Source organism: Parapedobacter sp. GCM10030251 (genome assembly GCF_042666505.1).
Taxonomy (GTDB): domain Bacteria; phylum Bacteroidota; class Bacteroidia; order Sphingobacteriales; family Sphingobacteriaceae; genus Parapedobacter.
In genome coordinates this window covers 1-50,378 of record NZ_JBHTDN010000017.1, presented here as the reverse complement: position 1 = coordinate 50,378, position 50,378 = coordinate 1, and the positions used below count along the sequence as shown (strand labels likewise).

Here is a 50,378-nt window from a genome sequence, read left to right as displayed (position 1 = left end):
GTTGAACGTGTAATTGTACGGACTCCAACTCTGCATCTGTTCCGCCAGCGGGTCCACACTTCCCCACCTGCCGATCACCGGGTCATAGAACCTTGCGCCGTAGTCGTACTGCCTTCCGCGGATTTTTCGCGTTCCGGCCGTTTTCCTTACAGTCGGATTTCCGCTTGCTCAAAGAACGTCTTACACCCCAAAGATAGGTTTTTTGCGGATTGTCCGGCCACTGTTTTTTACGGTTGTTTCCGGGTAATCAACCTTAACCTGCCCGCGCGGCGAGCGCCCGCCGGAGGCACACTTTTATTGCTTTTTGGGTTCGTGCTTTAAGGGTTAGCCGTCCGTCGCAGCAAAGGTAGCCTTCGAATGACGGGCAGTAAAGGGCTTTCGCGGCATAAATGCTCGCTGCGCTCCGCTTTATTCCACGGTCCCTTGACAGCCCGCCCTTCTCCCGCTTCCGGTGGCTTAACGGAAGGCAACCCCGGAAGTGTGCCGACTTTTCTGTGTTCATGGACGGTGGAAAGGCAGCCCCCGTTGCGGATGGACGGGCTTTGGTAAAAGCGGTGGCCATGTGCGGCACGTCTATCAGCGGCGGGGCTCCAAAGGGGTTTGGGGATTGGAAGATTCCCCAATGGACAGTTGCCATGCTGCCGCAGGCCCGCGCTTTGACTGACCGGGGGGAGATGCGCACTCGGTGCGACGGGGTGCGGCTATTTTGCATAATGCCCTTATGGGGCGGTTGGTTGCTGCTTTGGCCATCGGCAAGCACCATAAGTACGCATTATGTAACAATAGCTTTGGGTATCCGGGGCGGTGGAACCGGGCCTTTGGCCGGCTCTTTGGTGCCGCCACAGGTCGGCAGCAATGTGCCGGCGGATGGGGCCGTGAAGGGTTTCCGCCGCCACGGTGCGGGCCGGCCGCGGGTTGGGATTCATGCCTATTTTCCTATTTAAGCGGGTGGTGTTTCTCCAGCGCTTCCCGGAGGTCTTCAAGGCTGGTCGTGAGGTAGCGCTCCGTTGAGCTCACGTAGCGGTGGCCCGCCATGTACTGTACCTGCCGGAGGTCCCTCGTTTTCAGCCATTCCGTGATGACGCTCTGCCGCAGCTGGGTGGCGTTGCGCACCCTTGGGTCGATGCGCCGCAAAGCATGGCATAGGTGCAATAGGGTGTTGTTCAGGCTCGGGTTGCCATTCCTGCCCGTGAACAGCCTTTGCGGGTCGCTGCCGAGTTTGGGTTTTATGACCAACGCGTATTCCTGCAGGTCGAGTATCTGGTGCGGCTCCAGCGTAAGGATACGGGCGTTGTTCCTGTTCGTTTCGGGGATGTGTATTTTTCCCTCCCTGAGTTTCAGGTGCTCCGGCCTTAGGGTTTCAAGTTCTTCGCGGGTAAGCCCTTGGTAAACGAGCAGGCCAAGCATCGTTTTATTGCGGTGGGTACGGTCATCGGTCACCGTGTATTTTTCATGGAGGCTATCCAGTTCCTCCCGCTCCAACAGCCCCGTGGGTACCGTCCGAACCGCTCCCCGCACTTTCAGCCCCGAAGCGGGATTACCGTCCATGGTATTTTCCCTATTCAGGTAGCCAAAGTAGTAGCGTAACGACAGCAATATCCTATTGATATGGCCTATGCTCCTGTTTTCTTCCCGCTGCCGGTCTATGAAGTCCAGTATCTCCCTATGGGTGGTCTGCGAAAGGGCCAGTCCCTCTTTTTCAAGCCACCGGGTAAAGTAGCCCGCATTGCGCACATGCTGGCTGATAGTGGCAACTTTCAGCTTTTCCGATACGAGGTAGGTTTCAAAGGTCATCCGTTGGTGATATGCGTGTAGATCTGGGTCGATTCCAGACTGCTGTGGCCGAGGAACCGCTGGATCTGCTCCAGCCCCATCCCCGATTCCAGCAGGTGCGTGGCAATGCTGTGGCGAAGGGTGTGTAGGCCGACCGCCTTCTTTATTCCGGCAGCCCCCTTCAACCCTGCCAGCCTGCACAGGGGATGCCTTAGCCGCCTGCCGGCACGGTTCAGCAGCAGGGCATTCCCGTTTTTGCCGCCAAGCAGGTGCGGCCTGCCGTAAAGAAGGTAGGCTTCGATATCCCCCCTGTTGTGCCCCGTTAAAGGCACATGCCTCGCCTTGTACCCCTTGCCCTTCCGTACAAGCACAAGGCCCTTGTCCAGCAGGATGTCGCCCACGTCCAGCGCGATACCCTCGTTCTTCCTTAGCCCGCAACCGTAATACACCGCCAGCATCGCCCTATCACGCAGGCCCAGTGCATCGTTGCCCGTGGCTTTGTACAGCCTTGCCACTTCCGGTTTGGTGAGTATGGCACCCACGTTGCTGCTTTTGCCGGTGAGCCCCACGCTCACCGTGAAGCTGCCCTGCCCGCTCTCGGCAAGGTACCTTGCGAACTTGCGGACCACCTGCAGGTGCTTGCGGATGTAGTTCTTGGATATCGCCCCACCCCGGAGTTTGTTGGGCCGCTGGTAAAGGTGGCTTAGGTAACATTCGAGGTGGGTTTCCGTGATGTTTTCCGGGCTATGGCAACCACTGGCCTCAAGGTAGAGCAGGAACTCCTTTAACATCTTGGGCATATCCCGCTGGCTGGTGGGCTCGAAGTTCAATATCCGCAGCCATTCACCAAAGCCTGCCTGTAAGCGTGTGTGGAGGGGATTCAAGGGTTCGGCAAACTTGCCTGCCTCACGTTTTTCACCTGCCATGGACCACTGCCCCTTTCCCGCTGGTTTTCTGACCATTGAGTGGTCCATTTGCCCCGTGGACCACTGATGGACCACGGTCCACTGGCAGCGCCTTGATTTTATCCAGTACATCGCCGATAAGCGAACGGGTACCGTTCTGCAGGTCTTCCATGTCGCCCCACTCCTGAACCCTGTATTCGAAGCCCTTGTAACGGTTGCCCTTTGCGATGCGGATGTGGCCCATCCGCTCCAGTTCGTACAGGTAGCGTTTCAGGTTGCTGGGATTCACCCGGAGCGGGCCGCGCACATCACGGCTGTAAAAGCTGTCCGTGCCCTGTTTTTTAAGGTATGCCTTCAGCTTTTCAAAGAAGCCCCGGCACGCATCGCTGAGCTCGTCGCTCTTTTTCAACAAGGTGTCCTCCAATAATGTGAAGGCAGCCTGTACGTCCTCCGGCGTGCTCTCGATGTACTGCTCGCCCGTTTCCGTGTCGGTTTTCAGCTCCCGCTGGTACTGGTGGTACCACGTGATGGTTTCGGTGAACAGCAGCAGGAGCAGCATCGTCCTCCTCGGCTTGAACACCGCCTCCGGCAACTTAAGGTAAGTGGCGTAGGGATTCCTTACGCTGATGGGATGCAGCAGCCGTTGTACATTTTTGACCTTTGCCTTGGTTTTCCGCTGCTCCGTTTCATCCACCAATCCGGCGCTGAGTTTGCGCTGGTAGTCCATGATTTTATTGTCCTGCTCGGCGCTGCCGTCCATGTACAGCAGGATGCAGCGGTTGGCGTTGTCCTCGTAGAGTTTTTCACGGGTCGTGCAGCCGCTGACGCACACCGGCCCTTCCACGTTCAGGGTCACCGTTTTCAGGTTGCCTTTATTGTCTTTCAGGGTCACGGTTTTGCTGATGCGCCGCTTGCTCTGCAGTTCGCGCAGCGGGTACAGCGCCGATTCCGCGCCGTCGAGGTCCTCGATCAGCAGGAGTTTGTGCTTCAGCTCCTCACGGCCGAAGTAGTAGAAGGCATTGCTCGACAGGGTGGTGATTTCAAGCCTGTCCTCCTCCGGCACCAGCTCGCCCACCCGCTCCTGCAGCCACGTCTTGCCCGTGCCGCTGGCACCAAGGCACATCAGGTGGAGCGGGGTATGGCGTTTCCTTGAGGTGTAGACCAGATAGGCCACCATGGCGTTGGTTTCCTCGCCGATCACCCCGCTCTGCGCAATGGCTTCCTTTGTCCTTTGCAGCAGACCGGGGGATTTCAGGAACTTCAATGCCTCTTTGCGTTCGGCATCGGTCAGCACCTTTTTCTCCGCCTGCTTCGGCTTCATCGCCTCCAGCCGCTCCGTCCTGTAGTCCTCCAGTGCCGCCGTGAGGTTATTCAGCCATTGGCTTAGTTCGCTTTCGGTCATGTCCAGCGCCTCCGAGGCCCGCTCGGCCAGCTGGCCGCACTGGATGCCGTTGTACAGGTCGAGGTTGTGGCGGTAGGCTTTGTCGCCCCTGCCCTGCACGGTGAGTTTCAGTGTCACACGCAGGCGGTCGAGGCCTGTCAGTTTGATACCGCCCAGCACGGTAATGTGCAGCCGCCCCTCCGTGTAGGCCAGCAGCTCCGGGTTGTCCGTGTGCAGCCTACCCCCTGCCATGCCACCTGCGCGTGATGATGAGTCTGCCCATGCTCGCCTCGATGTCCACGTAGGAACCTTCGTCGAAGCCCTGGTCCGCCAGCCATGCCCCCGATATCCGGAGTTCCGGCACACGCCGCGTGCCCGATGAAAGGTAACGGTATTTCGGCTGTATCTTTACCCTCCTGCTGTGTTTCGTTGCCATGTTGAAAAAAAGTTTTTAGTGAACTATTATCGACAAATGTAAACAATCATTTGTTTATTACAAGAGAACAATCATTTTTTTTATCAACTTTTGTTACCTATATTTGAACAAATACACTGGTTTAAGGGAACTTTTGGGTACTATAATGAACACCGGGGAAAAGATAACGGCACTAAGGAAGGCAAAAAAGATGTCACAGGGGGATTTGGCGACCGCCGCGGGCGTGTCGCGCGAGATGGTCGGCAAGTACGAACGGGGCGATGCCCTGCCGTCCATCGAGGTGGCAAGGAAGATAGCCGACGAACTCGACGTGTCGCTCGACTACCTCTCCGGGAAGACCGACGACCAGCTGGACGCAAGGACGCTCGACCGCGTCCTTGAGGTGCAGAAGCTCCCCGAGGACATCCGCGAAAAGCTCTTCTACTTCATCGACATGTCAATCAGGGACAGCAAGGCAAAAAAGGCTTATGCACAGTGACGAAAAAGCCCGGCTCGTTTGGACGGCCGGGCTCATAATGCATCAGAAAGCCGGGATTACTCTAAATATCCCGCTTCAATAGCCTTTTCTAAGTTTTCTACCGTCAATTCTTTATACGTCTTACTCGGCTTCAACGTTATTAAACGAAGAATGGATGGCAATATCCAATCCCCCTCATTAGGAAAGTAGTCATTGAAACGGAACTTCGACAAATCCACTCCGTATAACTCCGAGAACCTTGACAGCAATTCGTCAGCGTCATCCCCATAGATGTTTAAGTCGTGATAAAGCCTTGTGCGATTACTTATCGCACCTTTCAGGGGATTATACGATTCTATTAGCCCTCTCAATTCCTTTTCCATCACCTAAACCATTTTGTGTCATCATTACCGTACCATTTGCTTGGCCCGTAATACTTGCCTAACTCGTAGCTTATTTCGCTAACGGTATAAATCCAGCCTGCATAGGGAACAGCTCTTCCTAATGCACCACCTACCATTCTTGTACCTAATGTCCTATGGATTAAACCTTTCGCCGGCAACTTGTAATTTGTTCCCAATCCGGCTTGTACAGCCCTGTCGGCCCACCGCAACGACTTAGACGCCACAGATGTCCATCTACCTGCTGCCCCGCCGCCTCCGACCCCCCCAGACTTAGGTAACAAACGAGAACCAAGTAATATCAAAGCTGGCCCAGTCGGGCTGATACGGAAACCACCCTGCTCCGCTGTCGTATTTTCCGATAGTCCGGGAATAACATCTTGCATGGACCCATTGCCTGTTAGTGCCGAAACAGCCCAATCCTGCACCATATCCCCTGGTTCGGCAGACATGCCAATCCCATATCTTCTTATCCAACTCTCATTGTTAAGCATTGAGTTTTGCGCACCTTCCGCCTTTGATTTATTGAACTCCTGCAAAAACGCATCCTTGTCCTCATTGGATACGACGACGGTCGCATCGTTTCCATCATCCGTATGGGCTATCAGGTTACCCAGCTCATCCTCATAATCGGTCAATGGTGCCATACCCGTGGGGTCTGTGAATTTCATGGGATTGTTGAACGTGTAATTGTACGGACTCCAACTCTGCATCTGTTCCGCCAGCGGGTCCACACTTCCCCACCTGCCGATCACCGGGTCATAGAACCTTGCGCCGTAGTCGTACTGCCTTCCGCGGATTTTTTGGCTTCCAGTGGATTTCTCTATAGCGGAACTCGCCTTAATGTCTTCCAAAAGAACACAAAAAACAGCACTAAACTAATACTTATTTTCAATATTGAAGATTGAATACCGTAAAGGTAGTTAGCGAAGACAAACTCAATGGCAAATAGCAAAAAGAACAATAGATAATACCACTTACTATTTGAATTTGTCATCCTACTCAATCCGAAAGTCAAAGGAATACCAATAATTAATATTTCTAGAATTATCGGAATACCAAACAACCAAAAGAAGTAAAACCAGTCATCACTATTTCGCAAATCAGACCAACTCACAAACTTGACTTCTTTGTTGAAGACATAAATCGCTATTAAGAATAGTAAATAACGCAAAAAAATATATCCTGCCGTGTTACTGAATAATTTCCACATTTGTTATCTTTTATATCGCATATAGAATGCTGGTGATGGCCTTAATGGGGTGTATTGCGATGTTACACTACCTCCCATCCCATTATCTCCAATAACTGTTGATCTACTTATTCCATGTGTTCCTTTAAAGGATGGCTGGTTATATTTAAACAATTGAACGCCATTTACAGAAAGGGTTGCAGAGGGGAAAATATCTGTGGCAGCACCTACGGATAAATTATTTCCCGAGAGCCCTAATGTTAGCTTCTGTGCAACATTGACCTTCTGATACCCCATCAAACCCAAACCTAATTCCTCAAAGCTATTCACCTTAGCATGTTGTTCAAAACTTGCTGAACCTTCAGTACCTCCCTTAATATTTAGGGCTACATTCTTTTCTCCAGGGAAAAAACCGTCCGTCTTAAAAATACCTCCCGTTTTATGAATGGCAACACTTGACGTCATATCAACAGATAAAAGGTTATTATCTGCATCAGTGTTGGAAGTAACATTGATAGTTGAAGTTATTTTATCTCCGGCTGGGAATTTACCTAAAGGGCCATCCCATAAATCTGCATCGATATAACTATTAAACGTAAATGTCAAGTCCCTGCCCAAGTACGTCTCACCACTTTTGGTAGTTGCTTGGGAAGTGGCTTCCTTATCCCAATAGATACTGCCGTCCTCCCCACGCACCCAATCAGAAGGTGCCATCCCGTCCGGGTCGATGAACCGCAAAGGATTGTTGAACCCGTAATTGTAAGGACTATGCCTTCGCATTCCCTCCGAAAGCGGGTCTACGCTGCCGAAACGCCCGATCACCGGGTCATACAGCCTTGCGCCGTAATCATAATGTTTCAGCTTGTCCTGAAACTCTTTCCCGTTATAAAGGTAGTTATTCTTCGGGCTTCCCAGTGCATTATTGGCAGCATATTGCAGCCCGAACGGATAATAATCCGTGCCGAAGGTTGCTGTGCCCGGTGTACCGCCCTTGAAACCCGACCGGTTATTGCCCAGATGGTCGCGCAAGAGGTATTCGTACGTATAGGCGTTCCCGCTCTTCAGGATGCGACCCTCCGGCATGTGAATCAGCTCGATAGCGGTTCCCGAGTACTCGATGCCGTCTACATATTCCCGTGTCTGTCCATAAATGCCATTTACGCTCCGCAACTTCCTGCCGTTAGCGTCGTACGTATATGTCACCGTCCCCCCATCCACCGTGACTACCTGCGGCAGGTTCAGGTGGTTGTAGGTCACCCCGGAAATATTGTTGATCTTGTGCGTCGCGGCCGTATTCGTGTTCATCCGCATCTTCAGGTTCCCGTTCCCATCGTAGGTATAATTCGTCGTCCCGGGTAGTTGGAATGGATCGCCCGTAAACGTAGTGCCTACTGTGTCGTATACGCTTTTTAGTCGATTACCCCAATCCCCATAGTCGTATCGTAGCTGATCTACTAGGCCTCCAGCTGCATCTGTACGCTGGAGCGACCGAATGTTGCCATTGCGGTCATAAGTAAGGATTTCACGCCCTTTACCGCTAGCCATTGTACCTTTTAGCAATCGGTTTATCGCGTCATACGTATAGCTGTACGTTCCGTTTAGCGTGGTACCCGTCGTGTGCTTTCGCGTAAATACCTGATCTGCAATATTTCCGTTGTAGTAAGCCGTGCTACCCGTATTGTACCTCAACTCCTCGCTGAACAGATTGTTGTTTGCATGGCGTAGCCATCCCCGTTCGTTATAAGAGTAATGAATCTCCTGATCGAATACCGCGCCAATGCTCGCATGGAAATAGCTACCGGCCTGTGCGTGGAATCCAGGTGAAAGCGTAACTGTGTTCCCGGCCACCACTACCGACTGTTGCCCGGGGGCCACCACGTCATCACCGTCCAGCACCACTTGTGAGGACACTTGACTGTCTCCGGTTAGTGAATGGAGTCCCTTGCCACTCAATTGCCCAATATCATTATAGGATAACCCAGAAACTCGAACCGGTGTTCCCTGTCCGTCCACCTGCATCCAAGTGTCCTTCAACCGGCCGCGGTGGTCGTATTCGTGTTCCGTAACGACCGTTACCTGCAGCACCGCGGCCGTACCGTTGGTATTTGCTACATAGTGTTTACGGGTACTTTTGCTTACCTGCCCACTGAAGTCGTAGATGTCGTCCGTCACATCATAGTTATATACATTGGCGGTACCCCCCCCTTTGTAATGTTGAGTGAATCGCTTCGTCACTTCCCCTCGGTTGTTGTAATAACTTACGTCCCACAGCATGTTGCTAGTGCCGGTACCCGCTCCCAATACTTTGATCCGACTAACCGTGGGCAACCCCTTGGTCATTGTGCTACCGGTGTGGTTGTACACCGGGGGAAAATCGGGAATCGAATAATCGTCGTAATACTGAAGTGTTAATGTGGTGATGGTGGATGAAGTGGGCCAGGCTACATTGGTATATCCGTTGCCAGTGCTTGTCCGACTTTCGCGGAGACTGGAAACCGACCAGTTATTGACCAATGTCTGCAACGCAGCCCGCGTAATCGCTGCATTACCATTGTTCCAGATAGCAGTCTGCACTACGCGTCCCAGCTTGTCGTATTTGGTCACCGTCCACTCCCTTGCCAGCCGCTGCACACTATCCTGCGTGGCCACAACGTTGTCAAACGTATTATATACCATGTATTCGCGGCCTTTACCAGGCAGTTGCTTTTCAACCAGCCGGTTGCGGTCATCATACTGATACTGATAAACAAAGTTAGCCAACCAAGTGTTGCGGGCAGTTCCAGCTGCAGGCAGGGCTGCCCTATCCGGCTGGGCTTCCGGCGGCAGCACGAAAGACAGATTACCGTAGTCGTCGTATACATAGTAGGTACTCAACATCTGTATTGCGCTACCCTCTTTGTTGAATACACGTCTCAACACTAGCCGTTCGTTTTTGTCCCAGTATTCCTCGATGGTACCCACCCGGTTATTGGCACCGACAGCAGGGACCCAATTCTCATCCTTCGTGATACTTACCCTTAATCGACCGGCAGCGTAGTAACCTGCTGTATCCGGGGCGAGCGTCAGCGTGGGTAGCCAGCTACCGGGTGCAAACGTCACTACATATTTTGCGACCCTTCGAGTGGTATCCAATGCGGTAAACGCTTGGATATTATTGAGTGTATAGGCTGAAACCACCGTATGGCCGGATGTCCCTCGACTGGATGCCGGCTGCCAGGCCGCCCCGGGAAAGCCTTGTTCCGCTACACGGTTCAAAGGACCCGCTTCATACCTCCTCAAACCAAATGAGGGGGTGACACCACCGGACGCAAGGATTTGGACCACTCCGGAAGGCGGCGCGTTATAAAACGTAGCTTGATCGGCTACAGCGGTGGCTTTGAATGCTCCCCCTACCCCTTTTGTCGTCGCATAGGGCAGATAATCCCTATCCTGTCTGCCGAATGCGTCGTAGGATATCGGAGTCACCACATCCTTAGTTTTGCCAGTCGTGGCTTTGACTCCTACTTCCTGGATCGGCCTTCCGAGCCCGTCGTAGTAGGTGATGTCCAACATGGCTGAATCGATTGATGGATCGGTCTGCACAGCGATGTAACGTCCCAAATAACTCGTTCTCAGGATATAGCTACGATTCGGGCTGAATGCACTACTTCCCATTAAGACGGCATTCCTGACGGACAAACTACCGACAGACTGATAAGTGTCCAGGGAAGCTGGCGACTGTGTTGCTGCCACGCTGTCAATATCCAGGCTGTCCGAGTTACTTTCCTGAGCAAGAAGACCGCACGGGAATGCCAATAATAAAAGTCCTATCGTTCTCATCGTCCACTTTATCTGCGTCAAATAAAAAGACGCGTTTTGTTTACTTCCCATAACGTCAATCATTAATTAGTAGAACATCGACTGAATGGCTAAATGATAGTTCTGCCCTGCTGTTAGGACATATTTGTGCTCACGATCAACCCTTTCATTGTATGAAGACCCTGTAAACCAAAAGCTAAACAGCCCATCGTTATAGTTTACATTGGCGCTAATGCGTACGCTGATCTGATATTCACCGGGCGGAAGAAACACGGTACTTTCCTGGATAGGAAGGGAGAATGGGAAAAATCGGTAAGAAGCCGCTACGTGCCCAGCTTTGATAAAATCAACTTCCAGCAGGGATGGATTTCCTATACTTGTATTAATCGAGTGAGTCAACCGCATCGCGACCATAGGGGATGCGGACGGACATGGTGGAAGGTCAGCCGGAGGTATGGGAACTTCAACTTCTGAAATCGAGGCAAAATCTGCGCTGAATTGGTTGAATGATATGTTTTTCCCTCCCGGTATAATCCGGTTAAAAAACCGACGTACGCCCGGAGCGCACACAAGGCTATAGGAGCGTATCGCCGGCACACTCGCGTACGTCATTACGCTGGAAACGGCAATGATCGGTCCGCTGAGATGATAGTCATATTGATTCAAGACATAACCGTTATGGTCTTTTTCAGCACGTAACCGACCGATTGCATCGTATTCATAATAGCTATTCCGTCCTGCCGGATCCACGTGCCGCGTCATTCCAACGAGACGTTTATAGGAATAAGTATCGACCGTCTTATCCACAGAAAATGTCGTCCTCAGACCAGACAGCAAAGTATGCAAGGCTGCATCCGTAGATGGATTAATGATCTGCAGATTGGATTTGTAAGTATTGGGAATGCTAGCATAACTTACTCCTTTTAGTTCGGCCACGGGATATAAACTCTGATAACCCCAAAGGTAGGAAACCGGAATACCGTCGCGGCCAGTAAGCTGGAGTACGTTGCCGTACTGATCATATTCATTAAAAGTGATATCCGTACGCAACGCGGCCCCTTTGACCGAACTCTGCTGTGTAGCCGGCGCAATTAAGCCAAAACCAACCGGAAATTTCATATAGTTAGTTCTGGCTCGTGTAATCTCAAGGCCACCGAGCGTTTCAAATTCCTCGATGACCTGGCTGATCATGTTGGAATCGGCCATTTCTGCGTAAACAGGCGTAGTAGTAAAATTATATGCATACCGCATCGTCCTTACCGTCTGCTGTCCTTTACTATTTGTGGAGGTAATTGACGATGGCTGCAAATAAGGCAGGTGTGCATAAGCGTAGTTCTTGACTGTTTTGATACTGTCCCCTTTCTCGTAGCTTGTCTCCGTGATTCTCTTGATAAGCATGCGGGCAGAAGGGATGCCATACTGTCCCTGCACGTAGTTGGAAATACCAAAATTCCCGCTGGCATAGATATCAAGCATGGAACCTGAATAGTTTCCTTCAGCTACGCTATATAGCGTTTGTTTTAACGAGTATGCTACACGTACCTGCTCCGGCCGAAGATAGCGCTCGTATTCGTATTCTTTTTTCACAACCAGCCGGTAACCATAAGCGCCATCAGGTTCATAACTCTTCACGGATTTTTGCTGTCCCATAAGGCCATCAGTTTTTTGATAAGAGATATTAGTGCCCGGTATCCAGTTCTCTTCATAAAGGGGTGCATAAAAGTCGTGAAAACGTTGCGGCTCATAATATTCGTATACGATCTTCCCCGATTGTTGCCCAAGGTCTTGGCGGTACTCGGTAACCTTTTGGTAGTAAATCGGTGCTCCATTAGCATAGGTGTAGTTAAGAATGGATGCCGGCTGGTAGGTGGTCTTCTTCTCGATCGCTAATACAGAAAGGCAACTCGGTGTAAAGCATGACTGTGGAGAAGGCCCTTGCAGGTAGACGATGTTCTGATCATAACTCACAGCGCCGTAATAAAATTCGCCATTTTCCATTGTTCGAGAAGGCTTGTTGATCAATAATCCCGCCCCTTCTTCAAACATGCCGTATCTATAATAAAGCTGGCTCTGATGTGTACCATCTGCATCATAGGTATTAACGCTACGTATACGGAGTCCACCGCTCAGCTGCGGGAGAACATGGTTATATCCCGACCCGATAAACCTTTCAGAATATTGGTTGGATTCAAAATCGAAATCCGTAAATCCACCTGTTGGATACACAATCCGTTTTAACATACCCCGTTTGATCGCCATTTGGTCTGGAACTTCCGCCCAGTTATTGCCGCCTACGACTATCGGTATGTTTGTACCAAAATTTAAACACCCGCCGGCGACATCCCGATAAAAGCGCTGTTGCAAAATATTCATTGTCGGAAGGGTCAGAATATTCCCAGTCGTGTTGTTAGCGTAGGCTATTTCCATAGTGTTCGCATTTGGGTAGCCCCATGCATCATGACCTTTCAGGTGATTGCCAAAGCAAAATTTGCTCTCATAGAAAAGCGCATAACGTTCAAAAGTGTTTGTCCCGGACCTTACGTGCAGCGAGTCAAGGTACATGGTCCCCAAAAAATCTAGCCCATTAAACACCTTAGATTCATTCACATAAGCTGCGTTAGTATAAGATTGAAAGAGATAGATCGTTTTCACCTCCGAATTATTGGCATCCAAAATGCGAATAGAACTCAGCTTGTCAGCCCCATTAAACTGGACTTTCCCTCCCCGAAAACTGATTTCCGACACGGAAAGCCCGGCTACGTTTGTCGTAATGGAATTAGTGGTGCCCATTTTGGCATAAATTCGATCTGTCACCACATTCGAACTGTTCAGATAAGGCACATGGAAATAGGATGTAGCATCCGTGCCAAACACAACCATATATTTGGGAGAAGAAATGCGATGAAAAGGGACGTTTTGCATTAGGGCTTCGTAACCCCATGAAGGATTAGCCATTGGCGAAGTATTTGAGGTATAGTAGCCATTCCATGATAGGTTGCATGGGTTTTCGTTATTGTAGTACTCCACATAATCTTGATGGGTGCGATACCTGGCCAAGGTTTTATTTGAATAAGTAAATATAATTTCGTCGGTTCCCGCATTATTGACTATGCGTTTACACTTCCAGGTTGACCGTACGCACTGGCCACTGGAACAATTCCCTCCGACATCCACCGGGCCGGAGGTTTCAATGCCCATGGCCCGAAGTTGATTCACGTCTCCGTTTCCGGGCTCACCGAAATGATATGTGGTACCGTCTGTGTCCTTGATAATGAACATACCATTAACATACGTGATTTTGATATTATCAAACGGAACAGGTACAATGGTATAACTGGTTCCCGCATTATTTTTCTGGAAATAGAATGATCCGGACTTATTCAACAATTTATACGAGAACTTGTCGGGTGCAGCATCTTTGGTTCCTTCTCCCAATAAATATCCCTCGATCCCATTAAATGGATAACTACAAGTGCCACAGGTGGACGGGTTGGGATAATAGGCCTTGACCAGATTGTTGTCTACATAACCTCCCGTAATGAGATCATCCATGCCATTAACCGTTCGGGTAATCTGTAGGTCTGAGCTCAGCGACCATCCCAGCCCTGCACGCGTGGCCTGTTCATTAATCCGGAATCCGCCGGCATGATATTGTAAAGCGATAGGAAGTTTCATCCCACCCACATTAATCTCGTACAGCGGGATATTGATATCTGGAATGCCTGTGTTCATGTTGACCGGATAGTTAACCATCTTGGTCAACGCCGCCGCTTCTGGCGATACCGGGATAATCTGCGGATTTCCTTGACCAAATGTTTGTTGGCTGAATACCGACACAAAAACCATCAAAACGATTCGATTTAAATAACTCATGACCAATAGTATATTTAGTTTGATTTCAATAACTCTTCAGCATCGTCCTGTTTCTCATGCATTGCGGCAAGTAGCTCTTCCAATCGCTCAATCCGTTCATCCTGCCGTTCCTGTTTCTTCGTTTTCTCAATCAAATGCAGCGTCAGTTCCTCTACTTTCTTCAGCAACAGCAAATTCATTTCAGCCAGGTTCAATCCATCCCGTTTGATATCCGCTGCCGAAGGAATCTCCGGCAGGTGTTTGTGTGCTTTCACATAAGCTTCGATTTCATCCAATGGAGGCAGTTCGTAATCCGGTTCAAATACGTAGTCAGGTACAGCGATGTTCGTTTTGACTTTTACCTCCTTGGCAAGGATATTTCCATTTACCGCCAACTTGGCTTGGGGATTGGTGGTGCCGACGCCAACGTTACCAGAGGGTAGAAATGTCATATAAGGATCAGAATAAATTCTGCCTATGTATGAATAGTTTTCAGACGATATCCCATTGGCATATGATCCGTAAGTTCCAAGCATGATAAAGGATTGGCTGTTATCTTGATTTGATATTTTGAATCCTCTTGCCCATCCACTGGCTCCCGTTGGGAAATTCGCTTTAATCGTTACACCAAAGGCGGGCGTGGGCAATCCGATTAGGATATTAGGGTCTTGGCAGTAGGCCAAATCAAACCACGAAATAGTGATTATTAAAATTGCTAAACGTTTCATCATATCACGGATTTTTGGTTTTTATTTTCAACTGATTGATTTGGCGCTGTTGTTCCAATATATACAGCGTCAGCTCCTCGACCTTTTCCAGCAGTTTCCGGTTCATCTCGGCGAGTGCCACACCATCTGCCTCTGCCTCCCCGGCGGTAGGTATCCCGGGCAGGTGACCATGTGTGTTGATGTAGGATTCTAATTCAGCCAACGGCATGAGATCATAATCCCCCCCAAAGACGTAGTCCGGCCAATTGGCCATTTCAACTTTAACCTCTTTTGCCCGGATATTGCCGTTAACCGACAACCGCTCTTGCGGATACCGAGTACCGATGCCTAAGTTGCCCATTAAGACATTGTCGCTCGTGGATTGCACATATAGTGACTGGCCAAGCGTTGTCCCGAAACTGTTGACGTAGTCGTCTACGGTACTTTTTGTATTGTACGAGGAACCACCATTGGACGTGGTATAAGGCAGCGCGTTTTGTACCCCATCATACACCATCGGGTCTACCCCGGCAGAAGCGTGGTAATAATAGGTAGTACCGCCGCCGCGCAACCAGATCACGATCCTCCGATCACTATTCCCTGCCGTTACGTCTAGCCATCCAGCCACAAAATTCCGACCTGAAATATTGGTGGTTCCACGAAATGAGCCAATGTGTGCATTGATGAAATTAGCCTGGTTTCCCCAGCTTGTGGTATGGAACTGGAATGTGGCAATTAAGCCCCCACGCCATTGACTGTCTATATGAGCAGATGAACGGCCAATATGGAGCTCGGTTTGCCTATGGCTACTCCAGCCGCCATCGTACCAGGAAACGGGATAGAATGTATTTAAATCTCCCCCCACGGTAATACTACCAGTCTGCTGCGTATAACTTTTTGCGGATATGCCCAGTATTAGCCAAACGGCCCAGGCAAGTCTAAAAATTAATCTATTCTTCATGTGATAATTATCTCATGTGTTATCATTATTGGTTAGCTTCCAATTGCTCAATCGGTTGATTTTGCTTCATGATGTGCAGCATTCCGATGTTTTCGGCTTCCGCGTCCTTAGCAGAAGGGATTCCGAACGGGTGGCCTGTGTATTGATGCAGCCAGTTTCCCGAGTAAAGAAATTGCCGTTGAAAAAGATTCCTAAAAGCGGTATTGTACTTTCATATATCAGTTTACTAGTCATTGAGTTCATTTTTGGCATTAATCCTTCAGGACTGATTATGTGCAGAACGTGCCCGCGCATACCTACAGCGTGGCCACAATAGCTGCAAACGCTATTTGTGTATGACTTACGCCTTACACCACCACTTCCGCTTTCAAAAGCCTAGAAATTCGATCTGCCAATTCCTCCGGTTTAGGCTGTTGATGCTACGTGTGTTTTAATGGTCGATGTTTTCTATTCGGTATTTCTTATGGAGTATTCATTGGTGCAAAATAGGTAAATAAATCAGTTGTTTGTCCCTCAAGCACAAACATTAGCCGATAAATCCTGCCGCTGGAATCCTTCGTTTAGGCCGATGTCTTATCCGATGTAATACTAACGAATTACTTTGGATTATCCAAGAAAAATTCGCAAATACCATCGCAAAAAGGATGAGGCCCGTCATTTAATGTTTGTCACCGTTCTCCTTACTGCCCGATTTTTGTCTGCTCAGAGAAAGCCTAACCTTCCAAAGATAGGATTCCTATGGATTTGTCGCCACTGTTTTCCGGCTTATGCTGTTAAAGGGTAGCTGTCCGTCGCAATAAAGCTACCCTAAAGATAGCCGATTACACCTGGCGGACGATGAACGGAATGTCAAAAATATGTGCTAATTTTGTAAGAGTCGTTTGAATACTTGCGATGCGATTAGAACCATACACAAAAGTGGTTTATTGAAGTAATTTGATTATGAGACTACAGGTTATACAAGACAGCAAGGGTAAGGCCACCGGGGTGTATATCCCCATCAAAGAGTGGAAGGAGCTCAAAAAGCAGTACCGGGACTTGGAGGCCCTGGAATACGAGGAACCCACCAAAGAGCAGCTGTTGCAGGAACTCAGGGAAGCGGTAAACGAACTCAAACTTGTGGAACAGGGCAAACTGAAAGCCCGGCCCGCACATGAGCTACTGGATGAGCTATAACATTGCCTCCATACCGCTTTTTGACAAGCAGGCCAAACGGCTGACCAAGAAGTACCCTTCGCTCAAAAGGGATTTGGCCGTGCTCATCGAACGGCTCGCCGACGAGCCGGAACTGGGTACCGCCCTCGGCAACAACTTCTACAAGATACGCCTTGCCATTGCCTCCAAAGGCAAGGGGAAGTCCGGCGGGGCGAGGGTGGTTACCTACGTGAAAGTGGTCCGCTACACCGTCTACCTTTCCTCCATCTTTGACAAGTCCGAAAAAAGCACCGTCACAGACAAGGAACTCGAACAGATTTTCAAACTGATTCCATAGAAAGCCGTCTCATTATTTGAGATTTTAGTTGAATTAGTCACGACTTAATCTCACAGTTACGATTAGAAAAGTAACTTTAGATCAAGTAATATGACAACACAACAAAAAATCATCAAGAACAAGTTAGGAGTATTAGAGCTTGCACAGCATCTGGGCAACGTATCGAAGGCGTGCAAAGTGATGGGTTGTCATGGATACGCTTCCAAGCAAAAGCGAAGCGACTGCAAAATCAATATGCTTAGCGTGCTTTTCATTATATTAGTTTGTGGTGGATTTGATTGTTTTGGTTTCGTCGGTAAGCGATTGCATTTGCTTATGCAGCTCGCGATTCTCCGCGTCCAACCGAATCAAGTGAAGTGTCAGTTCCTCAACTTTTTCCAAAAGCTTCCTATTCATCTCGCCGAGGTCAACACCTTCGGATTCCGCTTTTTTTGCCGTGGGTATTCCGGGTAAGTGCCCCTCTTTTTTGATATAGGCGTCAAGTTCGGAAAGGGAAGGCAGGACATAGTCCTTATGGAAAACGTAATCCGGCCAATTCGTGGTTTCGACCTTTACTTCTTTAGCCCGCACCCTGCCATTCACCTCGATGCCACCATCCCGGAATTCTGCCTGAATGCCATTCGTCGCGTAACCTCGGATCAACCAACTTAGGGTAGAGCCACTATTCGAATATTGCCTAATAAATTGGCCGCTTGTATTTGACGCCACTTCCGTATAACTGGATGCGTTACCACTCCACCGAGCAGAACCGTCCTGATTCAATCGGAATATTTCTTTGTCGATTGAATTGCGGTATTCGAAATACATATTCGGAGTTTGTAAATCAAACCGCAATCTGTCATTGCTATTAAAAATCCGGGCAGTACCTGAGCCATCGGAGGTTCTAAATCGAATATATCCTCCATTGGACGGGGATTTTCCGACAATATCGAAAACGGAATACGACCCAATAGAATAAGGGACGGTAGTCCCCAATCCAGCATTTCCAGATGTCGGAAATAAATTAGTTTGCGTTTGAGCTAAGCTAATAACCGGAAATGAGAATAAACATAATTGAATGACCAAGGTTCTTGTTATCATGGCTACGCTTAATTTGATTGATAAAGTCCATTCCTGACAGAAGGATCTGCCGCGAAACCGCAAACAGCTCCCTTGCCATTCACAACCGCTTCCGCTTCACACAAACTAAAGCCCGATATCTTTACTGATTGATTCCCCTGTTTAGGCTATCGTTTTACCGATTACTTCGTTGGTTGATGTTTTGTATGCTTCTTTTCTATTTTAATGTTTTTCTATAGTCGTCTCCTAAGATAGTGATAAATGTATTATCCCCATAAAATTTTTTCAGAATTTCTGCTCATGGATTCCAATCATTTACCAAAAGAATGCTCGTACGCGATCGTACGTTCTGCCGAACCAATTGCCTCCATTCGGCGGGTCTATTTCTACGCCTTTTTGGTATCGCCGTTTCTCCACGCCGGTACTGTCTGCCGAATGATAGGTCGTAACTATGCCATCAAATTTTCCACCCACGAAATACCCTCGCTGCTGCAGCTTTCCGGATTCGCCGTAGATAGCAAACCTACCTGTTTCCTTACCCTCCCTCCACCAGGAAACCTTACGCAGCACCCCGCTCCGGTCCCAGTGCTGCCATTTTCCTTTTTTCAGTCCATAGTGATATTTCCCCAGCACTTTTAGGGTATTGTCGTCATACCGTTCTGTGTATACCCCATGCAAGGGTCTGCCGTGGTATCCACCCTGGGTGGCGTAGATGCTATCCCGGTAATACGAATAGTAAACATCCTGTGGTTGCGCCTTACCTAAGTAGGAACGCCTCGTGAAATTCGCCTCCACGAATCCTTCCGCAGTGCGTATGCGCGCACTGGTCTGATACGGGATCGCATCTTCCAGGTACCGTTGGCCAAAAGCCGGCATACTAAACCCGAGTCCGGCAACCCAAACAAACCCAACCAATCCGTATGCGCGTATCTTCCTAAATAAATCCTGTATGTTCATTGATATTGCATTTCATTGTTTCCCGGTTGCATGGCAACCGTTGTTACCTGCCCTGAGTAGCTCATCGAAATCGACGAGCCATTCTGTTTTACTAACGTAAAACCATCCACGGTTTCTCCGGACGTGAGCATGTATTCCCGGCCGTTGATACGTACCAATGCTACCGATTTGCCGTTTCCGCGGTTGTTTATCGAACCTAAATATTGTACCTGAGACCAGTCTACATAGGGAGCCGCCTCTTCTACATATCCGTAGTCTGCAACGAGACTATCTTCTTCCATAACCGGCGCTTCCTGCACATTGGACAGGAACGGATCGCGGTAGTTCAGCAGCAACGTATCGTCCGTGACATCAGCTGCCGGCTGGGAAGGAACAACCGTCTTCGGCGTGGGCGTAACGTCGGTATCGGCCCCCAAGCCCGAGAAGATGCGATAAAAAATCGCTCCCCACAGCAACAACACGAGTACTAACAGTGGAAAAGTAAGCTTCTTCTTCATCGTAAGATAACAAAACTCCGCCACGCGCTGTATCCGCTTTCGTTGCCCGCACGGTCCGTAGCACGGACCCGCCACAGTATCCGCTCGCCTCTTGTGCCTTCCTCAAACACGGTAGTGGTGGTTTCCAACCGTTTGGGAAACTCCACATTATACAATGTCGAGTCACTTTTATATACATAGAGCCGATAGGATGCTACGTTATTGTCGCCGCTCCATTGCAGGGTTACCGGGCGACTTACCTGTGCGTTATTCACCGGCACCGTCAATGTCGGTGGATTAGGTGGCGTAAGGTCGTAGGTAAACCTTCGCACGGTAGACCACCGCGACTGTGCGGTGTCATTCTCCGCCCGAACGCGCCATTGATACTGCGCTTCTTCCGTCACATCAAAACCGAATGCCTCACCATCCACCACCCGGTCCATCAGTATGTCCGTTTCATCAGTAAAGCCGTTGGTGTCTACTTGCAGCCGGTAATTTTGCGCGCTGAATATGCGCTGCCACCCGAAGTCTACGCGATTGCGGGAGGTAAGGAAATTGTTCGGCGGCGTGTCCAAGAGTACAATCTGCGTGCTAAGGGCAGCCTCATGTATGGTAAATGTGCGTGTTGTGTACGCGGTTGCACTGCTTCCGTTTAACGCTTTTACCCGCCATTGGTACTGGCCCGGTTGCAGGCTGATGCTGAACCGGGGCTTATCGACCGTGGTGTCGGCATAAAAAATCGGTGCCGAGTCAAACGATGGCGCAGCAACCTGGAGCCGGTATTGCAGGGCATGATCCAATGGCTCCCAAAGGAAATCAATCGCATATACGTTGGTCTCTGCATGGGCTCCGGGCGAAAGCAATTCCACCTTTCCGTCGTCGATGGACTCTTCCAAAAACTCCGTGCAGGTGACCAATAGCAGGGAGGCACATAAACAAGCCGCAAAGATGCGGGAAAAGCGTTTCGTTGTCTTCATATACGTCAATCGTCTGCCAACCTCACCGTTCGTACCTGCAGGAGCAGCTCCGGCGCACGGGTGCTGGGGTTGGGTTGTTTCACAAAAGAGGCACTCAGTACATGCAGGTCCTGCTGCCTTTCGATATCGTGGAGTACCTGCAGTAACCTCGAAAAGTTACCTTCCATTTGGTACTCCGTATAATCCAGATGCAATGAGGTTTCAGCACCCAACCGCTTTGGTACGGGCATGCTGCGCATCGCAGCACCGTGGTGCTGAGTCAGTGCTGCAATGCGTTCGGGTTCGGACAGCGCGCTGTCTGATTCGGCTGTGCTGGATGCAAACAAGTGGCCGGTCCGGTTTGCCCCGGCCCGCAGCTGGTTCAATAATGCCAGGTTAGCCTGCCGTGCGGCCTCACCATCCTGCAAGCTTTTATACTCGGTCCGCAGGCGTAACGTCGGTTTCACCGCCAATTGATAGCTGAGTAGCAAAAAGACCAGCGCTCCCGCCCACAACAGGCGGTTTTTGGTATGCCAGCTATATCGATTAAAGAATGAGATCATGGCTGCAACGTAAGCGATAAACCGAAAATCCCGACGCCCTCACGGCCATCAAACTGGTACTGCTCAAGCTTGACCGACTGGCAGAATGACAGATCGCGTATCTGTTTAATCCAACCGTTCAACAATGGCATGTCTGTACACGTCCCTTTAATGCGGATCATTGAAGGCGTATGCACGGGGCGCCCCTGCTTGCGGCTCAATGCTTCGTCCTTCGGGTATACCGACAAGTCATTCAACAGCACCCCTTCGGGTACCGTGACTGCCAGCCGGTCGGCCAAATACGCCATTCCCCAGCGGGGTGCATCCGCATACCAAATCCCTCCCAATAGCGTTTCGCGCTCCGAAGCCTGCTTGCGCAGTGCGTCGATCTCCCGCTGGATTGCCTGCACATCGCTTCCCCCGCTATCGGCGATCTGGTTTGAATAGTGCATGAAAAAAAACGTGTTAACCAGCAGCAACCCGAAGAAAAAAGCGATCAGCGCTACCCCGCAGCGCTTAAACATCCAGTGCTGCCTATGTTCTTCATACCGGGCTTGCAGCGGTAGTATGGCTAGTTGAACCGATGTCACATCGCTTATTGCCGCAAATGCGGTTGCGAACGCGACGACGAGTTGTTCATTCAGCTGCTCTCCGGCGATGTCTACGCCTCCCGCTGAGCGATGGCGATCCGCGGGCTGCAGCTCGTACCCTACCGGCTTGCCTGCCTGAAGGACGAAGCGGTGCCGGCCCAGCAGACGGGCATCCCGGTTACCGTCAAATACGAAAGCACCGAACAACGTAACGGCAAAGGGCCCGAGGCCTACTCCCAGTAATTTGATCCCTTGCCGGTCCATCCGTGCAATCAGGTCATCCACGAGTTTTTTCCGCGCCACGGATAAAAAGGTATTTCCCTCCGTTTCGACCTTCTGAATATAGAAGTCGTCGACTTTTGCATTGGGCAGCACCTGTTTCAAGGCGTCGCCGTCGTGGGCACCGGTTAATGCCCGGTGGATAATTCCCTTTCCGCCGATGGTGAGTGCCACCGGTGTTCCATGCGGCATGTGTTCACTTAGGGATTCAAGCGAGGTCAACCTGTACTCTCCATTCACGAAATGCACCTTTGTGCCTGCACGCTTCACCACAGCCAGGTTTGCCGTAAGCGCCTCCCCTTCGTCCAACAACAGCTCCACTCCGACCAGTTGGGGAATGTGCTTGAGGTACGATGTGAGTGACTGAAGCATGTGAGGTGTTGCTTATTGGTAAATAATTGTTGGCTTGATGAACACGACCGACACCACTTTGTTACGGCCTTTGGATCGGCTGCTGAACAACCACTTCAGCCCGGGGATCCTTGACAGCACCGGAACTCCCGACGAGTTGTTGGTCGATTCGAATCGCTCGATGCCTCCCAAGACCACCATTTCTTCGTTGCGTACACGGATGATGGACTCGAACTTGCTGGTCGTGCTGGGCGGCGGTTCATCGATGGGCGTATCCTGTGTAAAGTCTGAAATATCAATGTTGATGTTCAGGGTCACCTGCTCGTCGCCCGATACAATTGGTCGGATGCCGATGGTCATATCCGCATTTACTTCGTTATATTGCTCGGTTACCACCGTCTGCGGATTGAACGATCCCATCACATTCTGTGTGGACAACCGATAGTAGCGGGTGCTGCCGATGCTGAGAGAGGCCGTATGCCCATTCAAGGTAGACAGCTTGGGTACCGAACGCAGCTCGACGTTGTTGTTATCTTCCAGCGCGCTTAAGGTGAGGTAAAAGTTGGGCGTCACCCGCCCCAGATTGAATGTACCTGTCCCGATGCGGGAAAGGAAATCATTGATGGACGCAGCCCCGAACGTAAAATCAAGCCCCGAGAGCAGCGTCCCTCCTGTGCGTATACTGTCTGCAACACCTGCACTGATACCGGTTTTGATATTATAGCCCTTGCGGATATCCAGCATGGTCACCTCGATCAGCACCATCGGCACCCGCGTGTCCAACTGCTGTACAATGGCTGCAATTTCCTTCACCTGTGGTGACGGTCCGGCTACCAGCAAGGTATTTTGTTCACGAAACTCCTTGATCTCCACACCCTGGCGCCATTCGGCCGGGATCATGGCTTGTATGGTGTCAAGCGAGCGGTTCTGCAATTGGATGACGCGCATCTCGCGTAATCCCTCCAGCCGTCGTTCACCGATCAGGTAGATGCCATTTTCACGTTTATACGAATATACGGTGCCCCGCAACACGGCCGTTAGCAGGTCATCAAATTTAACCCGTTTCAAACGGGCCGTTACCGTACCCTGCAACGGACTGAACAAAAAATAATTCGCGTTTATCTGGTCGGCCGCATACCGGACGACTTCCTCGATGGGTGTATTATTCGCCTCCACATCAAGCAGCGGGATGGAGTCGGCTGTCTGCTGTCCCTGGGTTTCCACAAATAGGTTGCTTCCCTGCCCTTCCATTCCTCCTTCCACCGGCGATGTCAGCGGCATCCTGCGGGTTGACAATTCGGCATCGCTGTTGATGTAATTTACCTCCCGCTGGCCAAGGGGCAGGAAAACAAAGGCCCCGTCGGCCGTTTCGGCCAGCTTCAGTTGATTGTTAAAAGCTAGCTGGCGCAATGCTGCTGCCAGATCCATATGCTGCACATAGAGGGTTACTGTCTTATCCCGCAGCTCGTTGGTGACAATAACGTTGGTGCCACTTTTCTGGGTGATGGTACGCGCCACGCTTATCAGGCTGTCATTCTCGAGCGAAAGCGTAAGTTGGTTGAGATCCTTGTTGTAATCAGCCACAATGGGTTTCGGCCGTCGGTATTCCTGCGGATTCAGCTGTCTTACGGAAACGATCGACCCGATAAAGCTGATATCCAGGTTATATTCCTGTGCAATGAACAGCAGGACATTCTTCGCCGTTTCGGACTGGAAGTTGTTGTAAATGCGGGTTTCAAGGGACGGATCTACGTTTATATTAAGGTCGGCCGCTTCAGCCAATGCCCGCAGAAATTCCTGAATGGATGCGCCTGACACGGATAGCGTCACCTTCTGATCGATACCGGGTAATTCCGCCGAAAGGTTCGTCAGGCGTTGCTCCAATTGGGCAATCCGGTCGGGCTGTTGCGCAGCACACCAAATGGGCGATATCAATAATCCAGCCAATAGGCATCCACAGGCTAGGCAGATAGGTAGTGTTTTTCTCAATGGTAGTTCTTTATTCGGTCAGTAACTAATAAGCATGTTGATTATGTCAGGCTAACATACGGATTTTTTTAAATTATTCTCAAGGCAGATAATTTTTTTTGCTTTTCGAACGGTTCGATCAGTAGTGTCGGATCTAGCCACCAGCGATTGTATCCCGTTCACGAGTTTTTTCTTTCAGTTGATTGATTTCTCGTTGTTGTTCCAATATGTATAATGTCAATTCTTCTACCTTCTTTAGCAGCAGCAGGTTCATCTCAGCAAGGTTCAATCCATCCTGTTCGATATCCTTTGCGGAGGGGATTTCAGGTAGGTGCTTGTGTTGTTTTACATAAGCTTCGATTTCTGCCAGTGCCGGCAACTTATAATCCGGTTCAAACACGTAGTCCGGCACCGAGATATCCGTCTTCACCTTTACTTCCTTCGCCAGAATGGCGCCCTCAACAGCCAACTTGGCCTTAGGTTTTGGCACCTGCATGCATTCCAGTATAAGACCTGGGATTGTTTTTGGCATCCCTTACTTCCCGTGGTGTTGTCCATGTGAATCACCATTTACGTCGATATTCTTAATCGGATCCAAAGACGCGTACTGATAAGGAGACATATCAGTACTTCTCAGCAAACCTGTCTACCGTACCGAAACGTCCAATCATCGGGTCATAGAACCTTGCGCCATAATCGTACCAATCTACTTTTAAGATATCTCCCGTACTACCTACGCTTTATCAAGAGACTACAAAATATCTTATAAATAAGCCATAACAATATGACCGCAATTATTGTATCAAATATGGCAATAAATGTATTCTCGAACGCTCCCCCTGGATTTACGGATTCATGAATAGCAAATGGCAACATATTAAATAAGTTGGGTGTTGTCAACACATACCACAAGAACAAACCGGATATCGGCAACGCCATTATAAACGCCAATATCTTACGCTTCTCTAAATATTTCATGGCTATTATTGTTAATTATCTCGGACAATCTTTCCATTTACAATTTTATATTTTCCTGTCGGCAGGTTTCTAATCTGTTCCATAAAACCAAATATTGAATGTCCTTGTTGCCTGTCTGTACTTGTATCGATTTTAATTGCTCCTGGCATATCGTCATTTCCAGCTACCTTATCTCCACTATGCGAAAATTGGAATGTCGGAACGCCTTTTACAGCTTTTTTACTGGGCTGAAAAGGTGCAAAATCAGCTTCAAAATCGACTTTAACCCCTTCAATATTGTTTTCTCTTGCATAATCCAATATTGCCTGGACATAGCCTTTTCCAAAAGCCCCGCCCATAGACTTGGCCTTAACCGTCAACAATTAATCACAAAATCCATTTTAAGAAATTCAAACGTAGGTTACTAATAAATTGAAAGTTAGTAGAAAAAACATCCATGCCTCGATCATCATAAATATTAATGACAACTGGTATTTCAAAATTTAGATAATAACACGTTATATTAGCAGAAGGTTCTATTGCCATATCATGATGAATTATTAGTTTTTTTATGTAATTCCCTATAAATTCATCATATTTTTCCATTTTAACGTATAAGATATCGCCCTGCGAATCAGTTTTTTTTTCAGCTTTGTGATTAGTTTTGGTTATTAATTTTTCCAATAGTTTTACGGCGGCTTCATCCCACAATACGATCCGTAATAACACTTCCCTATCTTTAAAACAATAAGCCAAAATATTGGTGCTTCTCTCAATTGCCTGCCTTATCCGATCTCCCGTTTCATCGATGTCTCCTGCTAACTCAAATCTTAATCTATTATCATGTATAGAAGATAAGGATACACGATTCAAATCGCCAAAAACTTCGGTAAAAGCGGTTTCAAAATCTTTATTATTAACTATCATATTGATTATCTTATGTTAAGATCCTTATCAGCCGTTCCAACTCTCTTCAGCTTATTGCCTTGACGTTCAAAAACTTTCCAGGATCCTCCATTGTGCCCATCTACATCTCTGGAATAATATTTATTACCCTTTTTATATACCTTTTGACCATGTTGCCTTCCAAATTCTTTTGTTTCTTTAAATCCTTCAGGCAAATCCTCTTCTTTTCCTTTACTAAACACAAGTCCATTGGTTTGCGACAAAGAAGGCAGCCCGAGAGCCGATTGAGAAAACGGTCTTGCATCCACAGGATAACCGGCATCGTTTACTTTCAACGCGGCATATGTCAACCCTACAAAAGCTGCACCAATCCCCGTTGCAGAAAGTGCACTACCCGAAAGCCCTAAACCTATCGTTCCCCCTCCTGACAATTCCCCTAAAGCAAAAGCTCCTGTGATCAACGCCGCTCCACCGGCTTGCCTTGTCTGAGCCGCACCAAGCCAGCTTCCATTCTCAAAAGTAGACCTACTACCAATTACGACGACTTCTTCCAATTCATGGGAATACCCTCTACCCGCACTAAATACTTCGGCTGCAACATCATTATAGGTTGCTCCCCGATTAGAGTTAAGGAAGCTCACGAAACTCTCTATCTCATCCCTGTCGTCGATGGTAATATTACTATTGGCATCGACTTTATACATTCCACTCGGGTCGACGAATCCGATAGGGTTATTTTCGACATAAGCGTAAGATGAAGTGGAATAATAGTCCTCGGCCAACGGATCCACACTTCCCCACCTGCCAATTACCGGGTCGTAGAACCGTGCGCCGTAATCATACTGACCTTCCGTGGATTTTTTATCGTACTTCTAAAAAGTAGGTGAATCCATCAAAATATAGTTTCTTTCCTTTTAATTTTGCCGCTTTACCACTAATACTATTAAAAACATCATCTCTCTTTTTATGGGAGTTTGTACTAATTTGCTTGCTTATAAATCTGATAGAGTCATTGCCTATCCATCTATAATATCCTTCCGAATAGATTCCTGGTACCGATCTCGAATAATAAAAAATACTATCATCGCTGAAAACAAACTTATATTCACCGGGCATTCCCATATGACCCGTTGAATAAACACGATGATTCAAATCTATGGGTTTTTGGATTGCACAAGCAGCCAAACAGATTGTTAACACGAAATATAAGCCCTTTTTTTTCATAGCTTTTCACTTAATAATGAAACCACTAAATGTAGTACTCGAAACATCTATATATTTAACGCCTAATTGACTGACCGGTAAAATTCCTGAAAACGGATTAACCCCTTTCATTCTCCACATCAGGTCAATCGTTCCCAAATTTGAACCTGTACCTAGGGGTCCATTTGGTAATTGGCTATACAGTAAATTACCTGAGCTGTTTTTAAGTCCTCTGACATAACCTGCATTAACAACACTTACATTACCATTTGTGTATGCCGTTTGTCTGCGAAATGCTGTCACTTCATCACCTATATCGTATAAAAAACCAGGGCCACCAGTAGCACGGCTGAAATTAAGTTGACCTGTTTCAAACTGGTAAGCGTGAGCAAGCTCATGGGCCAGACCGCCGCCTCTTAAGTAACTTTGTGAAACCATGACATCAACTGCTCCGGTTTGGGTATTGTACCTTGCTTCGCCATCGCTTGTTGTTCCGGTATAATTTGTAACTATATTATAAACCTGGTCTGATGCCTCCAACGCGCCTATTTCTTTCAGCACCGATGACATTTCACCCGAACGAGATTGAGACCTGCCCAGCCTTTTCTCCAGTGATTCGGTGGACTTCCCGGCTGACTGACGCGAAGCTATCTTTGCTTGCAATTTGTTTTGAACTTTACTTTCTCTATCCACAATTCGCTGTGCCGTGTTCTTTAGCCTTTCCACAGCAAGTGTATCCCCTACAATGTCCATTCCATCTGGATCTATCAACCGGATTGGGTTGTTCGCAACATACACGTATGGTGAAATCTGGTAATATTTTTCCGCCATCGGATCCACGCTTCCCCATCTACCGATCACGGGATCATAGAACCTTGCTCCGTAATCATACTGTTTCAGCCCGTCCTGCAGCTCCTTGCCGTTGTAAAGATAGCTATTTTTCGGCGATCCGGACCTCGCGATCGGCTGCAGGTACTGCAGCCCGAATGGATAATAATCCGCCACGAAGTCGGGCGTGGTCACATCCGTGCCCTCAATGAACCCCGCGCGGTTGTTGCCCAGGTGGTCGCGCAGGAAGTAATGGTGGGTGTACGTGCTGTCGCTGCGCGTGATCCGCCCGTCCTCCGTGTGGATCAGCTCCATGGTGCCCCCCACGTATTCGATCCCGCCGATGTAGTCCCGGGTCTGCCCGTTGGCCGCGTTGATGCTCCGCAGCTTTCGCCCCGTAGCGTCGTACACATATGTCACGTTGCCCGCAACCGCCGTCACCTGCCGGGGCAGGTTCAGGTGGTTGTAAATGACGGTGTCGATGTCGTCACCCGCGCTGCCGCCGTTCGTCCGGCCCGTCATGTTCCCGTTGTTATCGTACTTATAGTACGTCGTACCCGGATGCTGGAAATCGGGCGTGGCCGTCAGCAACGTATCGTGCACGGACGCCAGCACGTTGCCCCAGATCGCGTAGTCATACCGAAGCCGGTCCACAGGCGCGCCCGTTCTGTCCGTGCGCTGCAGCGATTTGATGTTCCCGTTCTTCGAATACGTCAGCCGCTCCATGCCCTTGCCGCTTCCCATCGTGCCCTGGATCAGGCGATTGACACCGTCGTACCGGTAGCTGTAGGTATCGGATACCCAGGACGGCGGGATATCATTACCCCGCCGCATGAACACCTGGTGGGAGATGTTGCCGTTGAACTGCGGGTTGGCCGTCGTATCCCCATAGTTCAGCAGCTGGCGGAACAGATCGGAATGCGTGTACCGCAGCCAGCCCCTCGGATTGTAGCTGTATCGCACCTTCTGCCCGAATGTGGTGCCGCCGTCCGTGCTGTGCAGCCCTTTCTCACGCAGCTGACCTACCTCGTTGTAGGTATGTTTCGACAACAGTACACGCGTGCCGCTGTTCACCGTCTTCCAGGTGTGCGTGAGCCGCTCCCGGTGGTCATGGCCGTGTTCCGTGGTGACGGTCACCCCGGGCGTGGTGCCGCTGGTCGAATAATGCTTCCGCGTCTCCTTCTTCAGCTGCCCGGTGAAGGTGTATTCCCGAAGGATATCGTCGAATTTATTGGTATGTTTACTACCTCCCAGGTAATGCTGCTTCCATTCCCGGACCACCCGGCCGTGGTCGTCGTAGTAATAAACCGTCCATAGGTATGCCGCCGGTTCGCTCTCCAGCACCTTCACCTTGCTGGCTACAAGCCGGCCATGCGTGAGCTTGCTGTAACCGGCAGACTCGTTGTGTGGCAATCCCGGGATACCATCGTAGCGGTCGTAGTAATGCACTTCAAGCACATCCATGTCGCCCGCGACCGCACCCCAGGGGTTGCTCCGGTTCGTATAACCATGCATGTTGCCGGAAGCCTCGCTCCGCTCCTCCCAGTATATGCCCGTCGTGTCGACATGGTACTGGATCTGGGCACGCGTCCATGTGCGGTTCCGTTCAACCCCCTTCATGATCACCCGGCCGATCCCGTCGTACTTGTAGAAGGTATGGTACTGCCCGGGCGTAAAGCCCGCTATGGTCTCGCTTGCCTGCCTGCCGTCCTGGTGATACACCAACCAGCCCATCGGGTTGTACACGTAGTTCTCCGGGTTCCTGCCCGGCACTACTTTCTCGATCACCCTGCCCCGACCGTCATACAGGTAGCCGAAGACATAAGGTGCCAGATCCAGGAAGTCAGGAGGCACGGAACCCGTGCGGTCTGGATTGATTTCAGGCGGCAGCACGGCCGAAAGCTGGCCCAGGTCGTTGTAAACGTAATACGTGCTCAGCAGCTCGGGCGTCGTGCCGTTCAGGTTGAATGCCCGCCGCAGCACCACCCGGCCCTGCTTGTCCGTGTATTCCTCGGTCGTGTGCAGCCGCCCCGCGAATGTCGCGGTCTCGCCGTTCCAGTTCTCGTCGCGGGTTATCGTTACGTACAGCTCCCCCGCGGGGTACGTGCCGTCCAGCGTCAGTGTCGGTTCGCCCAATGCGTTGACCGCATACCCGTACCGCGAAACCATCCTTGTGGTGGCAACCGTCGCGAAGGCCGTCCCGTTGTTGGTGGCGTAGGCCGTCGACACCGTGCGGCCCGAGGTGCCGCGGGTCGCCGCGGGCTGCCACGCCGCACCCGGGAAGCCCTGCTCGGTCACCCGGTCCAGAGGCGAGGGTTCATAAACCCGTTGGGCGAAAGAAGGGGTCACACCTGTGCCGGCAACGGGGCTTATTGTCACAACGCCCGCCGGCGGCGCATTGTAGTAACCCGCCTGCGCGGCCACAGCGCCGGATTTGAACGCTCCGCCCGCCCCCGTTGCCGTAGCATAGGGCAGGTAGTCCCTGTCCATACGTCCGTAGGCGTCATAGGTTATGGGCACCACGACGTCCCCTGTTTTTGCCGGGACAGCCCTTACCTGCACCTCCTGCATGGGCCGCCCGAGCCCGTCAAAGTACGTTATATCACGCATCGCCTCATCCACGGCCGGATCCGGTTGGGGCGCTCCCGTCAGGTAGGTGGTCTTCATAATATAGTTTTGGTCCGTACTGGCCGATGCCACATCTACCGAGAAAGTTATCGTATACGTGTCCGGACCGCCCGCATTGTAGGCGGTCACCGTATGGCTGGCTGGACCGGTGGCGGCCACCGGGGTTCCGCTGATAACCCCCGTTGTCTTATCCAGGGAAAAACCCGCTGGAAGGGCCGGGCTGACCGAGTAACTCTGACCGGTGCCGATGTGCCGGATCCGGTTGTTATACTTATCGATCACATACCGGTTGCTCTGCGGATCGAAGGCAATACCTCCGGGGAAATTAAAGCTCGCCGACAGCGGTGCTCCGTTGTCGCTGCCCGCGCTCCCTGTGCCTACAACCGTCGTCAACACCACGGCAGGTGTGATCCGCTTGATCGTGTGCGCGTTCATCTCGCCCGCCTGCAGCTGCGGGGGTGTCGTATAGGAGATATTGGGCGGGCTCGGCAGGTCCATCAGCGCCATCATCTGGGTCGCGGCCTGTTGCCGGTAAGCCGCGCTGTCCGCCGGCACCTGGGCAACAGCCGTCGCGGCCATCACCAACACTGTATCTAAAACCGGCAGGATAATCCCCGCAACCTGCCTGGCAATATATTTCTTGGTTTCCATAATCTACTTTATTGGTTGCGGTAGTGGTATCGGTAATCCTCGACTAGGTGGCCGTTCAGGTCTTTAACCGCCTCCAGCCGTCCGAAATCATCATACTCGTATTGGAACACATTGCCAGAGGCATCCGTATGGCTGGTCATCCCCACCAGGGGATCATACGTATAGCTGTTCATCGTTGCCTCCATCGGGTGCAGGCGCACGTCATCAACCGCGACACTGCCGCTCAGGCTCACCGAGGTCACTCCTGAAATTACACGCCTGTACTGTGTCCACCCGCCCTTGCTGCGCATCACCGTGGCTGTGCCTCCACTGATGCCGGTTGCCGACGTGCTTTTAGCCCAGTAGGTCAGCAGGTATGACCGGGTAAGGGTCAACCCCGTTTTCTGGAGATTATTGCTTCCAGTTAACACATATACCCGCTTGCCGGTCGGTGCCGTAGTGTCAGGCGTAGTAGCGCTGCTATATATCCAGTTGCCCGTTCCGTCACCCTCAAAGCCAGCGTACGCGATGTCGGCCTGCACGGCGTTCTTCACCTCAGCGATTGGATATTGGCCGTTATAGCTCCACAGAAAAGAATGAGTATTCCTTTCTGTGTGCAAATTGTATTGCAAAAGGTTATTACTTGGAGATGTTTGGTAGGTATAACTTACTCGCTTTTGATAGTTGGGAGGTATAACAAATATACCTGACGAATTTACTGTTGATCCTTGATAACCATCTATAGGTGTGTCGATTTCAAGATAATATTCATCTTTTGGTAGAGGTCGGTTGTTTTCAAAAGTTGTGATTTTTCCTGCGGTCGTCTTAAGCGAACCGTCCTTTGGTTTAACTCCCAACGTCTCTTCTATCGGTATAGAAACGACATTAGATTGATTTAATTTCCTGATTCCCAAAGCATCTCCGATTGCAGTAGTTGTATTGAAATCCGACCCGTACTTAAACTGACGGAATACCGTATCCGTTTTTGACGACATTTCCCTTATTGTGCTTATTTGACTTTTCGAATTATATTCCAAGAATTTTTCCTTTTTTATTTCATTGTCATTTTCATAAGTTGTTTCTTGTAACTCGTGGACCTTGTATACCCCTGTGTTGACTTTATAAAATGCATGTAAATAAGGTAGGGGGTTCTGATATAGCACCGATTCGTAATGAGGACCTTCGCGTCGTAACGTCTCTCCAATTAAAATACCCACGTCGGTATGTGTTGCGGGGTTTACTACGTCATAGTAATTATCAAGTTGATAAACTTTTTTGTATTGACTCCCAGGTATCCTGGCAAATTCCCTTTTCTGCTTCAGATGCCCTCTCTCCCAATGTTGGGTCTCAACTTGTGGAGAGACAGGCATGAAAACGGTGATAATATTGTCAGAAACATTCGAAAAAAGATAGGTCGTCTTGCCGGAATTATTTTCTACGGTCCCTCTATACTCAACCACATAAGGATAACGCACATTTGCTTCGTCGAAATCATTAATATCTAGAACCGGTTCGGCACTAAAACGTCGATACCTATATCGACCTACTGGCAAAGGCAGGGTCGTAGGTGTATCCCAAACCTCGACCTGTGTTGTGTAGGGTGAATATTGAAGCGAGGAAATGGAATTCAATTGGCCAAAACCATTTTCAGTCCCGTCGGCATTTCCATATTGATAAGTTTTTATCTCGGGAACTGCACTAGTAGAAGGATAACTGGTAATTGTCTTTATACGGATTCCACCACCAATTCGTGCTGTCGTCCCACCTTCTAAATAGCGATTTGGTTCATATTCAAAAAGCGTATATCCACCGGTAGGATATTCAATCTTATTTAAAACACCCATTTTCACATAGTTTGAATCAGGGTCACGTCCACCAATCAGACCTCCAATAGTGATTTCTGTCCCTGGATAGGCAGTACCATAAGGAACCGTCATCTTTGGGATAAGGGTAGTATTGGCCTTGTTGTTGAAATACCCCCAATAATCCTTGTGTTTTGAATTTACATCCGGAAAACCGGTCGTACTATGATAAGTAAATTTATACATTTGTGATATGCTGTTATCTGGGGCTTGGATTGCTAGGGAATCGAGTTTTAATCTAGATGTATTGTATCCAGTAAAATAACTATAGTAAAATTGAATGGCTTTAATCAGTTTATATTGGCCCGCCACCTTTGAATACAACAATATTCGATTTAATGATTTAGCTTCTAAATCATCCCTGTTTCCTGCACTTAACACAAATTCAGCCTTTCCATTCTTGAAAATTATTTCTTTCATAAGACGCTGGCTAATGCGCGTATTTGTAAATCTTTCGGATGTGTGAACGCTCGGTGCCATATTCCAAGTTCCGCTTTGTTGATAGATCTGATCTAAGATTTCCACAAAATCTTCTGTTATATTATGTGTAACCAGGCTGACGGCTTCGTTATATCGAAAGGTAATGGTATCCGAGCGGTCATTCGAGACCATATTGGTCAGCAGCCAACTGGATATGCCTCCAGAGGACACGCTGCCTTTTGTATATTCAGTCGATTCAGTTGCTACTTCGCCCGCTATGGATTTTCCGAAGATATAGGTTGTTCCATCGTCGTCATCCAACTCAAACTGTACAAGTTCACTTTGATATACTTGATCATGGGCTTTTCTAATTCTTACTGGTGAGTATGGGACCATTATAGCTGCTGAATCTCTCCCTCTGTAGAAGAAATGACCGAATTTCTGAGGAATGGTATAGGAGAAAATATCAGGAGAAGCGTCTCGATTACCTTCAAATATCGTTCGGAGGTAGTCATAACCATTATATGTGTAAGGGTTAATCTCGCCAGATTTCTTCAATTGAAAATTAGGACTTAGAAAACTGGATTCATCACGATTACCTTTAATGCGCCTGTTTACACCACCCATTGGGGTCAAACTCCACCCAAGTCCCACCCAACTGGCTATGTCTGAAACTTTAATTCCGGAAGCATGGTATGAAAGCTTAAAAGGAATTTTCAGCTCTTTTGAAATTACTTCAAACAGGTCGATCGATATGTTTGGCACGCCATAGTATAAATTAACGTCAAATCTACCGTAACGCTCCATCGCTGCAACATTTGGAGATCCGGGTGCTACTGAAACCGGTTTAGGTTGTAAACTTTGGCAATACAGCCTATTTTGGGCTAAAAAAGTCATTGATACAATCGTTAACACTGTAGGACAGTATCTTACAAAAATCAAGATGTTTATCTTTTTCATAGTATTAATAAATCAAGTCATTACGTTTTATTTCCATCATTGTCTAAGCTCGCTGTATTGAAGAAATTGCCCGGTTGGGGAGATTGCTGGATATTGCCTCCCGCCCTTTTGTAATAAGCTGTCTGTGCAGAAGCAGAAAGGGTAATAGTACGGTACAACAAGACATAATTGTTGTAGGGGGGATAATCATTAGTTTCATACGAGGGTTATTTCGCAGTCAGTTCTTTATTGTTCGATTCAACTTGTTCCAATCGCTTAGTCACTTCAATCAAATGAAGCGTCAACTCCTCCACCTTTTTTAACAACAGCAGGTTCATCTCCGCAAGGTTCAATCCATCCTGCTCGATATCTTTTGCCGATGGGATTTCAGGTAGGTGCTTGTGTTGTCTTACATAAGCTTCGATTTCGGCCAGTGTCGACAACTTATAATCCGGCTCGAACACGTAGTCTGGCACCGAGATATCCGTCTTTACCTTTACTTCCTTCGTCAGGATGGTGCCATTTACCGCCAATTCGGCCTGTGGGGTGGCAGTGCCAATCCCCACTTTACCATCATACCCAACCATAAATTTGTTTTCGATATTAAGACGGCCGATATTAGCAGTTGCTCGTACCGTCCCAGTACCGGCCGGCAACGCGCCAGCATAGGGTGTAGCAACCCCCCAGCCGTAATCATCCGATAATATCAAAACCTTACTTAGCGCTCTGGTAAAATTCACCTCAATATAACTACTTGTGTTTAGTCCGTCATCCGTAATACGTACGGCGGTCCAATAGGGCGAATTTTGACTGTCTGACTGTACCGACACGCCGGCCTTGTTACTCCAATCGTGAAACCAGGTTACAGTTGCGGCTACAGGTTGATAGCTACCGCCCTCGGTATAGATAGAGACCGTACCGAACCCACGCCCGCTTACACCGGATACCCGTGCAATCCGCTTCCACCCTGCTCCATCGGTACTCGCAGAAACACTTGTTTGCCCCACGACTTCATTCTGCCAGAAAAAACTTAATACAGCTATCAGTAAAATTAGACTTCTCATAAGTGATTACTTTTTTATCGGTTACTACTATTTTTAGAAAGGGATCTGTCGAGTTGTCGCTCTATGCCACGTCCAGCTTCTCCGCTTTCCTATGTCATCCAGGACCGCCAATTGATAGTCCTCTTCACAAACATAATCCAACGCCGTGATACCGTTACTTACCTTGACTTCTGTGGCCGATACCGTACGATTCACAGCAAGCTTTGCCTATGGGCCATTTATCCGATACCCATGTTACCATTTACGACATATCCATTCCATGCATCAGTGCCCTTGCCAACACCTAATTCCATTGCATTGTTGTCTGCCTGTATCAGGCTGAAAATATCTTCCTGGGTCGTGCTCGAGGGATAGGAAGGCGTTATACTGCCTCCGGCTCGAAAGTGGAGTAAAGTTGACCGGGTTGTGCCTATTCCCACATACCTACTTGCCGGAAACTTTTTGGTTTGGGCCGCTGCAATTGCAATAAAACAAAAGCCACTGGCTAAAAAGGTTATCAGTCTCGGTTTCATGGGTAAGACAATTGGTACTAGTCAGGTATTAATGTCCTGATTAATTGGTTATAATATATCGTACAAGAAAGCTCTCACTAAGCATCCTCACACATTAGCCAAATGAATCTCTGCTCTTGAATCCTTGACAACGTTTAGGCCGATGTTTTAATCCAACGGTAAGTTTAGGAATATAATTCCATTCTTGCAAGGATTTTTTCACTTAAAAAAATAAATGCCTTTTTCTGCAAGCGCCTTAACTCGCATACCCCATCTACACAACTGACACTTACGACTAGGACTTAGCTTTAGAATGAAACGGATGCTGTCTCCAGAAGTAGAGTTCATAACCCGCCATTATGAAAATACGGGTTACACTCGTCTGATTAATAGACAAAAGCAGGTCTGTCATATGCATTCTCTTCTCAAATTATCCGGTTTATGACTAGTCATGCTTCGTTATAGCAAAACTTAATTAATCCACCCTCAAACATGCCCTTCGCCTGAACAAACTCGACTCTAAACAAAAAGATCAATACTCCAATAGATAATATTTGCTTCATGGCTTCTGGCTTTTCTGGTTTGTAATCAGTTCCCTTATTTGTTGTTCAACGCTTGTGAAACGTTCTTTAAGCTGTCGATTTTCATGGTCCTTTTCAATCAAATGCAAGGTCAACTCCTCCACCTTTTTTAGCAATAGCAAGTTCATCTCAGCAAGGTTTAATCCTTCCATTTCGATGTCCTTCGCCGAAGGAATTTCCGGCAGGTGCTTATGTTCTTTTATGTAAGCTTCCACTTCTTGTAGTGTGGGTAATTCATAGTCTGGTTCAAAAACATAATCTGGAACGGTGATATCCGTCTTCACCTTCACTTCTTTAGCTAGGATATTACCATTGACCACTAACTTGGCCTGAGGATCAGTCGTGCCAATGCCGACATTGCCATGTACAAACAAATTTTTGGTATTCCAATCGGCCGACGCCGAGTTGGCATTCGCAGACGTATAGAATGACTGCCAAGCGCTCCAACCGGCGTTGTTATACTTTCCAAGCCGGATTCTCGGCGCATTGCCTCCAAACGATTCACTGTAGGGGATATATAACTGAAATACCCCACCGTCCTGGCCAGGAGAGTATGCGCCGCCGGCAAGAACGGTCCCAAACGAAGGAAAACCATCATCGCTTCTAACAAATGAGAGTTGGAGCTTACTATTAAAAATTCCGGGAGCATCTGTGGCATTCCATATATAGGAACCTGCAGTAGGAAGCTGAGCAATTGCAGGCAGAGATGAACTTAAGAATAAGAACATCAGGCATTTTTTTAGTTTATTTATCATATCAATAATGATTTTTGAATTGATTGAGTGGATTTACAGTTAGTCGTTTTACCGTGGTTTGTTTATGACTTATAAAACTACATTAATATTCGTAGCTGTTTTCAGGGTAGATTACACCTGCATCAGGCCGAAATATCTACCTGGATTGTGCTTGAGGGATAGGAAGGCGATACACTACCTCCGGTTCGGATGTGCGGCAAAGCTGAAGGGGCGGTTGTGCCAATTCCCACATTCCCACTTGCCGGAAACTCATTGGTTTGGGCATGTACCATTGCAATAAAATAAAAGCCAGTGGCTAAAAAGGTGATCAGTCTCGATTTCATAGATATAAGGTAGTTGGTATTAATTCAAGTTCTAAGGTTCCGATTAATGGCTATAATTATAATCGTACAAGAAAGCTCACACTAGCATCCTCACACATTAGCCAAATAAATCTCTGCTCTTGAATCGTTGACAACGTTTAGGCCGATGTTTAAATCCAAGGGTAAGTTTAGGAATATAATTCCATTCTTGCAAAGATTTTTTTCATTTTAATACGGTAAATGCCTTTTTCTGCTAGCGCCTTAACTTTTCTAATCCCATCTGGACAACTGACACTTATGACCGCGACATGGCTTTAAAATGAAACGGATGAGAAGCGGGAAGGCATCATTCAGCGGTTCGAACTGCTCCTCTCCAGCCGCAAAGGCAACGATAGGTTTGGAGATTGATTTTTTAAACTTTTTCGGGGGCGGCTGATCCGCCCCCAATCCCTAGCCATAATCAACCGATATCCCATCAGCAACCCCAATTCAACATTGTCCCTCCCCCCCCCCAATCCTGCTCCGCATTATCGTTAAGGCCATCCGCCGCCCCCCGGCCCCGCATTGCCTTGTTCTATCTTAGCCAAAAAGCGCTAAGGAAGGCGCATTGAAAAGGAGGACAAAAGATGAAAGCAATTCGGACGATAGCGAAAGAAAAACGGGTAGTAGGTCCCACCTTAGTCATGATATCGGGCATGATCAGGTTGGCGTTCCTGACTTTGTGGGGGTCGGTAGCCGTAGAGAAGCTGTGGGACCTTACGGGGTTCCACAACACCCTGCGGCGTCAACCGATTCCCGAGTGGAGCGCCGATATCCTGTTCTGGCTGCTGCCGCTGGCGGAGCTGGGCGCGGCCGTCCTGCTCGCCTGGCCACGAAACCGGCGGCGCACGCATCAGGGCATGTGGCTTTCGGCCATCCTTATGCTGGCTTTCACCCTGTTCATCGGTTTCGGTGTGCTAGGCTGGTACGAAAAGCGCCCATGCGGTTGTGGATCGGTAATCAATGGCTTATCGTGGGACGATCATCTGTGGTTCAATGCCGTTTTCTTCCTGCTAGCGGTTCTAGGTGTGTGGCTCACGTGGCCTACAAGCCCGGGTAATCACCGCGGGAGCTACCGCAGATCAGTCCGCCTGTTCCGGCAGGCGGATGGATTATTCCCCGTTTCAGGACGCGTCACTGACGAACGACGCGTATCTACGTTCAGTAAGCGTTTCCCAAGAAAGTTTGCCCTGTTCAGGCGCAGGGCCTTGTTAAAACGTTACCATGCCTGTACACCGTACGTAATTCGCACTTGCCGAGGGCAAGCGCGGAGGCACGTGACCGGAATCTCCACGTAAGTGACCGGATGGGTATAACGGCTTTGAAAAGCCAAAAGTTAAACAAACCTTTTTTTGGGGTGCTTTTTTTCCAAATGCGAAAGAAAAGTCCATAAGATGAGAAGTAAAGTTACAGACTTCATTAAACAGTATTTTTTCCTGTTGGCTTTAGTAGCTACGTTTATCGGGTTTTCGGCTTTCAAGTTAGCGGAGCGCTATGACGAGCCGGAAGACGGATGGTATGAGGTGACTATTACGGGAAGCCCCGCTACCGATCCTGCGAATCAACAGATTGGGAACATGATTCCAGAACCTCCGCTTAGTGATTCGACCAGCTGTGCGCAGTCGAATCTGCACGATATCTGTGCCGTTGAGTTGGAGTTCGATCGGAGTGATCCCAACAATGAGCTTGAAAAGCCACAAACCGTACAGGACGCATTGGATGACGAATTAGTGGACGTCGCCGATGATGCACGGCAGCCTCAAGCGCAGTAGTGTTGTAAAAAGGGGAACGGCGCCGTTCCCCTTTTTTTATTTATTCTACCGTTCATTTTGTTTCAACCCGCCCAATACAATTTCGTCTTCTGGAAGTGGCCACATCCATCTGTCCGAACCGGGTTTCAGTGAATATACCGCTTCACCTATTTTGCGGGTCAGTTCACCTCCAAGCCGTCCCTCCCTATTCAACCGCCGCAGGTCTTCCCATCGGACACCACGAAGCAGAAGCTCTTTCCGTCGTTCCTCCACAACCAATGCAAGCAATTCTTCGCTATGCTGCACGGATAATGGCACAAAGGTGTCGCCGTCCATACGATGCCTTAATAGCCCATTCAACGCTTCCAATGCTGCCGGAACATCATTTGCACGGGCATCACATTCCGCCTTAATGAGATAGGCTTCATCCACTGCCATACCGGTAAAAAAACCGAGTGCACCGGCGTATGACCCCTTGAATACCTGCCGGCCACCTCCCGCATCCCTGAAGTATGCAGCTCTTCGCAAATCGTCAGCGCCGTATAAGTCTAGCAACGCGGTATCTGCATGGAAGTGGCTGGTACTGATGATGACCATCTGGTCCATGTACCCAAAGAACAGCACCTCGGGGTTGCTTGCGCCAAAATCTACTGGCATCAAGTCGTTTGACGCAAGATTCACCTTGTTAAAATCCAGCAGCGTATTTTTTAGTTCGAGGCACCTGTTCGCATATTCCCGCGCACTGCTGTAGTCGCCCTGCTGTAAAAATACACGGGCCAATAGCAGGTAAGCAGCAGGCTTCGAGGGCCGCATCCTGTTCAGCTGTTCAACCGGCAGGAGATCAATGGCCTCCCGGAGATCAGCGATAAGCTGCTGGTATACGCCTTCTACCGTCCCGCGGCCGATCTTCAAGGTAACATCTGGTTGCAGACGCAGGGGAACCCCCATGTCCGTCGATGCGGTCCGGGGATCATAAGGCCTGCAAAAGAGCTGAGCGAGCTGATAGTAGTTCCAGGCACGGTGAAAAAGTGCACCACCTCGCGCACTGTTCCAAGCCCCCTTTTCATCGGGCGATGGATCGATTTTGATCAACCCATCCAATACCATGTTGGCCAACAGGATACGGTGGTATGCACTGTTCCAATCCACCACTTCCTGCCGTTCGTAAACATCATCGCCCCATATGTATCCGTTTTTCTCAGCAGGTTGGGTAAGGAGGTTCCATTGCTCCTCTCCGATGTAATATTCGTCGGCACCGATCGTTCCCAGCCGGTGTGAGGAGCCGCTGTTGAACGTATCCCATTTATCGAGTATCGCCTGGAAGTCGGCTACGTCCACCGGTACCACCTGCCCCTTGCTCCTTTTGATATCCAGGAATTCTTGGCCGCAACTGCATAACGCTATCAGGCAAGCCAAATAAATTAAAGATTTCTTTGATTTCATATCTTCGAATTATTGCGTTAAAAATCCAACTGTATGCCCAATGCAAAAGTCCTCGGCGCAGTGTATTCCGCTCCCGGATAATCGGGGTCTATCCCGTATCTGTTGGCTTTCCATAGGATGCCCAGGTTACGGGCATACGCGTACAGCCGGATATTTTTCACGGGCAAACCAGCAAGTCGGTTGCCATCCAATTGATAAGCCAGGTTGACATCCTGCAACCGGATGTGAGTCCCATCGGTAACCAATACCTCGGCATTGCGGTAGGTGGCATCCGCATATGGGATATAAGCATCCGCCCTTGCGGGCACCTGCGTACTGCGCTCATCACCGGGTTGCTGCCACCTTCTGAAGAAATCCGTGTGGTAGCCTGCATTGCCAAAATACTCCTGCCCAGGATACATCGAATTGCGACGGAACACATACCCCGCCTTAAACAGGATATTTGCACTGATCTCGATTCCTTTCCACCTGAGCGTATTCCGCATGGACCCGTAGTATGGCGGCACCGTAACGCCCGAAACAACCAAATCATCCGGCAAAATACTCTCATAAAAAGCTCGGTAGTCAGTCGTAGTTTCACCGTTTATGTACATCAATTGGTATCCTGTTTGGGGATCAAGTCCGTACCATGGCAGTGCATAAATTGCATCCCTCGACCTGCCGATGATAGGCGGTGGGTTGGACAGGTAATTATCTATTCGGGGGGCGTCCGCTGTATTGAAATGGGTAATCCGGTTTCTCACCTGGCTGAACAGGATATCCGTCTGCCAGCTGAATATCCCGGCGAGGTTCCGGGTGGTCAACTGCACATCCCATCCCTGTGTACGGAGGTTGGCGTAGTTGATGTCGTTGGAAAGGCCGGACGATGCGTTGATACCTGTGGAAGGTGCCATGTAATCCTCCCCGATCAGGTCGCTCGCATGCTTGTTATAATACTCGAAGTTGCCCTGTATCCGTCGATTGAACAAGGCGAAATCCACGGCAACATTCACCGTGTTCACCTGTTCCCAACGAAGCGAAGGGTTGCCCACATTACGTACCCTTGCCGTCGCAAGGCCCGTATTGCTATCCGATGAGTAGCTCACCGTAGGGAATACGCTCACCTGCTTGTTCACGTTCCCAGCGCTACCGTACGTAGCCCTTAAGCGCAGATAAGGGAGCCAGCCAGAAACACCATAGAACGCCTCTTTGCTCGCCTCCCAGCTACCGCCGATGGACCATAGCGGCACACCTTTCTGATTGGTCTTCACGCCAAACAGGTTACTTGCATCCCAACGCAGGCTCCCGGAAAGCGTGTAGCGATCGTGATAGGTATAGGCTGCATTGCTAAAGTACGAGAGGAACCGGTCTGTCACGTGGCCCATCGATACGGACGGAGCACTGATCCGTGCACTGCCCGTAGGCCTCGTAGGATAGGATTGCGTATAATTGAAGTTTGCCGTACCCGTAAGGAGATCGTGATCATAGTTGTATATCCGGAATCCTGGGCTTGTCTGTCCGACGCTCTGCCGGATTTCCCCTCCGGCCAGTGCCACCACCCTGTGCACACCGAAATCCCGGCTGTAGTTGAGCTGCGTGCGGCCCGAGTGGATGTTGGTCAGCCTATTCAACCCGCCTTCCAGCACACCGCCGTACGGTACGATCTGTGTGCCATCTGCCTGCGTGAAGCGATTGACGAGGTTGCGGACATAGTAGCTTTCCGGTGCGTAGTATGTCTTGCTTGCGCCCGTCGGTCGTACGTATTGATAGGTAGCCTGTACATTGAATCCCTTGGGAAAACTATATCGTATAGACGTATTGAGGCGATACTCGATATCCCGGCTATCCCGGTCCGTATAATCCAGTTCATCGAGCGGCCGGAAATGCCAGTCGAGCAAACCCATTTCCGGTGCCTGGTCGTAATATTGCATCCGGCGTTCATGCGGAATCGGCAAGGCATTCCCCCGTTCATCGGCCAACCGCGTATAGGTGCTCACCGTCTGTGCCGAACGCGGTGCGAGGTCAGAAAAACTGAGACCATCGTTGGCCATCTGCCGCTGGGTATACCAAATCCCTGCCGTTACTTCGAGCCTTTCCAACGGCCGGAAGGTATTCTGCAGGTTGATGTTGAGTCGTTCGGCGCCGTTGCCCACAAGGATGCCGTTGTTTTTGTCATAGCCCGTTGCAAGGTAATAGCGGTAGTTCTCGCCACCGCCGCTGATGTTCAGGGCATATTGCTGATGGCGTTCACCCTGATAGAGGTGGCGCAGTGCTTCATCCCGGATGTCCGCCTGTCTCATCAATGCCTCCTCGCGGGTGAAATCCGCTTCGCTGATCAGTCCGTCTCGTTGTTTGATGAGCAGCTCCACATAGGCGGGAATGACCGTCTGCGGCTGCTCGGCATAGTTGCCGCGTTCAAACAGCTCCCTTTCAATTTCCATCATGGTCGCACTGGGAAGCCTGTCCTGACCGTAATAGAGGTTGGGCTTCTCTCCCATCGTAACGTTGCTGTTGACCGAAATCCGGGCCTTTTGATTATACCGTCCCTGCTTGGTGGTAATAACGATCACGCCATTGCCCGCCCGTGCCCCCCAGATACTTGCGGCTGCCGCGTCCCGCAGTACCGTGATGCTCTCCACATCGTTGGGATTGATGGTGGTGATGTCCAGTTCATAGGGAAAGTTATCCACTATGATCAGCGGTGTTTCATCCGACTCAATAGTTGCCACGCCCCGTATGCGGATATCCGAGGGCGAAGTTCCACCCGCGTTGACAAACTGCACGCCCGGCGCTATACCTTCCAATCGCTGCAGGATATCGGGGCCTACGCTGCGATTCAGCAGTTCATTGTCAATATGGGCAAAGGAACCGGTTGCCCGTTCTTTGGGCACCTCGTAATATCCGGTATTGATGACCACTTCTTCCAATACAGAAGCGTCCTGGATGAGTGCGATTTCCATCGCTGTCCCAGCCTGTCCGGCGTACACCGCATCTTTGGGCAGATAGCCCACGTAAGTAACGCGCAGGGTATCGGTTGGCATTGCTACGGACAGTGTGAAGCGTCCAAGCTGATCGGTAGTGGTGGAAGTTCCGTGTACGGTTGAGCGAACGCTCGCTCCCGCCAGGGGAGATCCATCCGCTGCGGAGACCACCGTGCCGTTAATTGACTGCTGGCATAAGGCAATTGCAGTTGTGGCTATAATTGTCAATAAAGCGATAAAGATTGGTTTCATGTTTACGGTTTAAGGAATCAATTGGTTAATGGTAATTCAGTCAGGTTTTGAATGGTCAACGCTTCCCGTTGTATTGCCTTCAGGATGTTGTCGCGGGTCATGGCTTTCGGATGCGGTACAGCCAGCAGCCTGCCTTCGGCAATCCACGCCGTGCCGAAGCCTGTAAGGTACCGGGCCAAGACCACCCTATTGAGCAGTGTATCGTTTACCACCGTGGGCCACGCCCATGGCCATCCGCCTCGCCTTTCAGCAAATGAGGGAAGATTCTTCGGGTAGTCGTATACCAATACGGGCAATACCGAGAGGTCGTCTTTATTAAGGGTGGCTTGTATGGTATCCAGTTTGGCGAGTGAAAGCAGGCAGGGTTTGCACCATGTAGCCCAGAAGTCCAGCACGACCAGCTTTTTATCCCGGTAGTCATTGAGCTTGATCGTATCCTTTCCTTCGGGATGATTCGCTACCTGTAGCGGCAAGTGCCATATTGCTTCGGGTATGCTGTCCCCTATTTTCAATGCCTTGATGTTATCCAAAGCAATGCCCGGATCAACCCTCCACTGCGCATTGGCTTCCAAACACGTGATCGTTAGAAACAATGTTACCGTCATCCCCAAAGCGAGGCCCAGCCCGCTACGGGCTGGAGCCTTCGCATGGGTCCAAACACATGATTCTTCAAAATTTCTTCGACTGGTGTTCGACTGTTGTTCGAGACTTGTTCGACAATCCTTCGACAGCGCTTCGACAATTGTTCGACGGGGCTTCGAGAAACCTTCGACAACGCTTCGAGAAAATGCCGAAGCACAGCCGAGCAACTGCCGAACGATTGTATTGCCATTTCCGAACCAAGCCCAAGCGGTTGACGGGCGCGCCACGGTCAACCCCCTTTCGGGGCATTCTTGGGGATGGCTTCGGAGCTTCGTCGTACCTTGGTTTGGTCTCGGTCTGGACTTGGTCGTACCTTGGTTTGGTTGGAACAGATCAAGTGCAAACTGAGGTGGCTCTGAGTTGGCATTGAGCTCCGAAGTCGGTTCCGGGCGGTCTCCGGTATCACCCCGTAGCGATCCATGCTCCATTCCATATCTTTCCCTATATGCCTTTCTCCCGCTATGTAGCCGCTTCCCCTTCGCTAAAGTGCCGCTTTTCGGGCTTTCTACCGAGATATATGCGGGACATATGGGGATAGGACCCGAAGGAAGGGTAACGGAAGGTGGGCTGAGGCACGGGACCGGCCGGGATTTCCCAACCGCGGACATACCTTTACCCGACTTTCTCCTGATCTTGTTCTGCCATCTCGCGTGCTGTATGCGGGACGTATCCGTGCTGTATCCGAGAAAACCGCGGATACAGCACGGATACGCCTCTATAAATTCTCGGATAACGGCAGGAGAAAGGCAGAAGAAAGTACGAAGAAAGGCAGGGCGTGTTCGCGAGCTTCCTGCATAAATATTTTGCTGTTCCGGTGCGTATTTCTGGTGTATAAGGTGAATTGGTTGTATTCGCTTTAGGCAATACGAGCCCCATAAGCGTAAATTTTGCTTCATTTAATGTTTGATTTAGATGTAAGAAAATTGAATTGATTCAGGTTTCTGCACGAAGTCAAACCGGGCTTTTGAATACATTTTTTTGAAGGTTTGACGTGGAAATTATCCACGGTTTAGATAATACGCCTCTTACTTCTCGTGTATGAGTTGGGAAATTGGCGGGCTTGGAAAATAAAAAACTCGTCTTCATATGGTTAGTTGAAAACGAGTCCCTGGTTATCGGCTTGGCTTAAACACGAATAGCGCTGTGAACCCTACCAACTACCGCTTTACAAGGCTCTAACCCCTCTCAGGACGGATTCAGTAGAGCCCACAGCGCTACTTTGACGCACCAAATGTACGTAAAATATCACCATGGGCATTAACCTACCGTCTCGCCTGAGTTAATTGTTAGAGTTTGTAAACGAGACTCTTGTTGTTAATACCAATGAAATAGCCACATTCGCTATTTCTTTGCAATATTACGAAATCAAAAAGACTTGTCCAAATATTAATCATTTAACATCCATTATTTAAGCATTCCCATCACGCATGCCATGCTTAAACTTTGAGATTTTTGTTTCATGGATGAAAACGAAGATTTAGGCCGTTACCTGCAGAAAAAATTAAGAGATAAAGGAATTGAAGATAAAGCAGTTGCCGATGCGCTAAATATTTCTTTACGATCGGTACGGAATATATATCCGCTTAAGGATATATATGCAGAGCGTTTAGCTAAATTCTGCGTACTCCTTGACGAGGATTTGTTTTTACAGTACTATGGTCAAAATGAACCGCTTAAATCCATCCTAAACCGAGAAAAGACTGCGTTGGATCAAGAGGTAACTCGACTACGAGAATTAAACGAGGAGAAAGAACGTATGGTCAGCTTCTTAAAAGAGGAACTGGAAGAGAAAGAAGAATACATCAAAAATCTGCAATCTGAACTAGGATTCAAAATCGATGAAATACTAACCCTCCTTAAGAGCAGGTGAAGTCAGTCAAAGCTGGTGCCAACAGAATCGGTTCTTGAAGGTTATCATAGTGGTGTTCTAATCCTAAAGTCTGACATTGCAGAATACTATCCTGAGTCATCTGGATATTTTCATATCGTTCGTCCCGTCGATCTCGCACCACTCTAGAAGCTTGGCCAAGCACTGAAGGACCAACCTACCGTTGGTATTTTTAAGTATTCCTTCGACTAATGAGCCCTGACCTACAGCTGCTAAAAGGCTGATAATCATTTGTGATATCTTTAGGGTTTTCATGGTTCGTTTGCATTAATTTTCACCGATTTTCTGCATGAGCTGATTTATCTTACTTTCTTGTTCTGCGTTTTCCTTTTTGACGTCAATCAAATGCAAGGTCAATTCTTCCACTTTTTCCAATAGCTTACGGTTCATCTCGGCAAGGCCGATACCATCGGCCTCGGCTTCCTGTGCGGAAGGTATGCCGGGCAGGTGTTTGTTGGCTTTGATATAGGTTTCCAGCTCCGAAAGCGGTGTGAGGGCATAGTCTTCTTCAAACACGTAATCCGGCCAATTGGCTGTCTCTACTTTAACCTCCTTAGCGCGGATGTTGCCATTGACCGATAATTTTTCAGTTGGCGTGGCTGTGCCGATACCGACATTGCCATTGTGCCGGATCATGAATTTATCTTCGATACCGAAGCGTCCGACATTTGTAGTGGCCCTTACATTTCCTCCTCCATCAGGCAACGTACCGGTATATAGCGTAGCTACTCGCCATCCGTAATTGTCGGAAAGCAGGCGCACGTCATCAACCGTCGTAGCAAAGTTGACCTCGATGTAACTGTTTGTGCCATCATCTGTAATGCGTACGGCCGTCCAATAGTGTGTTGTCGGGCTGTCAGAGTTGACGCGGATACCGGCACCCGAACTCCAGTCATGGAACCAGTCGATGGTCGTCGCAATCGGTTGGAAACCACCCCCTTGGGTATATATCGTTACGCTGCCAAATCCCCTACCTTCTGATCCGGATACATAAGCGATGCGCTTCCATCCCATCGTGCCCGAATCGGCGGTTCCTGAGGTCTGCGAGATAGCCGGATAGACTATCAAACACAACAATGTTAAAACTAAAAATTGCCTCATTGTATTTATTTCGTCTTTTTATTTTCTAAATCCTTTATTCGAGTCTCAGAAGCCTGGACTCGTTCGATTAGTTCACCATTGGTTTTATTAAGCTGGATGATATGCAGCGTGAGCTCCTCGACTTTCTTCAATAACTGTAGGTTCATCTCGGCGAGATCTAGTCCGTCCCGTTCGATATCCGTTGCTGACGGGATCTCTGGTAGATGTTTGTGTTCTTTTACAAAGGCTTCAATCTCGCTTAGTGGGGGTAATTCATAGTCTGGTTCAAATACATAGTCTGGCACGGAGATATCGGTCTTCACCTTCACTTCAGTAGCCAAAATATTGCCGTTTACGGCCAATTTGGCTTGCGGCGTAGCTGTGCCAATTCCGATCCGGCCGTTATTGGCAACGACCAAATGATCTTCGATATTCAATCGAGCTACTTCCGCTGAAGCCCTAATGTTTCCTCCCCCGTTTGGAAGGGTTCCTGTATACAAATTTGCAGGCCGCCAACCATAGTTGTCCGAAATCAATTGAAGATAGGAAATGCTCGTGGTAAAATTGACCTCCAGGTAACTGTTCGTACCGTCGTCCGTGATGCGGCAAGCCGTCCAATAATTGCCATGTTTGCTATCTGAAGTAATGGTGATACCGGCACTGGTCGACCAATCGTGAAACCAATTGATAGTGGTCATCTTCGGTGTGTAATCTCCACCGGTTACGTAAAGCGAAACGGTACCAAAACCCCGCCCCACCTGTCCGTTTACATATGCGATTCGTTTCCATCCCGTTCCACCGGTATTCGCCGAGCCGGTTGTTTGTGCAGTAGCAGAAAAATAGAGTATAGTAAACAACACCAGTAAAATACATTTCCAAGCTATTTTAGCTGGCCATTTAGATTCAAGTCTCATAATGTATCAGTTTATTTGGGTTAATCTTTTCTTCGATAAGCAATACTTTCTTTGCAAGCTCTCCCTCGCCCTTCTCGTGGGATAGGACGGCGATACACTACCTCCGGTTATAATGTGTAGCAAAGCTGACGGGGCGGTTGTGCCAATTCCCACATTCCCACTAACGGAAACTCATTGGTTTGGGCATGTACCATTGCAATAAATAAAAGCCAGTGGCTAAAAAGGTGATCAGTCTCGATTTCATAGATATAAGGTAGTTGGTATTAATTCAAGTTCTAAGGTTCCGATTAATGGCTATAATTATAATCGTACAAGAAAGCTCACACTAGCATCCTCCCACATTAGCCAAATAAATCTCTGCTCTTGAATCGCTGACAACGTTTAGGCCGATGTTTTAATCCAAGGGTAAGTTTAGGGATATAATTTCATTCTTGCAAGGATTTTTTTCATTTAATAAGGCAAATGCCGTTCCTTTACTTACCCCAACAATGCTTCGTGCCTGCTTTTTGCCTCTTGGAAGAAGCAGCGTTTATAATCCGCCATTATAGAAATTACGGATTACGAGTTAGCAATTCCTCAGATTCGCTGAAAGGGATTTTCCGTCCATTGCCCAGATCTTCGATCCCACGCTTCATTCCTTTAATGGCATGGGGCGGCAAAAGAGCTCAAACCCGTGGCTCGAAATTGATTTTAAGCACCTTTAACACGGCCTTTTTTAATGCGGAAAGCTGTTTTCACGATACTATTTGTCGTCCGATCCCCCATCCAATACACATCTGCTGAACGACAAGGGTTGACCTGTTGATCCGGCAATAACTTTTCGGAGAAAACACCGCCGTCGTCCCGTCCGGGCCGTCCGTACCCCCGGGCTACCTTTCGCCGGGATGGCCAGGGAGCTCGGTGCATACTCCATGCTTACTTGATGCATACAGGATGCTACCTTGGTCTGCTCCCATGCGATTGAGTAAACAACGAGTATGCACTGAGTTAGCATTGAGCTCCGAAGCGGGTTCCAGGCGGTCTCCGGTATGACTCTGTACCAACCCATGTTCTACCCTCTCTCTTCCTATGTGCTTTTCTCCCGCTATGTAGCCGCTTGCCCTTCGCTAAAGTGCCGCTTTTCGGCCTTTTTACCGAAAGATATGCGAGACATATGGGGATGGGTCCCGAAGGAAGGGTAACGGTATCCGCCCGACCAACTGCATATTTTCTGATTAATTGATCGTCTTTAGCTTTACGCCCAAAATAATATATTTATGAAAGAGCGTAGAGATTACATGTTTACCCTTGTTGGCCAGTGGCGTGAGAGT

Annotated in this window: 41 protein-coding genes and 1 pseudogene; 7 read left to right on the top strand and 35 right to left on the bottom strand. The window is 49.1% G+C overall.

The features are described 5' to 3' along the window. Positions 1–123 (bottom strand): RHS repeat-associated core domain-containing protein (locus ACFQRK_RS23045; RefSeq protein WP_379010697.1); only part of this gene is annotated, 123 nt, incomplete at its 3' end. Between the two features lie 266 nt (positions 124–389). On the opposite strand from ACFQRK_RS23045, the gene ACFQRK_RS23040 reads away from it, so the two are divergent. Next, complete coding sequence (locus tag ACFQRK_RS23040) at positions 390–944, top strand: hypothetical protein (protein ID WP_379010696.1); 555 nt, start codon at positions 390–392, stop codon at positions 942–944. Here ACFQRK_RS23040 and ACFQRK_RS23035 read toward each other — a convergent pair. From ACFQRK_RS23035 to ACFQRK_RS23020, 4 genes are read right to left on the bottom strand one after another with little or no spacing between them, the layout of a single operon-like run. Then, complete coding sequence (locus tag ACFQRK_RS23035; RefSeq protein WP_379010695.1) at positions 937–1,794, bottom strand: tyrosine-type recombinase/integrase; 858 nt, start codon at positions 1,792–1,794, stop codon at positions 937–939. The two genes, ACFQRK_RS23040 and ACFQRK_RS23035, sit on opposite strands and share 8 nt — an antisense overlap. Beyond that, entirely contained in the window at positions 1,791–2,735 is a 945-nt protein-coding gene (locus ACFQRK_RS23030; protein ID WP_379010694.1) for a tyrosine-type recombinase/integrase, read from the bottom strand. Before ACFQRK_RS23030 ends, ACFQRK_RS23035 begins: the two co-directional genes overlap by 4 nt. After that, on the bottom strand, positions 2,689–4,311 hold the full coding sequence (locus tag ACFQRK_RS23025) for a hypothetical protein (RefSeq protein ID WP_379010692.1): 1,623 nt from the start codon (positions 4,309–4,311) through the stop codon (positions 2,689–2,691). Before ACFQRK_RS23025 ends, ACFQRK_RS23030 begins: the two co-directional genes overlap by 47 nt. Next, complete coding sequence (locus tag ACFQRK_RS23020) at positions 4,298–4,495, bottom strand: SymE family type I addiction module toxin (protein ID WP_379010690.1); 198 nt, start codon at positions 4,493–4,495, stop codon at positions 4,298–4,300. Before ACFQRK_RS23020 ends, ACFQRK_RS23025 begins: the two co-directional genes overlap by 14 nt. A 145-nt stretch (positions 4,496–4,640) precedes the next feature. Between ACFQRK_RS23020 and ACFQRK_RS23015 the strand changes: the two genes are divergently transcribed. Further along, positions 4,641–4,973 carry a helix-turn-helix domain-containing protein gene (locus tag ACFQRK_RS23015; protein ID WP_379010688.1) on the top strand — a complete coding sequence of 111 codons (333 nt, stop codon included), beginning with the start codon at positions 4,641–4,643 and terminating at the stop codon, positions 4,971–4,973. A gap of 56 nt (positions 4,974–5,029) precedes the next feature. Here the strand turns inward: ACFQRK_RS23015 and ACFQRK_RS23010 are convergent, their stop codons facing one another. The 6 genes from ACFQRK_RS23010 to ACFQRK_RS22985 form a co-directional block, all read right to left on the bottom strand. Continuing rightward, positions 5,030–5,335 carry a DUF1493 family protein gene (locus ACFQRK_RS23010; RefSeq protein WP_379010687.1) on the bottom strand — a complete coding sequence of 102 codons (306 nt, stop codon included), beginning with the start codon at positions 5,333–5,335 and terminating at the stop codon, positions 5,030–5,032. Then, complete coding sequence (locus ACFQRK_RS23005) at positions 5,335–6,207, bottom strand: RHS repeat-associated core domain-containing protein (protein ID WP_379010686.1); 873 nt, start codon at positions 6,205–6,207, stop codon at positions 5,335–5,337. The genes ACFQRK_RS23010 and ACFQRK_RS23005 overlap by 1 nt, the downstream gene beginning before the upstream one ends. 362 nt (positions 6,208–6,569) lie before the next feature. After that, the gene (locus ACFQRK_RS23000) at positions 6,570–10,415 is read right to left on the bottom strand and encodes a DUF6443 domain-containing protein (protein WP_379010685.1); all 3,846 of its coding nucleotides are present in this window, start codon (positions 10,413–10,415) and stop codon (positions 6,570–6,572) included. A 15-nt stretch (positions 10,416–10,430) separates the two neighbouring features. Next, on the bottom strand, positions 10,431–14,216 hold the full coding sequence (locus ACFQRK_RS22995; RefSeq protein ID WP_379010684.1) for a hypothetical protein: 3,786 nt from the start codon (positions 14,214–14,216) through the stop codon (positions 10,431–10,433). A 14-nt stretch (positions 14,217–14,230) separates the two neighbouring features. Continuing rightward, positions 14,231–14,926 (bottom strand): hypothetical protein, encoded by a 696-nt coding sequence (locus ACFQRK_RS22990; protein WP_379010682.1) that lies wholly within the window; start codon positions 14,924–14,926, stop codon positions 14,231–14,233. Between the two features lies 1 nt (position 14,927). Continuing rightward, entirely contained in the window at positions 14,928–15,863 is a 936-nt protein-coding gene (locus tag ACFQRK_RS22985) for a hypothetical protein (RefSeq protein WP_379010681.1), read from the bottom strand. A 942-nt stretch (positions 15,864–16,805) separates the two neighbouring features. Between ACFQRK_RS22985 and ACFQRK_RS22980 the strand changes: the two genes are divergently transcribed. Further along, positions 16,806–17,039, top strand: coding sequence for a hypothetical protein (locus ACFQRK_RS22980; protein WP_379010680.1), 234 nt, complete (start codon positions 16,806–16,808; stop codon positions 17,037–17,039). Continuing rightward, entirely contained in the window at positions 17,017–17,355 is a 339-nt protein-coding gene (locus ACFQRK_RS22975; RefSeq protein ID WP_379010678.1) for a type II toxin-antitoxin system RelE/ParE family toxin, read from the top strand. The genes ACFQRK_RS22980 and ACFQRK_RS22975 overlap by 23 nt, the downstream gene beginning before the upstream one ends. Before the next feature lie 258 nt (positions 17,356–17,613). Here ACFQRK_RS22975 and ACFQRK_RS22970 read toward each other — a convergent pair whose 3' ends face one another. From ACFQRK_RS22970 to ACFQRK_RS22880, 19 genes and pseudogenes are all read right to left on the bottom strand, one after another. Further along, positions 17,614–18,162, bottom strand: coding sequence for a hypothetical protein (locus ACFQRK_RS22970; protein ID WP_379010698.1), 549 nt, complete (start codon positions 18,160–18,162; stop codon positions 17,614–17,616). A gap of 567 nt (positions 18,163–18,729) precedes the next feature. Beyond that, entirely contained in the window at positions 18,730–19,371 is a 642-nt protein-coding gene (locus tag ACFQRK_RS22965; RefSeq protein ID WP_379010677.1) for a toxin-antitoxin system YwqK family antitoxin, read from the bottom strand. Beyond that, entirely contained in the window at positions 19,368–19,868 is a 501-nt protein-coding gene (locus ACFQRK_RS22960; RefSeq protein WP_379010674.1) for a hypothetical protein, read from the bottom strand. The genes ACFQRK_RS22965 and ACFQRK_RS22960 overlap by 4 nt, the downstream gene beginning before the upstream one ends. Further along, positions 19,865–20,824, bottom strand: coding sequence for a hypothetical protein (locus ACFQRK_RS22955; RefSeq protein WP_379010672.1), 960 nt, complete (start codon positions 20,822–20,824; stop codon positions 19,865–19,867). Before ACFQRK_RS22955 ends, ACFQRK_RS22960 begins: the two co-directional genes overlap by 4 nt. 5 nt (positions 20,825–20,829) lie before the next feature. Beyond that, entirely contained in the window at positions 20,830–21,366 is a 537-nt protein-coding gene (locus tag ACFQRK_RS22950) for a hypothetical protein (RefSeq protein WP_379010670.1), read from the bottom strand. Then, positions 21,363–22,586: a hypothetical protein gene (locus tag ACFQRK_RS22945; protein WP_379010668.1), complete on the bottom strand. Its 1,224-nt coding sequence runs from the start codon at positions 22,584–22,586 to the stop codon at positions 21,363–21,365. Before ACFQRK_RS22945 ends, ACFQRK_RS22950 begins: the two co-directional genes overlap by 4 nt. 12 nt (positions 22,587–22,598) lie before the next feature. After that, positions 22,599–24,554: a type II secretion system protein GspD gene (locus ACFQRK_RS22940; protein WP_379010667.1), complete on the bottom strand. Its 1,956-nt coding sequence runs from the start codon at positions 24,552–24,554 to the stop codon at positions 22,599–22,601. Positions 24,555–24,687: 133 nt separating this feature from the next. Continuing rightward, entirely contained in the window at positions 24,688–25,029 is a 342-nt protein-coding gene (locus ACFQRK_RS22935; protein WP_379010666.1) for a hypothetical protein, read from the bottom strand. A 493-nt stretch (positions 25,030–25,522) separates the two neighbouring features. Beyond that, complete coding sequence (locus tag ACFQRK_RS22930) at positions 25,523–25,873, bottom strand: hypothetical protein (protein WP_379010665.1); 351 nt, start codon at positions 25,871–25,873, stop codon at positions 25,523–25,525. Positions 25,874–25,877: 4 nt separating this feature from the next. Further along, positions 25,878–26,417, bottom strand: coding sequence for a DUF3885 domain-containing protein (locus ACFQRK_RS22925; RefSeq protein ID WP_379010664.1), 540 nt, complete (start codon positions 26,415–26,417; stop codon positions 25,878–25,880). A gap of 5 nt (positions 26,418–26,422) precedes the next feature. Beyond that, on the bottom strand, positions 26,423–27,100 hold the full coding sequence (locus ACFQRK_RS22920) for a toxin C-terminal domain-containing protein (RefSeq protein ID WP_379010662.1): 678 nt from the start codon (positions 27,098–27,100) through the stop codon (positions 26,423–26,425). Positions 27,101–27,157: 57 nt separating this feature from the next. Further along, a pseudogene (locus ACFQRK_RS22915) lies at positions 27,158–27,205 on the bottom strand (hypothetical protein); the annotation flags it as partial. A 52-nt stretch (positions 27,206–27,257) separates the two neighbouring features. Continuing rightward, positions 27,258–27,620, bottom strand: coding sequence for a hypothetical protein (locus ACFQRK_RS22910; RefSeq protein WP_379010660.1), 363 nt, complete (start codon positions 27,618–27,620; stop codon positions 27,258–27,260). A gap of 6 nt (positions 27,621–27,626) precedes the next feature. Beyond that, on the bottom strand, positions 27,627–31,706 hold the full coding sequence (locus tag ACFQRK_RS22905; RefSeq protein WP_379010658.1) for a DUF6443 domain-containing protein: 4,080 nt from the start codon (positions 31,704–31,706) through the stop codon (positions 27,627–27,629). 8 nt (positions 31,707–31,714) lie between these two features. Then, positions 31,715–34,864, bottom strand: coding sequence for a hypothetical protein (locus tag ACFQRK_RS22900; protein ID WP_379010657.1), 3,150 nt, complete (start codon positions 34,862–34,864; stop codon positions 31,715–31,717). Between the two features lie 269 nt (positions 34,865–35,133). Beyond that, positions 35,134–35,970 (bottom strand): hypothetical protein, encoded by an 837-nt coding sequence (locus ACFQRK_RS22895; RefSeq protein WP_379010656.1) that lies wholly within the window; start codon positions 35,968–35,970, stop codon positions 35,134–35,136. A 218-nt stretch (positions 35,971–36,188) separates the two neighbouring features. After that, complete coding sequence (locus tag ACFQRK_RS22890; protein ID WP_379010655.1) at positions 36,189–36,482, bottom strand: hypothetical protein; 294 nt, start codon at positions 36,480–36,482, stop codon at positions 36,189–36,191. A gap of 538 nt (positions 36,483–37,020) precedes the next feature. Next, positions 37,021–37,797 (bottom strand): hypothetical protein, encoded by a 777-nt coding sequence (locus ACFQRK_RS22885; RefSeq protein ID WP_379010654.1) that lies wholly within the window; start codon positions 37,795–37,797, stop codon positions 37,021–37,023. Between the two features lie 122 nt (positions 37,798–37,919). Beyond that, positions 37,920–38,120: a hypothetical protein gene (locus ACFQRK_RS22880; RefSeq protein ID WP_379010652.1), complete on the bottom strand. Its 201-nt coding sequence runs from the start codon at positions 38,118–38,120 to the stop codon at positions 37,920–37,922. A gap of 605 nt (positions 38,121–38,725) precedes the next feature. Between ACFQRK_RS22880 and ACFQRK_RS22875 the strand changes: the two genes are divergently transcribed. After that, a complete protein-coding gene (locus ACFQRK_RS22875; protein WP_379010650.1) occupies positions 38,726–39,436 on the top strand; it encodes a MauE/DoxX family redox-associated membrane protein in 711 nt (236 codons plus the stop codon). Positions 39,437–39,532: 96 nt separating this feature from the next. Further along, a complete protein-coding gene (locus ACFQRK_RS22870; RefSeq protein WP_379010648.1) occupies positions 39,533–39,910 on the top strand; it encodes a hypothetical protein in 378 nt (125 codons plus the stop codon). Positions 39,911–39,955: 45 nt separating this feature from the next. On the opposite strand, the gene ACFQRK_RS22865 is transcribed toward ACFQRK_RS22870, so the two are convergent. From ACFQRK_RS22865 to ACFQRK_RS22855, 3 genes are read right to left on the bottom strand one after another with little or no spacing between them, the layout of a single operon-like run. Next, on the bottom strand, positions 39,956–41,332 hold the full coding sequence (locus ACFQRK_RS22865) for a RagB/SusD family nutrient uptake outer membrane protein (RefSeq protein WP_379010646.1): 1,377 nt from the start codon (positions 41,330–41,332) through the stop codon (positions 39,956–39,958). Positions 41,333–41,349: 17 nt separating this feature from the next. Further along, entirely contained in the window at positions 41,350–44,544 is a 3,195-nt protein-coding gene (locus ACFQRK_RS22860; protein ID WP_379010644.1) for a SusC/RagA family TonB-linked outer membrane protein, read from the bottom strand. 17 nt (positions 44,545–44,561) lie between these two features. Then, entirely contained in the window at positions 44,562–46,082 is a 1,521-nt protein-coding gene (locus tag ACFQRK_RS22855) for a TlpA family protein disulfide reductase (protein ID WP_379010643.1), read from the bottom strand. A 563-nt stretch (positions 46,083–46,645) separates the two neighbouring features. Here ACFQRK_RS22855 and ACFQRK_RS22850 point away from each other — a divergent pair. Next, a complete protein-coding gene (locus ACFQRK_RS22850) occupies positions 46,646–47,056 on the top strand; it encodes a hypothetical protein (protein ID WP_379010641.1) in 411 nt (136 codons plus the stop codon). Between the two features lie 285 nt (positions 47,057–47,341). On the opposite strand, the gene ACFQRK_RS22845 is transcribed toward ACFQRK_RS22850, so the two are convergent. Next, positions 47,342–48,142: a hypothetical protein gene (locus tag ACFQRK_RS22845; protein ID WP_379010640.1), complete on the bottom strand. Its 801-nt coding sequence runs from the start codon at positions 48,140–48,142 to the stop codon at positions 47,342–47,344. A 38-nt stretch (positions 48,143–48,180) separates the two neighbouring features. Next, positions 48,181–49,068, bottom strand: coding sequence for a hypothetical protein (locus tag ACFQRK_RS22840; protein ID WP_379010639.1), 888 nt, complete (start codon positions 49,066–49,068; stop codon positions 48,181–48,183). Positions 49,069–50,378: the final 1,310 nt, after the last annotated feature.

Coding starts and splice junctions, on each gene's coding strand:
- ACFQRK_RS22995 (WP_379010684.1), bottom strand. CDS start 14,216: ATGAGTTATTTAAATCGAATCGTTTTGATGGTTTTTGTGTCGGTATTC.
- ACFQRK_RS22865 (WP_379010646.1), bottom strand. CDS start 41,332: ATGAAATCAAAGAAATCTTTAATTTATTTGGCTTGCCTGATAGCGTTA.
- ACFQRK_RS22935 (WP_379010666.1), bottom strand. CDS start 25,029: ATGCAGGTGCCAAAACCTAAGGCCAAGTTGGCTGTTGAGGGCGCCATT.
- ACFQRK_RS22960 (WP_379010674.1), bottom strand. CDS start 19,868: ATGAAGAAGAAGCTTACTTTTCCACTGTTAGTACTCGTGTTGTTGCTG.
- ACFQRK_RS23000 (WP_379010685.1), bottom strand. CDS start 10,415: ATGGGAAGTAAACAAAACGCGTCTTTTTATTTGACGCAGATAAAGTGG.
- ACFQRK_RS22950 (WP_379010670.1), bottom strand. CDS start 21,366: ATGATCTCATTCTTTAATCGATATAGCTGGCATACCAAAAACCGCCTG.
- ACFQRK_RS22860 (WP_379010644.1), bottom strand. CDS start 44,544: ATGAAACCAATCTTTATCGCTTTATTGACAATTATAGCCACAACTGCA.
- ACFQRK_RS22910 (WP_379010660.1), bottom strand. CDS start 27,620: ATGAAAAAAAAGGGCTTATATTTCGTGTTAACAATCTGTTTGGCTGCT.
- ACFQRK_RS22895 (WP_379010656.1), bottom strand. CDS start 35,970: ATGAGAAGTCTAATTTTACTGATAGCTGTATTAAGTTTTTTCTGGCAG.
- ACFQRK_RS22945 (WP_379010668.1), bottom strand. CDS start 22,586: ATGCTTCAGTCACTCACATCGTACCTCAAGCACATTCCCCAACTGGTC.
- ACFQRK_RS22870 (WP_379010648.1), top strand. CDS start 39,533: ATGAGAAGTAAAGTTACAGACTTCATTAAACAGTATTTTTTCCTGTTG.
- ACFQRK_RS23030 (WP_379010694.1), bottom strand. CDS start 2,735: ATGGTCAGAAAACCAGCGGGAAAGGGGCAGTGGTCCATGGCAGGTGAA.
- ACFQRK_RS23020 (WP_379010690.1), bottom strand. CDS start 4,495: ATGGCAACGAAACACAGCAGGAGGGTAAAGATACAGCCGAAATACCGT.
- ACFQRK_RS23025 (WP_379010692.1), bottom strand. CDS start 4,311: ATGGCAGGGGGTAGGCTGCACACGGACAACCCGGAGCTGCTGGCCTAC.
- ACFQRK_RS22875 (WP_379010650.1), top strand. CDS start 38,726: ATGAAAGCAATTCGGACGATAGCGAAAGAAAAACGGGTAGTAGGTCCC.
- ACFQRK_RS23035 (WP_379010695.1), bottom strand. CDS start 1,794: ATGACCTTTGAAACCTACCTCGTATCGGAAAAGCTGAAAGTTGCCACT.
- ACFQRK_RS22850 (WP_379010641.1), top strand. CDS start 46,646: ATGGATGAAAACGAAGATTTAGGCCGTTACCTGCAGAAAAAATTAAGA.
- ACFQRK_RS22990 (WP_379010682.1), bottom strand. CDS start 14,926: ATGATGAAACGTTTAGCAATTTTAATAATCACTATTTCGTGGTTTGAT.
- ACFQRK_RS22980 (WP_379010680.1), top strand. CDS start 16,806: ATGAGACTACAGGTTATACAAGACAGCAAGGGTAAGGCCACCGGGGTG.
- ACFQRK_RS22900 (WP_379010657.1), bottom strand. CDS start 34,864: ATGACTTTTTTAGCCCAAAATAGGCTGTATTGCCAAAGTTTACAACCT.
- ACFQRK_RS22855 (WP_379010643.1), bottom strand. CDS start 46,082: ATGAAGCAAAATTTACGCTTATGGGGCTCGTATTGCCTAAAGCGAATA.
- ACFQRK_RS22970 (WP_379010698.1), bottom strand. CDS start 18,162: ATGTATTTCGAATACCGCAATTCAATCGACAAAGAAATATTCCGATTG.
- ACFQRK_RS22885 (WP_379010654.1), bottom strand. CDS start 37,797: ATGATAAATAAACTAAAAAAATGCCTGATGTTCTTATTCTTAAGTTCA.
- ACFQRK_RS22890 (WP_379010655.1), bottom strand. CDS start 36,482: ATGAAACCGAGACTGATAACCTTTTTAGCCAGTGGCTTTTGTTTTATT.
- ACFQRK_RS22880 (WP_379010652.1), bottom strand. CDS start 38,120: ATGAAATCGAGACTGATCACCTTTTTAGCCACTGGCTTTTATTTTATT.
- ACFQRK_RS23040 (WP_379010696.1), top strand. CDS start 390: ATGCTCGCTGCGCTCCGCTTTATTCCACGGTCCCTTGACAGCCCGCCC.
- ACFQRK_RS23015 (WP_379010688.1), top strand. CDS start 4,641: ATGAACACCGGGGAAAAGATAACGGCACTAAGGAAGGCAAAAAAGATG.
- ACFQRK_RS22955 (WP_379010672.1), bottom strand. CDS start 20,824: ATGAAGACAACGAAACGCTTTTCCCGCATCTTTGCGGCTTGTTTATGT.
- ACFQRK_RS22925 (WP_379010664.1), bottom strand. CDS start 26,417: ATGATAGTTAATAATAAAGATTTTGAAACCGCTTTTACCGAAGTTTTT.
- ACFQRK_RS22905 (WP_379010658.1), bottom strand. CDS start 31,706: ATGGAAACCAAGAAATATATTGCCAGGCAGGTTGCGGGGATTATCCTG.
- ACFQRK_RS22985 (WP_379010681.1), bottom strand. CDS start 15,863: ATGAAGAATAGATTAATTTTTAGACTTGCCTGGGCCGTTTGGCTAATA.
- ACFQRK_RS23010 (WP_379010687.1), bottom strand. CDS start 5,335: ATGGAAAAGGAATTGAGAGGGCTAATAGAATCGTATAATCCCCTGAAA.
- ACFQRK_RS22840 (WP_379010639.1), bottom strand. CDS start 49,068: ATGAGACTTGAATCTAAATGGCCAGCTAAAATAGCTTGGAAATGTATT.
- ACFQRK_RS22975 (WP_379010678.1), top strand. CDS start 17,017: ATGAGCTACTGGATGAGCTATAACATTGCCTCCATACCGCTTTTTGAC.
- ACFQRK_RS22920 (WP_379010662.1), bottom strand. CDS start 27,100: ATGTATAAAGTCGATGCCAATAGTAATATTACCATCGACGACAGGGAT.
- ACFQRK_RS22965 (WP_379010677.1), bottom strand. CDS start 19,371: ATGAACATACAGGATTTATTTAGGAAGATACGCGCATACGGATTGGTT.